Here is a 56,148-nt window from a genome sequence, read left to right as displayed (position 1 = left end):
TGCCGACGGCGGGTTGCCAGCCGATACACCGGTTGTCCAGCGTTTCGAGGTGCGCCTGGCCACTCGTAGCCAAAAGACAGTGCGCCGCGATCACGACTTCCAGCATCCCTCGCTGCAGTTGCAGGACAGCGCGGGCCCTGCGTCGACAGGCCGCCTGGAGGACTATCGTTACCCCGCAGGCTTCACCGGCCGCGCCCGTGGCAAGCAATTGGCCCGTCGTGGGCTGGAGCGCCACCAACGCGACCGGCACCGGGCGTTGGGCAAGAGTGATCAACCCGCGTTGCGCAGTGGGCATTTCCTTGAAATGCGCGAACATCCCGTTCCGTCCTGCAACGACCTTTGGCTGATCACTTCGGTACGTCATGAGGGTTATCAACCGCAGGTGCTGGAAGAAGCGACGCCAGCGGCCGATGGCTTCCAGGGGTATCGCAATCGCTTTACCGCGACGCCCTGGCAAGCCGTGCACCGGCCGCCCCTCAAGCATCCCAAGCCGACCATCAATGGCAGCCAGACCGCAACGGTCACCGGGCCGGCCGGCGAGGAGGTGCATTGCGATGCCTACGGCCGGGTAAAAGTGCGCTTTCACTGGGATCGCCTGGACACGTCCGACGACAAAAGCAGTTGTTGGGTCCGGGTTGCCTCCGGGTGGGCCGGTGACGGGTTCGGCGCGATGATGATCCCGCGGGTGGGCATGGAGGTTCTGGTGACGTTCCTGGAAGGGGATCCGGACCGGCCGTTGATCAACGGTTGCCTGCCGAACGCGCTGCACCGGCCGGCCTATTCCTTGCCGCAGCACAAGACTCGCAGCGTCTTGCGCAGCTGCAGCGTCCTGGGTGGGCAGGGCTCCAACGAACTGTTCCTTGAAGACCGTCGTGGCGAAGAGCTTATTTACCTTCGGGCGCAACGGGACCTGGAGCAGCAGGTCGGCCATGACAGCCGGTTGGAAGTGGCGGGAGAGCGGCGGGAAACCATCCATGGCATCAGCACGGTTCATCTGCAAAGCGAGGAGCATCGCCACGTCACCGGCGATCGCAACGTTGTGCTCGAGGCCAACGATTACCTCGATGTACGAGGCGATAGCCGGACCCACGTGGCGCAGACCCTGGTCGTCGAGGCCGGGCAGCAGCTTCACCTCAAGTCCGGCGCCAGCCTGGTGATCGAAGCCGGCGCACAACTGAGCCTCAAGGCGGGAGGGGAGCACCTGGTCATCCAGGCGGGCGGCATCTTCAGCAGTCGCCCGATTACCCTTGGCGGTGCTCCGTCCGCGACCGGGTTGGCCAACGCGTTGATGGTGGCCGAAATGCCAAAAATGTCTGAAGTCCAGGGCCGCATCATGACCCTGTCCAGGCAACTGGGGGCGGATTACTGCCCGTTGTGTGAACGCTGCCGCGAAGGCCTGTGTGATCTGCCGGGGAGGGCCGCCTGATGCAGAACATGCCAGGCCGATGGATGGATCAACAGCAGCAGGCGGGGCGGCGACTGTGCTTGATCCTTGAGGGGCAGCATGAAGCTCTTCAGCCGCTGCTCGCGGCGCGCGATGTGTCAGGGTATCGCAGCCTCTACGCCGAGACCGCCCTGGCGGAATTGGCGGCGCAAGGCCCCGTTATCCTGCTGCTGGAACGGATGAACGAGCCCGCGCTGCTCAACCTCCTGCACCAACCCGGGACGAACTGGGGCTGGCTGGGCAGCCTGCCCAGCGAGGACCTGGCTGCCGTGGCTCGGCACTGGCGCGACCGCCTGCTGGTGGGGGCGCCAGGCGAGCAATCGCTGTACCGCTTTCACGATAACCGCACCCTGGCGCGCGCGCTGGCCTACCTCGACCGGGACCATTGCCCACTCTTTCTCGGGCCATTGATCAGCGTCTGTTACTGGCACGACGACCGTTGGCATTGCGACGACAACCCGGCGCCCGACGAGTATCCGGTGCCTGACCCCGCCCCTTGGCTGAGCGCGCCAAACCCGAATGCCGAAGCCATCCTGCACGCCAACATCCTGCGTTATCTGTTGGCCGAACACAGCGAAGACCTGGTGGCACTGGTGGAGTTCCAGGACCCGAGGGTCTGGCTGACCCAGGTGTTGGAGCAGGCGCGCGCCTGGCAATGGCGGGCGCCGGAGCAACTGGAGTTTTTGGTGGTGCGCAGGTTGGAGGAGGCCACGGGAAACAGCTTCATACGGTGGCAACCGAAAGAGGAAGAAGCACCCCAGGATCACTTTCAGCGGGTGCTGGAGCAGTGGAAGTTGATGGGGAAAAGGGATGAGTAAAAGATGGTTTGGCGTGTTGATTGTGCTGGGGATGGCGGGCCTGGCGGGATGTGCGGGAAAGCCGGTTGATAGCTTCACATTGGAGGTGGATCTGCCAGCGGAATTTCGCTTTATCGGCGCCGCCTACTACGGTCCCGCGACGAGACAAACCTGTACGTTGCCGAGGCGTCGAGGCAAGAGACCGGAGCGGAAAATTTTTATTGCGCGTTACAAGCCTGTGGCTGAGCGAGTGAGTTTTGAGTTGCCGCTGACTGAGGTGATTGAAGGTTGCCCTACGGTTTTGCGGAGTGTGGAGTTTGATATTTATGCGAAGTGGGGAAAACGAGATACGGACGTTGGGGGAGATATTGCAGGTTTCTCGATTCGAGATCCTTCGCGTGCTGAGGTATCCGGAATGCCAGAAACGGGTGTTCATGAACTGCGCGGGCGGTGTCAGTGGTTGTTTCGAACTGTAGGGCCGCAGCACGCGATCAGGAAAATTCTTACATGCGGTTCTTTGGATGCAGCGGATCAATCGCCAAGGTTTGTGCATCGAGATCAGTTAACAGAGAAAACACTCAGGATTGCACTGACTGTAATTGATAAGGAAGAACCGGCTGTTGGTGATAACTGGGTAGTCGTACCAGGCGGCTGGAGGCGTTGTAGAGGTAGAAGTTTTGAAGACCTTGATGCGTTTTGTAACGGCAATACCTCCGACTTCAAACCCATAAAAATGCCGGATGGTCGCGTATGTGATGTTTATCCATCGTGTAAATAACAAGGAGCAAGTTCATGAAGCTGGATGCACGGAAGCAATCTTTTTTCAGTGATAGCAAACCGGCCTGCTCATTGCGAGGGCATTGGGTGAGCTTTTGCCTGGTCGATGAGCTGGGCGTTGGAGCGGCATACGGTGGTCTGCCCTACACCGTCCACGATAGCGCAGGGCAGCAGTACAAAGGCAGGCTGAATGGAGAAGGGTTTGCCAAGCTACAAAATATTTACTGCGGACCTGTGGTGCTGGTTTTTGACGAATTGTATTCAGGAACAGAGCAGCCTTATCAGCGGCTGATGGTGCGCCCCACTTACAAGCTCCCTATCACCGAGCTTCAAGTTCGGGCTGAGCAGACTCGGTTTGCTGGCTCTGACGGTCGGTGCACCGAAGGGAGTCGAGCTCAGCAAACGGCCAACCGGTTCTATCAAGTTGAAGTACGAGATTTGGTCCGCCATGTCGCGCACTTACCGCCGATTGAACCGCGAACTCATCAGCCCCAACGGCATGCATTAGAAATGATGGCAACCCTGGGATTTAGTCCGCCGCAGCCGACGTTGGCGGGGGTGATGTTATTTCCCAATTGCCACACTGTTCTGGAGGTTAGGCCGCTACGAGCCCTGCGGCCATTGCTTTCAACGGAAGACGGGTTCTGTGCGTTGAATCTTTATCAACTGGCGTTGATGGCCTCCTTGAGTTATTGCAGCTTCGGCCAGGAGCCACCCCAAAAGCCCCAAAACGAAGTTCGCTTCCCGCTTGATCCCAGCGTCGGGCACCTTTTCGCTGAAAAGCTCTCGGGTTATCACGAAGCCTGGCGAGTCGATGCAGAACAACAGCAGCGCTTCTACCCCCTTTATGAGGAGGTGTCATACTCTCGACGCTTCGAAATTCTGCCCTTCGATCCTGTGATGTATCCACAAAACCGACCGGAGCTGGGCGAGAAGCAAGAGCACCCGGCGCGGCTGCACTTTTTCGACGATAAAGAGTTTGGTACCGATACTCAGGCTTTTATCAGCCATCACGAGGAGGTGATCCTGATTGCGGTACGTGGCACCGCCAGTGCCGCTGATGGGCTGCGGGATGCAAATGCTCACCAGGTAGCTTTCGCTGAAGGCGTAGGCAAGGCACACGAAGGTTTTTATCAGGCTTATCGTGCGATGCGCGATTTCGTATTGCGCTATCTCGACCAATTTCACACCGATCAACGAGTAATCATTTGCGGTCATAGCCTTGGGGGCGCAATTGCTTTGCTTCTCGCCGAAGGCCTGCGTCGAGCAACGGAGGGCAACTACAACATCCTCCTCTACACCTACGGCGCCCCCCGCGCCGCCGACGCGGAATTCACCGCAGGCGCCTCCACCCTGGTCCACCACCGCATCGTCAATCACAACGATCCGGTCCCCAGTGTTCCAGCCCCGTGGATGAACACCACCGCCAAACTCTGGGTTCCTGGCGCCGTCACACTGTTCAGCGCTCCCGCACCGGGCGGCCTGTTGTTCGCCGCCGGCCTGGTACGGTTGGGCGGCAACCCCTACCAGCACCATGGCGAACAACAACACTTCATGCCGATCATGCTGGCGGATGGCACGCGTTCATCGGTTCTTTGGAAGCCCGGTTGTGAATCCATCCAGGAGGCCGGCTGCAACCGAGCGTTGCAACTCCACGGTGACATGCCCGGCCGCGATAACCTGCTCAAACAGCTGTTCCAGGCCAATCAGCACTTCATGACCGCCAGCTACATCCCGGCTGCCTGGGCGACGCTGCGTCGCTGGCAACAAAGCCAGGAAAGCGGCGGCCCCTTGGTAACGCCAAGAGAGTTCGAGTTGCTCGACCAAGCACTCGAGGACATGCGCCAGCAACTGCGCAACAAGCGCCGCGAACTCGCCCGTCTGCGCCCCGCCAACGACCGTGGCTATGAGCACAACGACGCCTTGAACAGCGAGATCGATCGCTTGCACACCAGTCGCGAGCGCCTCGCAACCCTGCGCTGGCGCCGGCTTGAAGCCCGTGATGTCTACGGCAGCCACGCCCACGGCGCCCACTTGCAGCCCAGCCTCAAGCGCTGGTTCAGCCACCGTGAAAACCGTGAGCTGTCGCAAGTCGCCAGTATTCCTCCCGCCATGAACGACGAATGGGGGAGGGCGCAGACGCTGGATATCGATTCGATCGTATGACCCAGGCTTTACATGAACTCCACCTGCGCGGGCTGACGCTTCATCAACACGTTGCCGTTGCGGATCGAGTACAGCGGCAAGCCCTGGCTGCGGATGACCTCGTAGTCGCTGTCCGCCGAGAGGATCAACAGGTTCGCCGGCCGTCCCGGTTCCAGGCCGTAGCGCTCACCCAGGGCCATGGCCTTGGCACTGTTGTCGGTCACCAGGTCGAGGGCGTTCTGCAGGTTGCGGTAGCCGAGCATATGGCAAATGTGCAAACCGGCTTCGAGCACCCGCAGGATGTTGCCATTGCCCAGGGGGTACCAGGGGTCGACGATGGAGTCCTGGCCGAAGCACACGTTCATGCCGGCCTCCAGCAGTTCGTTGACCCGGGTGACGCCGCGGCGTTTCGGGAAGGTGTCGAAGCGGCCTTGCAGGTGAATGCTTTCGGTGGGGCAGGAGACAAAGCTGATACCCGAATGCCCCAGCAGGCGGAAGAGTTTGGCGCAGTAGGCATTGTCGTAGGAGCCCATGGCCGTGGTGTGGCTGGCGGTGACGCGCTCGCCCATGTCGCGGCTGCGGGCTTCTTCGGCCAGGACTTCAAGAAAGCGCGAGTGCGGGTCGTCGGTTTCGTCGCAATGCACGTCCACCAGGCAACCGGTACGTTCGGCCAGGTCCATCAGGAACTTCACCGAGCTCACGCCTTGGTCGCGGGTGTACTCAAAGTGGGGGATACCACCGATCACGTCGGCGCCCAGGCGAATGGCTTCTTCCATCAGTTCGCGGCCATTGCGGTACGACTCGATACCTTCCTGGGGGAATGCGACGATTTGCAGGTCGATCAGGTGGGTGGTTTCTTCGCGCACCTTGAGCATGGCCTTGAGTGCCGTGAGGTCCGGGTCGGTGACGTCGACGTGGGTGCGCACATGCTGGATACCGTGGGCGGCGAGGGCCTGGATGGTCTTCCTGGCGCGGGTCTTGGTGTCTTCCTGGGTGATGGTGGCTTTGCGTTCGCCCCAGCATTCGATGCCTTCGAACAGGGTGCCGCTCATGTTCCAGCGTGGCTCGCCGGCGGTCAGCGTGGCGTCGAGATGGATATGCGGCTCGACGAAGGGTGGGATCACCAGGTTACCGGCGGCGTCCAGGTCGTCGGCTGCGGCAGTCGGTGGCCGCGATTGCGGCGTGATGCTGGCGATCCGGCCATGTTCCAGGTGCAGATCATGCAGGCCTTCACGGTTGCGCAGGCGGGCGTTGATGATGTGCATGGGCAAGTTCCTCTTGGCTAAAGACAATCAGGCAGACAGTCGCCAGATCATCAGCGCAATGCCGATGTCCAGGCGATCATTAGCATTATCCAGCGTCAGCCCGCACAGGGCCTCGATGCGCTGGACGCGGTGGGTCAAGGTGTTGCGATGCACGGCCAGCCGCTGGGCGGCGGCCACCAGGTTACCATTCTCGTGAAACCAGGCTTGCAGGGTGGGCATCAGGCTGGGGCCATGGTGCGCGTCGTGGCGCAGCAATGGGCCGAGGCGTTCGTTCAAAAATTGGTCGAGCAGGGCGCGATCACGGACACCGCTGAGCAATTTGAGCACGCCCAGTTCGTCGTACACGCACAACCCGGCCCGCTCGCTGAAGCGTCGCGCAGCGGCGAGCGCCTGACGGGCTTCATCCTGCGCCTGGACCAGGCGTGCCGGTGGATGAGCCGCGGCGCTCAGGCCGACGAACAGTTTCAGTGGCGCCAGGCGCAGGTTCAGCGGTTTGAGCCAATCGGCCAATTGTTGGCGGTTGGCCTGCGCGGCGACGGCATCCGGCGCAGGCAGCAGCAGCGTCCATTGCCCGGCTCGGCCATGGACCGGCACGCCTGCCGAGAGTTGACGCAATCGGCGGCTGATGCCGTCGTGTTGCCGGGCCAAGTGCGCCTCGACAGACGCCGCCGCACCTTGGGCAAACAGCAGCTCACTGCCCTCCAGCTGCAATTGAACCACCTGCCAGGACCCGGCCAACGGCATGCCCAACTGCGCGGCCCGGTGCAGCAGCAGATCCAGGGATTGGTAATCGCCGGCCAGCAAGCGCTCCAGCACGTCATGCCGTGAGCGCCCCAGTTGTTCGGACTGGATCAGCGCCGAACCAATCGCCTGGGTCACCAGCACCATTTTCAGCGAGTAAGGCTGCTCGATCAGCGGCATGCCGGCGGCTTCGGCGGCAGCTAGTAAACGCTGGGGAATCGCCTGGATATAGGCAGGCCCGGTCAGCACCACCAAACCTGCAACCTGACGTTCGCAGGCCTCTTCAAGCAATTGCAGTAAGTTGGCTTCGTCACGCGGGTGATTGATCCCGGTGACGAACACCAGCTCGCCGCCCAGCACCCACTCGGCGATCCCGCTGTTTTCGGCCACATAGGGCCAGCGCACGCCATTGTCCAGGCCCGTCTCACCCGCGCGCAGGCGCAGGGATTCCAGGCCTGGCAGGGCCAGCACGTCGGCGACGGTCAGGCTCATGCCCGGGCGTCAGCCAAGGGCACACGCACCCGTAGTACGGCGGTGAGCGCGATGTAGGTCAACGACGCGACAACGATCCCCACCAACGGCGCGACCCAGGGTGAGTTGAACGCCAGCACCGTGCCCACGGCATAGGCCACCAGCCCTGGCCAGTTGAACGCCGGCAGGCGCGCGTCGGCCAGGCGCGGATAGCGGCCGCGGTAGCGATAGAAAAAGTCCGCCATGATCACCCCGCCAATCGGTGGGATCACCGTGCCGAGCAGAATCAGATACGGCACCAGCAGGTCATACATGCCGAGCAACGCCAGCAGGGTCCCGATCACGGCACCGGCCAGGGTCACCGTTTTGCGGCGCTTGGTGCGCAGCAGGTTGCAACCGGCTACCGCGAAGTTGTAGATGGTGTTGTCCTGGGTACTCCAGATATTGAGCAGCAGCATGGCCATCGCTGCCATGGCGAAGCCTTGCAGCAGCAAGACTTCGACCACGTCCGGCTGTTGATAAACGATGGCACCATAGGCCCCGATCAGCACCATCAAGCCGTTGCCGATAAAGAAACCGATCAGGCTGGCCAACACCGCCACCTTGGCCGAGCGTGAAAATCGCGTCCAGTTGGTGGCCTGGGTCGCACCGCTGACAAACGTGCCGAACACCAAGGTAATGGCCGTGGACAAATCCAGCTCACCGGTCGGCACCACTGCCAGCAATCCATCCAGGCCGCCGACTTTCACCGTGGCCACCCACATCGATAGAAACAGCAGGATGCCCATGGCCGGCACCGCGATGTAGGACAGGATCTCCAGCCCGCGATAACCAATATAGGCCGTGGCGCAGAACACCAGGCCAAACACCACCATCAGCGCCAGCACGCTGCCCTGGCTCAACTCGAAATACTTGCCCAGCACCACGGCGGCAGTGGCGGTGCCCCAGGCGTACCAGCCGATCTGGGTGAAGCCCAGGATCAAATCACTGAGCTTGCTGCCCACTTCGCCAAAGCAGAAGCGCCCCATCAATACCGAATTAAGCCCGCTCTTGAACGCGATATAACCCAGGCCTGCGGCGTAGATCCCCAGCAGCAGGTTACCCAAGGCCACGACACCGAGCATGTCGGTAAAACTGAAGGCCACGCCCAGCTTGCCGCCGGCAAACATGGTCGCGGTAAAAAAGGTAAAGCCCAGCAGCACCATGGCGGTCGATGCCAGGCCCTTGCGCGCATGCATCGGGACTTCGCTTAAGGGGTAATCGTTGCCCGGTTCTTGCTGCGTCATGTGCCTTGCTCCCTGAATGAGTGACGCAGGCCGTTGCACCGCGCGTGCCAAAGCGGCAAGCAGTGACGGGCGCACGGTGGGCGTTGTGCACTGTGCACAGTATTTATAGCCAAACAGGGGGGGAACGCTGGAGAAGATGTTCGCAGTGCCCAATCGGGCACGAAAGCGGTGCAGCGGTGATACAAATTGGATCAGTCGAACAGGCACAAAAAAACCACCGTGCAGGTGGTTTTTTCATATCCCATGCTTACTCGCCGCGGTAGATGCAGCCGCTGGTGCAGGTCTCGTGGATGCGAATCGCACTGAGCTCGGGCAGCAGGGGTTGGAGTTCCTTCCAGATCCACTTGGCCAGCACTTCGCTGGTCGGGTTTTCCAGGCCTGGGATGTCATTGAGGTAGTTGTGGTCGAGACGTTCATAGAGCGGCTTGAAAATCGCCTTGATCTCCGAAAAGTCGCGAATCCAGCCGGTATGGGGATCCAGGTCACCGCTGAGGTGGATCGCCACCTTGAACGAATGCCCATGCAGGCGCCCGCATTTATGGCCTTCCGGCACGTGGGGCAGGCGGTGGGCGGACTCGAAGGTAAACTCTTTGAAGATTTCCACGGTATTTTCAGCTCGGTCAGGTATCTGGCAGGCGGCGAGTTTAACAGCTTGATCACTTGCCGCGCATGCCGCTGGGTCAGAGTACTTGCAAGTGCTCGCCCAACCGGCCGTTATCCGCCAGTTCCAGAAACTCATCGCCCAACCGTCGGCTCTCGCTCATCGCCGTCTGCCAGTACCGGTTACGACTCGCGTCATCACCCATGAAGCGCTTGAAGTCGCTGCGATCAGGCAGTTTGCCGTAAGGCAGGCGGGCCAGGTAATCCCTTGACGGCGCCAGCAGCAAAACATCCTGCAGGCCCTGTTGGCTGCTGCGTCGCCACGGCAGGCCCTTATCGAACCAGCCCGGAATGACCCGGTCGGTAAAATGCGGGTACAGCACGATGTCGTCACCGTGGTAGGGCAGGTCAAGGTGGTAGTCGAGCAGGCCGCCGTCGCGGTAGGTGCCGGCACCCGCGCCCGGCAGGTCGCGTACGCCCTGCATTACCATGGGGATCGAACCCGACGCCAGCAGTGCCTGGCGCAGGTTGCCCAGCTCGAGGCTGAGGAAGCGCGACGGGAAATCCTTCAATGGATGCACCGGCGGCGCCTGGCGCGGGTCGTGGATGATCAGCCGTTCGAAGTGCCGCGACAGCCGTGCGCGGCCGCGCAGGTTATCCGCAATCACCGACGACAGGCCCAGCCCGAGGCGCCCACGGTGGTCATCGGCAAGCAGGCCGTGGCTCTTGACCACCAGGATGTTGAGGCGGTAGTTCGGGTTGTCCAGCACCCGTGCGTCTCGTCCGGCCAGCAAGTCGTCGAGCATGCGTTGGCAACTGCGGCTGACGTCGGCCATGGTCACGCCTTTGGCAAAGCGCTGTTCGTTATACAGGCGGCCCAGGTCCAGCAGGCCTTGCGCCGGGTCGGGCAGGCAGGCACTGGCAAACCGCCAGGAGCCGATGGAGGCGCCGATCAACGACCGCTCCCGAGGTGCGCGAGGCAACCAGTCGCCGAACAGCGCCAGGTCCAGCCCCTGGATACCCAGCGCCTTGGGGCCGCCGGCCGCGCCAGGCAGGATGCCGACGTCGGCCGGCGCGAGGCCTCGCTCACGAATGCGCGCCAATGCGCGTTTGCCGGCCTTGAGGGTCAGGGCGGGAAATTTGATGTGGATCGCTGTCATACCGGTCTCTGGTGAAGTGAGCAGGAATTATAAGAAATCTCGCACAATGATTGGAGAAGAGGCTTGTCGGAAATTGCCATGGTGGCAATTCAGTTTCAATTAAGTTGCGGCGGGTAGGGTGGCCTGCGTAGGAAAACATCCTGTAACGGAGACTCATGATGAAACGCCTCACCGCTCTGGTCGCCGCCGGTATCATCGCCCTCACGGCAACCCAGGCCGGAGCCGTGGACCCCGACAAACCACTGAAAGTGCCCGCCACTGTTACTATTGTCGCCTTTGACCAACTGGAAGCCACGGCCCTGGCCTTGCACCCGGGTTCGAGGCTGCTGGATACCGACTTGGACGAGGAGTACGGCAGGTATCTCTACCAGGTCGAATTGGAAGATGCCCAGGGCATCGAATGGGACATTGAATTGGACGCGCTCACCGGGCAGGTTCTCAAGAATCATCAGGATACGTAATGAAGGTAAATTTACGCGCCGGCAGTCGAGTCGCGCTGGTGCTCCTGGCATTTTGCTCCAGCCTGGCGGCCCGCGATCTCAATCAGGATGAAGCCCTGGCCTTGCGCCAGCAGGGGGTGATCCTGCCGCTGGAGGACCTGTTGCACCAGGCCATGGGACGTTATCCCGGTTCACGCCTGCTGGAAGCCGAGCTGGAAAAAAAGCACGGCCGATATGCTTATGAAGTGGAGCTGGTGACCACCGAAGGGGTGGTCCGCGAGATCAAGCTGGACGCCAGCACCGGTGTGCTGATCAAAGACGAGGAAGACTGATGCGCCTGCTGCTGGTGGAAGACAACGTACCGCTGGCCGACGAACTGGTGGCCGGCCTGCAACGCCAGGGCTACGCCGTCGACTGGCTGGCCGATGGCCGCGATGCGGCGTACCAGGGGCGCAGCGAGCCCTATGACCTGATCATTCTCGACCTGGGCTTGCCTGGCCTGCCAGGGCTTGAGGTGCTGGCGCAATGGCGCGCCGCCGGGTTGGCCATTCCGGTGCTGATCCTCACCGCCCGTGATTCCTGGGCTGAGCGCATCGAAGGGCTCAAGGCCGGCGCCGATGATTACCTGAGCAAACCCTTCCACCCGGAAGAGCTCCACCTGCGCATCCAGGCGCTGTTGCGCCGTTCCCATGGCCAGGCCAACCAGCCCACCTTGCAGGCCGCCGGGCTGCATCTGGATGAAGGTCGCCAGTGCGTGCTGCGCGACGGCGCGGAAATCCAGCTGACGGCCGCCGAATTCCGCCTGTTGCGCTATTTCATGCTGCACCCCGAACAGATCCTTTCCAAAAGCCACCTGGCCGAGCACCTGTACGACGGTGAGACCGAACGCGATTCCAACGTGCTGGAAGTCCACGTCAACCACTTGCGCCGCAAGTTGGGGCGCAGCGTGATCGAAACCCGGCGCGGCCAGGGTTACCGGTTTGGCGCCAGCCCTGCATGAAGTCCATTCAACGACGCCTGAGCCTGGGCCTGATCAGCGTGATGGTGATCGTCGGCGTGGTGCTCGCGCAGACCAGCCTGTGGTTGTTCGAAACCGGGCTGCAGCGCTACCTGGAAGCCGGGCTGCGTAACGATGCCGAAAACTTGCTGGTGGCGATGGTGCGCGGGCCCAACGGTTTGCAACTGGACGAACAGCATCTGTCGCCGGCCTACCAGCGGCCGTTTTCCGGGCATTACTTTCGTGTCGATTTTGCCGATACCCACTGGCGCTCCCGCTCGCTGTGGGACCAGGAATTACCGCGACTGCCCGAGGTCGGGATCAAGGGCAACCTGCAACTGGGGCCGGAGGGCCAGCAATTGCTGGTATTGCGCTCGGACTACAAGCGTTTCGGCCAGTTAATCTCCATCAGCGTGGCGCAAGACTACACGCCCGTGCGCGAAAGCTTCCGGCTGATGCGCCAGATCGGCCTGGTACTGGGGCTGGCGGCGCTGCTGGTGGTGCTGGTGCTGCAACGGGTCACCGTCCGCCGCGCCTTGCGCCCCCTGGAAACCGCGCGTAACCAGATCGCGCAGCTGCAGCAGGGCCAGCGCTCGCAGCTCGACACCCAGGTGCCCCTGGAGCTGGAGCCGCTGGTGGCGCAGATCAACCACCTGCTGGCGCACACCGAAGACAGCCTCAAGCGTTCACGCAATGCGCTGGGCAACCTCGGACACGCCTTGAAAACCCCCCTGGCGGTGCTGCTGAGCGTGGCCTCCAGCGAGCAGCTCAAGGACCGTCCCGAGCTGGCCAAGCTGTTGCGCGACCACCTGGAACAGGTGCAGCAACGCCTCAACCGCGAACTCAACCGCGCTCGCCTGGCTGGCGAAACCTTGCCGGGTGCGCTGTTTGACTGCGAAAAGGAACTGCCCAGCCTGTTGGCCACCCTGAATATGATCCATGGCGAACACCTGGACCTGAGCTACCACGCCGACCCCGGCCTGCAATTGCCCTGGGACCGCGCGGACCTCCTGGAAATGCTCGGCAATGTGCTGGACAACGCCTGCAAATGGGCGGACGCCGAAGTGCGCCTGACCATCACCGAGACCGAGCACAGCTACCTGCTGGCCGTGGAAGACGATGGCCCCGGCATCCCCGAAACCCAGCGTGATCAGGTCTTCAGCCGCGGTACACGCCTGGATGAACAGATCGATGGCCATGGCCTGGGACTGGGGATCGTGCGCGATATCGCCGAAGTGTGGGGTGGGGTGTTGCAGTTGCAGGATGCTGAACTGGGCGGCCTTAAAGTGCTGATCGAATTGCCCAAGCGTTAACGCCGGGCACAATGTGGTTTGCCTGCGATAGCCCTAGGTATCTACACAACGTTAACGGCTGACGATCTCCTGTAGTGAGCGGGCTTGTCCCGCGCTGGGTGGCGAAGCCGCCCCAAACCAGGCGCCCCGGTTTTGTCTGGAGTTCGGCGGTGTCTCGATCGGGGCGGCTGCGCCACCCAGCGCGGGCGGTGCGACGATTCGCCAAGCCCGCTCACTACAAAATTGTGTAGATCCTTAGGCTGCGACAGCATCACCTTGGCTGGACGCAAAAACCGAGTCGCCTGCATCGCGGGCAAGCCCGGCTCCCACAGAAAAGCACTCCCACGCTCAGTCTTCAGACGCGGAACTGATCCATCAACCCCTGCTGCTGGTTCGCCAGGCTGTTCAACGCCTGGCTTACCCGCGCCGATTCGTTCGCCTGCTCGGACAGCGACTCGGTCACGTCCCGAATGGTCGCCACATTGCTGTTGATCTCTTCGGCCACGGCGCTTTGCTCTTCGGCGGCGCTGGCGATTTGCAGGTTCATGTCGCTGATCACCGTGACGGCAGCGCCAATCTGGCGCAGGGCGGTCACGGCCTCTCCCACTTGTTCGACACTGCCCTGGGCCTGGCGATAGCTGTTGCCCATGGCGCCGACGACATCGGTGGTGCCGCTTTGCAATTGCTCGATGACCAGACGGGTTTCTTCCACCGACTCCTGGGTACGCCGCGCCAGGTTGCGCACTTCATCGGCCACCACGGCGAAGCCACGGCCGGCCTCACCGGCGCGGGCGGCTTCGATGGCGGCGTTGAGTGCCAGCAGGTTGGTCTGCTCGGCAATGCCGCGGATCACTTCGAGCACCGAACCGATTTTCTCGCTGTTGGCGGCCAGGCCTTCGACCTGGGTCATGGCCGTGCTCATCTCCGCCGCCAACTCCCCAATGTTGCGGGTGGTGCGGTCGATCACCGTCAGGCCGTCACGGGTAGACTGGTCGGCATCGCGGGCGGCTTGGGCGGCCTGGGCGGCGCTGCGTGCCACATCCTGAGCGGTCGCGCTCATTTCATGGGACGCAGTGGCTACCTGGTCGACCTGGCGATACTGCTGTTCCATGCCGGCGCTGGTTTGGGTGGCAATCGCGGCGGATTGGTCGGCGGTGCCACGGGCGTCCTGCACCGAGCGTTTGACCTCGGCGATGATCGGTTGCAGTTTGTCGAGGAAACGGTTGAACCAGCCCGCCAGTTGCCCCAGTTCGTCCTGCTTGTCGTATGCCAGGCGGCGGGTCAGGTCGCCTTCGCCGCTGGCAATGTCTTCGAGCATATGCGCCACCCCCAGGATCGGCCGGGTCACGCTGCGCGCCATCAGCCACACCAGGATCAGGCCGACGACCGCGGCGAGCAGGCCCAGGCCGAGTTCCAGCAGGGTGCCCTTGGCGTTATCGGCATCCAGTTGCGCTTTCAATGCTTCAGCCGGTGCTATCAGGACCTTCGCCGGCACATCCAGCAACACGCCCCATGGCTTGCCGTCCGGGATCGGCGCGAACGGCGCCAGCACCTTGAGTTGATGGTCGGTGCGCAGGCTGCGGATGTGTGTGCTTTCGGCCAGGGCGCTGATCAACTGCGCGCCGTTGGCGGTGTCGACCTTGTCCAGGCGCTGGCTGAGTTTGCCGGCGTCCGGGCTGTAACCGGCGAGCAAACCGGTGGGGCTGAGGATGCTGACCTGGGTCTGGCCGTCATACAGCTTGTGGCTGGCCTGTTGGCTCACGGCCTGCAAGCTGTTGAGGTTGATGTCCACCGACAGCGAGGCGATGACTTTGCCATTGGCCATCAACGGGAAGACGATGCTGGTCATCAGCACGTTTTGCCCGTCGATCACATAAAAGTAGGGCTCGATCACGCACGGCTTGAGCGTGGCGCGCGGGCAGGTGAACCAGGCGTTGGCTTTTTCACCGCTGGGGCCGACGCGGGTGTCGGACATGTCGCTTTCCGGCAGCGCCATCGAGGTCAGCTTGCCCGGCGTCGGTTGCGACCAATACAGGGCGAAGCGCCCCTTATCGTTGCTGCCCAGTTCGGCCTGGCCGGCGAACAACTCATCCTTGCCATCCAGCGCATTGGCCTCGAACACCAGGGACAGGCCAAGCAAGTCCGGGTTGGCCTGCAGCGCGGCCTTGACCTGGCGGGTCAGGTCTTCGCGGGTGTCGAAGGCGTCGAGAAAACGCTTCTCGGCCTGCTCGCGCAAGAACAGTACCTGGCGCGAAAAACCATGGCCGTACTGGTAGGCGTCCATGAACTGGCGGCGGATGCCCAGCGCCTGCACTTCGCCCTGGGCCTCGATGCGCGCCTGGGCGGCTTCATCGAGCATCTGCATGCTGGACGCTTTGACCTGCTGCGAGCTCTGCTCCATGCGATACAACGACAGACCCACCAGCAGGGTCACGATTCCCAGCAGGCACAGGCCGGCCAGCAGGGTGATTTTCCATTGAATGGAGAGCTGCCTGAGCGACATCGGTACATCCTTACCTGAACACACATAGAGCCTGGTTATCGGCCGACGCCGCCTTTTCTTTATTCAAACGATCAATTTAAACCTGAAAACGGCGCCGTTTTTTGACATGGACGCCTGCCTCCTGCAAAGTGCGCGCCCTCTAATAAGACCTCCTTCAAGCCTGCACGCTGGCGGCGCCGAATGGCCGCCCGGGTGCGCGCATGCCTGTTCTTGATGTTTTTTGCCTGAGGTAACCATGATTAACGCAGTCATCGCCGCGGTCGGCACCATGCTGGTGCTCAGCCTGTCCCGCGTGCATGTGGTCATCGCCATCATCGTCGGCGCTTTGGTAGGCGGACTGACCGGTGGCCTGGGCATCGACGCCACGCTCACAGCCTTTAACAGCGGCTTGGGCGGCGGTGCAACCGTGGCCTTGTCCTACGCCTTGCTCGGCGCTTTCGCCGTGGCGATTGCTAAATCCGGCCTGGCTCACGCCCTGGCCGACAAGGCGTTGCTGCTGGTCGACCGCCAGGAAGCCAGCGGCGGTAGCCACGTCAAATGGCTGCTCATCGGCCTGCTGTGGGTGGTGGCGATTGCCTCGCAGAACATTCTGCCGATCCATATCGCGTTTATCCCGCTGCTGGTACCGCCGCTGCTCTACGTGCTGACCAAGCTGCAACTGGATCGCCGCCTGATCGCCTGCGTGATGACGTTCGGCCTGATCACGCCCTACATGTTCCTGCCGGTGGGCTTCGGCAACATCTTCCTCAACCAGATCCTGTTGGCCAACGTGGCCAAGAGCGGGGTGGATATCAGCCAGGTCAATGTCACCCACGCCATGAGCCTGCCGGCGCTGGGCATGGTGGTCGGCCTGCTGGTGGCGGTATTTATCAGCTACCGCAAGAAGCGCGTCTACGACCTTGCAAAAATCGAGCGGGTCGAGCAGGTGGCGGTGCAGTACAACCCGCTGACCCTGCTGGTGGCCGGCCTGGCGATCGCCTCGGCGTTCATCATTCAGCTGTGGCTGGACTCGATGATCATCGGCGCCCTGGCCGGGTTTCTGATTTTCTCGGTATCGGGCATCGTGCGCTGGCGCGACACTGACGATCTGTTCACCGAAGGCATGAAAATGATGGCGATGATCGGCTTTATCATGATCGCCTCCTCGGGTTTTGCCGAGGTGCTCAAGGCCACCGGCGACGTGCGCTCATTGGTGGAAACCTCGGCGGCCTTCATCGGCCACAACCGTGGGGTCGGCGCGTTGCTGATGTTGCTGGTGGGGTTGCTGGTGACCATGGGCATCGGTTCGTCGTTTTCCACCGTGCCGATTCTCGCCGCGATCTTTGTGCCGCTGTGTGTGCAACTGGGCTTCAGCCCGGTGGCCATCGTGTGCATCGTCGGCACCGCCGGCGCCTTGGGTGACGCCGGCTCACCCGCGTCGGACTCTACCCTCGGCCCGACCTCCGGCCTGAATGTCGACGGCCAGCACCACCATATCTGGGACACCGTGGTGCCGACGTTCCTGCACTACAACCTGCCGTTGCTGGCCTTTGGCTGGCTGGCGGCCATGACGCTTTGACCGTCTTGTCTCGGTTAGGCTTCTTCTTGTGTCGGAAGAAGCCCGGGGCAATGTAGGGGGTCTCTGAATTCGCCCCTCACCCAGCAAGGGCCGCCGGCCGGGCGGTGCAGGGCCCTTATATTCCGGAGCTTCTCACTCGATTGAGGCTCTCCGATGAACAAGTTCGTCCTTTTCCTGGCCGTTCTGATGCTGGCAGGCTGCAGCACGGCCCCCAACAACCTGAGCGTAAAAAACGGCTACGCCATCGACACCACGCACAGCTCCCCAAACCAGAACGAACGGGTCCGCTATCTCGTCCTGCACTACACGGTCTTTGACGACAAGGACTCCCTCGACGCGCTTACCAACGGCACCGCCAGTGCTCACTACCTGGTCTACAGCACGCCGCCCACGCATCATGCGCTGCCGGTGGCCCTGCAACTGGTGCCGGAGGCGAAACGGGCCTGGCACGCCGGGGTCAGTCAATGGGGAAACCGCACCCACCTCAATGACACGTCCATCGGCATCGAGATCGTCAATGCGGGGTTTATCGATGGCCCGACCGGACGCCTATGGTTTCCCTACACCGAGGCGCAGTTGGCGTTGGTCAAGCAGCTCGCAGCGGACGTGATCAAGCGCTACGCCATCGAGCCGCAAAACGTTATCGGGCACAGCGACATTGCACCTCTGCGCAAATCCGACCCCGGTCCGTTGTTTCCGTGGCAGGCGTTCGCCGAGCAGGGGATCGGCGCCTGGCCGGATGCGGCCATGGTGCACAAACACTTGGCTGGGCGCCCGGCATCCAGACAGGTTGCCGTGGGCACGGTGCAACGCGCCCTGGCCACTTACGGCTACAAGATCCCGCAGACCGGCGAGTTGGATGAAGAAACCCGCCAGGTCATCCGGGCATTCCAGATGCATTTCCGACCTGCGGGTATCTCGGGCATCCCTGACGCCGAGACCGAAGCCGTCGCATTGGCCTTGGTGGAGAAGTATTACCCTTGAAGGTCAAGGTGGCCCGAACGGCAGGCCAGGCCCTACAGAATCCAAGCCATTGGCCGTTAACCTCTCAAGTCGCCACTAATAAGAGAGAAAACCCATGCGCCTGAGCCTCAAGGCTAAAGTCCTGTCCCTCGCCGTAGTGCCGGTGTTGCTGTTTGCCGTGGTCATCAGCCTGACCACCGTGTGGATTCTGCAGGGGCAGGCGCGCAACGAGGTGGATGAAACCCGCCAGCGCCTGCTCAATGACGCCAAGGCCACGCTGCAAAGTTATGTCGAGGTGGCCTTGAGCACCATCAAGCCGCTCTACGACGCGGCGGCTCCCGGCGATACCGCCGCGCGCGCCCAGGTGGTCAAGTTGCTGTCCAACACCAGCTACGGCAAGGATGGCTACTTCTTTGGCTATGATTCCGAGACCATTCGCCTGTTCAAAGGCAACAGCCCCGATGGCGTGGGCAAGAGCTTCAAGGACAACCGCGACCCCAACGGCGTGTACGTCAACCGCGACCTGGTCAAGGTCGGCAAGGACGGCACCCACTACCTGCAATACAGCTCGACCCAGCCGGGGCAGACCGAACTGGTGCCCAAGATGGGCTACACCGAATACCTGCCCAAGTGGGACATGGTCATTGGCACATCGGTGAACCTGGACGGTATCGAAGCCCAGGTCGCGGTGGTCGAGGCCAAGGTCGAGAAGCGCATGGAAGGCGTGCTGCTGAGCATCCTTGGCGTGGCCGTGGTGGTGCTGCTGGTGATCGCCGCCATTGGCATGGTGCTGGCCAATACCATCCTGCGCCCGCTGCACTTGATGAAAGCCAACCTCGACGACATCGCCGCCGGCGAAGGCGACTTGACCCGCCGCCTGGCCATCACCAGCCAGGACGAGCTGGGCGATCTCGCCGGTGCGTTCAACCGTTTTGTCGACAAGATCCACGGCCTGGTGCGCCAGATCACCGAAATGACCGCCCAGCTCACCGGCCTGGTCAGCCAGGTGTCCGAGCAGGCCCAGCGTTCCGAGCAGGCCATGGAGCGCCAGCGCCACGAGACCGACCAGGTGGCCACCGCGATCAATCAGATGTCGTCCGCCGCACAGGAAGTGGCGCGCAGCGCCCAGGGTGCCTCGGTGGCCGCCCAGCAAACCGACGCCGAAGGCCAGGCCGCCAAGCGCGTGGTGGATGGCAGCATCGCGCAGATCCATGCGCTGGTGAGCGATATCCGCAGCAGCGGCGTGTCCCTCGACAGCCTGCAGCAGGACGTGTCCTCCATCGTCAGCGTGTTGAGCGTGATCCGCTCCATCGCCGAACAGACCAACCTGCTGGCGCTCAACGCCGCCATCGAGGCCGCGCGGGCAGGGGAGGCCGGGCGTGGGTTTGCCGTGGTTGCCGATGAAGTGCGCGCCTTGGCCAGCCGCACCCAGACCAGCACCCAGGAAATCCAGGGCATGATCGACCGCCTGCAAAAAGGCACCGAAGCCGCCGTGGAGGCCATGCGCCGTTCCAGCGATGCCGGCGACGGGACCTCGGCCCAGGCCAACCAGGCCGGAGCGTCCCTGGACACCATGGCCCAGCTGATTGGCACCATCAATTCGATGAATGCGCAGATCGCCAGCGCCGCCGAAGAGCAGACCGCCGTCGCCGAAGAAATCAACCGCAGCGTGCACCAGATCGCCGTGGCGGTGGACAGCGTGGCCGACGAGACCCAACGGGGCGCCCAGACGTCCCGCAGCCTGTCGGACCTGGGACAGCGCCTGGGACAGTTGGTGGGGCAGTTCAGGATTTGATGCTGGCGTAGGCGTAGATCAAGAGCGGGTTGAGTGCACTGCGCTGAACTGCTTTTCTGTGGGAGCTGGCTTGCCTGCGATAGCCATAGGTATCTACACAACTTTCAAAGGTTAAAAGATCTCCCTGTAGTGAGCGGGCTTGTCCCGCGCTGGGTGGCGAAGCCGCCCCAAACCAGACGATTTGGTTTCATCTGGAACACTACGGTGTCCTTATTGGGGCCGCTTCGCAGCCCAGCGCGGGACAAGCCCGCTCACTACAACGATGTGTAGATGCCTATGCTGCGATAGCATCAACTCGGTGTACTTGATGTACCGAGGTGCCTGCATCGCAGGCAAGCCAGCTCCCACATTTGGACCGCGATCGACATTAGAAACGGATACGCCGCCAACCCAGCCCCGCTCAAACTCGACAACCGCTAGCGGATATCGCGCATCAGCAAGCCGAAGCGCACGTCCATCTCGGCCGGCACCGGCACGTACACCCTGTGCCCATCCCCCGGCGCCACCTCGGCCGCCTCGCCCTGGACGTTGTGCATCATCTCCAGGTCAAAGTGAAAGTTGCTGGCCGGGGTCATCAATTCCAGGTGATCGCCCACGGCAAAACGGTTCTTCACCCTGACCTCGGCCAACGCGCCCCGGCGTTCGCCGGTCAGTTCGCCGACGAACTGCTGGCGCTCCGACACCGAGCTGCCGTGCTGGTAGTTCTGGTATTCATCGTGCACATGGCGGCGCAGGAAACCCTCGGTATAGCCGCGCTGGGCCAGGGAGTCGAGGTCGGTCATGAGGCTGCGGTCGAACGCGCGCCCGGCCACGGCGTCATCGATAGCCCGGCGATACACCTGGGTGGTGCGCGCGCAATAAAAGTGGGATTTGGTGCGGCCTTCGATCTTCAGCGAGTGCACGCCCATGTGCGTCAGGCGTTCCACATGCTGCACCGCGCGCAAGTCCTTGGCATTCATGATGTAGGTGCCGTGCTCGTCCTCGAACGCGGGCATGTGCTCATCGGGGCGGTTGGCCTCCTGCAGCAGGAACACCTGCTCGGTCGGTGCGCCGATGCCCAGGGTCGGTTCCGGCTGGAACGCCTGGACGATATCGCCCGTGGCATTTTCCACTGCCGGGGTGGCCTGGTATTTCCAGCGGCACGCGTTGGTGCAGGTGCCCTGGTTGGCGTCGCGCTTGTTCATATAGCCCGAGAGCAGGCAGCGCCCGGAATAGGCCATGCACAAGGCACCGTGCACAAACACTTCCAGTTCCATGGCCGGTACTTGCTCGCGGATCTCGGCGATCTCTTCCAGGGACAGTTCCCGCGACAGGATCACCCGGCAGATCCCCTGTTGCCGCCAGAACTCCACGCTGGCCCAGTTCACCGTATTGGCCTGCACCGACAAGTGCACCGGCATCTGCGGGAAATGGCGGCGCACCAGCATGATCAACCCCGGGTCAGACATGATCAGCGCGTCCGGGCCCATGGCGATCACCGGGGCCAGGTCCTTCAGGAAGGTCTTGAGCTTGGCGTTGTGCGGCGCAATGTTGACCACCACGTAGAACCGCTTGCTCAGGGCATGGGCTTCCTGAATGCCAAGGGCCAGGTTGGCGTGGTCGAACTCGTTGTTGCGCACCCGCAGGCTGTAGCGCGGCTGGCCGGCGTAGACCGCATCGGCGCCATAGGCGAAGGCGTAGCGCATGTTTTTCAGGGTGCCGGCGGGGGCGAGCAGTTCTGGGGCTTTCACTGAGGGCATGGTCGGTACTTGAGTCAAAAAGTGCGGCAGGGTAGTGCAGGCAGCCCAGGGGTTTATTGATCTAGGTCTACCCTTACAACAAAGATGGCACTCGCAGCGCCAGCAGCGGACTAAGCAGCAGGGCGCGGATGCGCGCTCTGCATTTTTGACCTGGACTGGACATGAATCAAACCACTCTGCAATTCAAAACCCTGCTGTTGCTGCTGGGCCTGGTGACCATCGCCTTTATCTGGATATTGCTGCCGTTCTACGGTGCGGTGTTCTGGGCGGTGATTTTGGGCATTATCTTTGCGCCGATGCAGCGTCGGCTGCAGCAGCGCTTTGGCTGGAACCGCAACCTCACCTCCCTGGCGACCTTGAGCACTTGCCTGGTCATTGCGATCCTGCCGGTGATCATCACCAGTGCCTTGCTGGTGCAGGAAGGCGCGACGCTCTACAAGAACGTCGAAAGCGGCAAGCTCGACGTGGCCGGGTATATCGAGCAGTTCAAGAACGTGTTGCCGCCGTACTTCCAGCACCTGCTCGACCGCTTCGGCATGGGCAACCTGGAAGGCCTGCGCGAAAAGATCGTCAAGAGCGCGATGCAGGGCAGTCAGTTCTTTGCCACCCAGGCGTTCAGCTTTGGCCAGGGCACGTTTGATTTCCTGGTGAGCTTTTTCATCATGCTGTACTTGCTGTATTTCCTGTTGCGCGACGGCCCGGAGCTGGTGCGCAAGGTGCGCCTGGCGGTGCCGTTGGCCGAGCCGCAGAAGCGTCGGTTGCAGCTCAAGTTCAATCGGGTGGTGCGCGCCACGGTCAAGGGCAACGTGCTGGTGGCCGTGACCCAGGGTGCGCTCGGCGGGTTGATCTTCTGGTTCCTGGACATACCGAGTGCGTTGCTCTGGGCGGTACTGATGGCGTTTCTGTCGCTGTTGCCGGCGGTCGGCGCGGGGATTGTCTGGGCGCCGGTGGCCGTTTACTTCCTGCTCAGCGGTTCGATCTGGCAGGGCGTGGTGCTGGCGCTGTTTGGCGTGTTTGTGATCGGCCTGGTGGACAACGTGCTGCGGCCGATCCTGGTGGGCAAGGACACCAAGATGCCGGACTACCTGATCCTGATCTCGACCCTGGGCGGCCTGTCGGTGTTTGGCCTGAACGGTTTCGTGATCGGGCCGCTGGTGGCCGCGTTGTTCATGTCGAGCTGGGCGTTGTTTGTGGAAAGCAAGCCGCGAGTCAAACTGCCATTGCCGTGAACCTCAGGCGTGGAGCCTGAAGTTCGCAGCGTTTTGCAGCTGTTTTTCGGCGGCGGACAAGGACGTGAGCGGGCCGCTGATGGCTTCGCCATCACTTACCAAGTACCAGCAGGCGAGCAACCCCAGCGCGCGCAGAGGGGCGGGGACGGCGCTGCCGACGACGGACATGATCTGAACAGTGGGCATAAGGACCTCCAAACGTTATGGAGGTCACCTTACGGGCTGAGACGGCGTAGGAAAAATCACCTGTCTCGATAGTCGACATCGACGCGAAGTGTCAGTCCACCACTTGATCGAGCATGTTCACCACTTCCTGTTCGCTCAGCAAACCCTTGCGCACCAGGTTTTCCGCCAGCAGGGCGAGGAATTTGGCGCTGCGGTGGCCTTCCAGGTGCTTGAGCTCGGTGAGGGCGCTGTAGACTTTGCTGGACGTACAGAGGCCAGCGGTGCGGTGCGGGTTTTGTGTGGGCATGGTCAGTCGTCCTTGTTGTTATTGGGTGGACAGGCTCAATAGTGGGAGTGTCTCGTGACACAAACATGACAGCGTAAGGCCTGGTCGAGCAAGTAGCCATTGCTGTCGATGATGTGCGATTGCACGTTCAGCATTGTCCCCAGAACGACCTTGGCGCGATAAATCCGGACTTTCCGACAAAAAAAGGCCCCGCAACTCTGCGAGGCCTGTTCCAGCGGTAGTGCTTACCAGCCGCGGCCGTAGTAGCCATGGGGCGGGCCGTAATAGCCACGCGGTGGGCCATAGTAGCCGCGCGGTGCGCCGTAATACACCGGCGCCGGGCGGTAATAAACCTGTTGTTGCACATACACCGGTGGTGGTGGCGCGTAGTAGACCGGCGGCGGCGCGGCATACACCGGCTGCGGTTGCACATACACCGGCTGCTGCACATAGACCTCACGTGGCTGGCTGGCAACCACGGAGCCCACGACGGCGGCGCCGACCAAGGCACCCAATACGGCCGGGCCACCCCAACCACCACCGTGGGCGGAGGCTTGGCCTGCCATCGCGAGTGCGCCAACCAGCAAGGCGATCTTGGGGATTGTACGAATCATGGTCATTCCTCGGTTAACCCCTGCGCTTGTGGTCTGCAATCAATCGACTCAAGTAATGTCGCGGGGGATACTTTTAAGACAACGTATTTCTGAAAAACAGCACAGCCGCCAGGTAAAGGTTGTGTAAGGTCTGTATCGATTTGCTTACTCAAAGGAGTTACCCATGCAGATGCACCCCAACAAGGACACCCAGCTGTGCATGTCACTGTCGGCGCGCCCCGGGAATTTCGGCCTGCGTTTTCATAACCACTTGTACGAACAGCTGGGTCTGAACTTCTACTATAAGGCCTTCAGCAGCCAGGATTTGCCCGGTGCGATCGGTGGCATCCGCGCGCTTGGCATCCGAGGTTGCGGGGTTTCCATGCCGTTCAAGGAGGCCGCCATTGCCTTAGTGGACGAACTCGACGATTCGGTTCAAGCCATTGACTCGCTGAACACCATCGTCAATACCGACGGGCATCTCAAGGCCTACAACACCGACTACATCGCCATTGAACAATTGCTGAAAAAGCACGCCGTGCCAAAGGACTCGACCTTCGCCCTGCGCGGCAGCGGCGGCATGGCCAAGGCCGTGGCCAGCGCCTTGCGCGATGGCGGCTATGCCAATGGCGTCATCGTGGCGCGCAATGCTACCGCGGGCCAGACGCTGGCACGAAACCTGGGGTATGAGTGGCAGGCAGAATTGGCTGGCTTGCGCCCGCGGATGCTGATCAACGTGACGCCCATCGGCATGACCGGCGGGCCTGAAGCGCAAGCGTTGGCCTTTGACGCCGACGCTGTGGACGCTGCCGACACCGTCTTCGATGTGGTGGCGATCCCCGCCGAAACACCGTTGATCCTGCGCGGTCGTGCCGAGGGCAAACAGGTGATTACCGGGTTGGAAGTGATCGCGATCCAAGCGTTGGAGCAGTTTGTGCTCTATACCGGCGTGCGCCCCACGCCTGAACAGTTCGAGAAAGCCGTGGCGTTTGCCCGCGCTTGAATGCGCGTGCCCGATGGGGTGCAAACTCATCCCATCGCATACCCCACCCAATACCCAAGTAGCATAGGTCTCACCGCCCACCCTTCGTACACTCATGCCTTAGAGGGCATAGGTACTACACATCTTGTAGTGAGCGGGCTTGCCCCGCGCTGGGTCGCGAAGCGGCCCCAATTAAAGACACCGCGTGTTTCAGATAAAACCAGGTCGCCTGGTTTGGGGCCGCTTCGCAGCCCAGCGCGGGGCAAGCCCGCTCACTACAAGGGGACCAACGATGCATAACAGTGAAGGCGTGGTCAGCGCCATGTCCCAGGCCGACGACCCTGGGCAGGCCGCCGAAGAGCTGGCGCGGCAACTGCTGCATCCCTACCTGGGTTTTGTGCTGTTTTTCTGTTCCGCCTCCTATGATTTGCAGGCCTTGGGCCAGGCGCTGCAACAGTGCTTCGCCAGCGTGCGGGTGGTTGGCTGCACCAGCGCCGGGGAGATCACTCCCCAAGGCTATGGCCGCAACTGCATCACTGCGGTGGGCTTCCACCACGCACACTTTTCCATCGCCACTGAGCTGATCGACCAGGTGGAACACTTCAGCCTGATCAACGCCCAGGACATGGTCGAACGCCTTGTGGGCGGCTGTCGCAGCAACACGCTCGCGCCGATCAAGGGCAACACCTTTGCGCTGACCCTGCTCGATGGCCTGTCCAGTCGCGAAGAAATGGTGCTCGCCGCCCTCAGCGCGGCCCTTGGGGACATCCCTCATTTCGGCGGCTCGGCAGGCGACGACAATTTCCTCACCCATACCCACGTCTACTTCAACGGCGTGTTCCACAGCGGCGCGGCGGTGGTGGTACTGGTCAATACCTGGCTGGATTTCGAGGTGTTCACCACCCATCACATCCTGCCGCGCAGCGAAAAACTGGTGGTCACCGGCGCCGACAGCCCGTCGCGCCGGGTCTTCGAACTCAACGCCGAGCCTGCCGCCGAAGAATACGCGCGGCATATCGGCGTAGCCGTGGCCGACCTCGACCACCGCACCTTCGCCGCGCACCCGCTGGCGGTGCGCATCCACGATCAGTACTACGTGCGTGCCATCCAGCAAGTGCATGCCGACTTGAGCTTGAGTTTCTACTGCGCGGTAGAAAACGGCATCGTGCTCACGGCGATGAAACCCGGGCCGATCCTGCCGAACCTGCAAACCTTGTTCGACGGCTTGCACTCGCGCCTCGGCGACCTGCTGCTGACCATCGGCTGCGACTGCTTCCTGCGCCGCCTGGAACTGGAGGACAACGGCAGCCTGGAACAGATCGGCGGTTTCCTGCGGGACCAGCGGGTGATGGGCTTCAACACCTATGGAGAACAGTTCAATGGCATGCACATCAACCAGACCTTCACCGGCGTCGCCATTGCCCGCGGCCGACGCTGAACTGCTCGCCCAGGTGGCCCGGCTGCAACAGGACAACCACAAGCTGGCGCGGATCAACGCCGCGCTGATCGAGCGCATCGAGTCCGGCATGACCCAGGGCAACAACCCTTACACCACCTTCCAGCATTCGGTGGTGCTGGCCGAGCAAGTGCGCGAGCGCACCGACGCGCTGAACCAGGCGATGGCCGAACTCAAGGCCAGCAACCACCTGTTGATCAACGCCCGGCTGCGCGCCGAAACCCTGCGCGGCGAGCAAGCCGCGGCGCAGAAGGCCCAGGAAAGCGAACGCTGGATCCGCCTGATCACCGACAACGTGCCGGCGCTGATCGGCTATCTGAATGCCGACCTGGTCTACGAATTCACCAATAAAGTCTATGAACAATGGTACTGCTGGCCGCGTGGCATGATGCTCGGGCAAAGCCTTCGCCAGGTGCACAGCGAGCAGCATTGCCGGCGCCTGGATGCCTACGTCGCCCGCGCTCTGGCGGGGGAGAGCGTGACCTTCGAGTTTGCCGAAACCAACATCAACAACCAGGAACGCTACATGCTGCGCTCCTATGTACCGAATATGCTGGCCACCGGCGAAGTGGTGGGGATCTTCGTGCTGATTCGCGACATCACCGAACGCCGCCGTACCGCCGAGGCCTTGCACCAGGCCTATCAGCATCTGGAACAACGCGTGGCGCAGCGCACCTCGGAGCTGACCTCGCTCAATGACCAGTTGCTCAAGGAAATCGACGAGCGTCGGCGCATGGAAACCCGCCTGCGCGAAGCCAAGCGGGAAGCCGAGCAGGCCAACTTGTCGAAAACCAAATTCCTCGCCGCCGTCAGCCACGACCTGCTGCAACCGCTGAACGCGGCGCGCCTGTTTACCAGCGCGTTGCTCGAGCGCCCCAGCGAAACCCTGGTGCGCAACGTGAGCAATTCCCTGGAAGACGTGGAAAACCTGCTGGGCACCCTGGTGGATATTTCCAAGCTGGACGCCGGAGTGATCAAGGCCGATATCGCGCCCTTTGCCTTGAGCGAGCTGCTGGACAACCTTGCCGTGGAGTACACCCAACTGGCCCGCGCCGAGGGGTTGGCGCTGCACTTCGTCGGCTGCTCGGCGCTGGTGCGCAGCGATATTCAGCTGCTGGCGCGCATCCTGCGCAACCTGTTGAGCAATGCGCTTCGCTACACCTACAAGGGCCGCGTGGTGCTGGGCTGCAGGCGTCAGCACCAGCGCGTGTTGATCCAAGTGTGGGACAGCGGCATGGGCATTGCGCCAGAGCGGCTTGAGGAGATTTTCCAGGAATTCAAGCGCGGCGATGTGCAGCGTCCCGACCAAGATCGCGGGCTGGGCCTGGGCCTGGCCATCGTGGAAAAGATCGCCGGGATCCTGGGGCATCGCATCAGCGTCAAGTCCTGGCCGGGCAAGGGCTCGATGTTCTCGGTGGAGGTGCCGTTGAGCGCCACCGCGCCCAAACCGTTGCCGACGCCGTGCATGAGCGAACCGATGCTCGAACGCCTGCAGGGCGCACGCATATGGGTGCTGGATAACGACGCGGCGATCTGCGCGGGCATGCGTACCCTGCTCGAAGGCTGGGGCTGCCGGGTGGTCACGGCGCTGTCGGAACAGGACCTGGCGCGGCAGGTGGACAACTACCACGCCGAGGCGGACTTGCTGATTGCCGACTACCACCTCGATAACGACCAGAACGGCGTGGACGCCGTTGCCCGCATCAACGCCCGCCGGGGCAGCGCCATACCGGCACTGATGATCACCGCCAACTACAGCAATGAGTTGAAGCAGCAGATTCGCGAGTTGGGGCATACGTTGATGCACAAGCCGGTGCGGCCGATGAAACTGAAGACGGCGATGAGTCATTTACTGGGCCAAACCGGTCTTCTCTTGTAGTGAGCGGGCTTGCCCCGCGCTGGGTGGCGCAGCCGCCCCAAACCAGGCGACTCGGTTTTGCGCGTAACTCGGCGGTGACTGTATTAGGGCGGCTTCGCCACCCAGCGCGGGCGGTGCGACGATTCGACAAGCCCGCTCACTACAAAGATTTATCGTCGGGCTGGCGGCTCAGCGGCGCAGATACGAGCCGAAATCGATATCCCCGGCACTCAGAATCGCCTGCACCCGGTTGTGCACATTCAACTTGCGCAAAATCGCCGACACATGTGCCTTCACCGTCGTCTCGGCAATCTCCAGGGTGTAGGCAATCTGCTTGTTCGACTCGCCCTTGGTCATTCGCTCCAATACCAGCAGTTGCTTGCGCGTCAGTGCCTGCAACAGTTCCGGAGCAAAACTGGGGTTGTCGTTCAGGCGCCGGTGGCCGCTGCTTTTCTGGGTGCGGATGATGTCCGGCGGCAGGTAAACGTTGCCGTTGAGAATCTGCCGGATCGCCTCGGTCATTTGCAGGCGTGGCGACGACTTGGTGATAAACCCCACCGCGCCATAGGTGATGGCTTGCAGCACGATCTGTTTGTCCTGTTCGGCCGAGACAATCACCACCGGGATGGTGGGCGACTCGTTGCGCAGGTTGATCAGGCCATTGAGACCATGCATGCCGGGCATGTTCAGGTCCAGCAGGATCAGGTCGAGATCGTCGTGCGCCTGGGTCAGGGCAAGGGCGCTGTCCAGGTCGGCGGTTTCCATCACGTCGCTGCCGGGGAAACCGTCGCTGATGACGTTATGGATCGCTTCGCGAAACAGCGGGTGATCGTCGGCGATCAAAATTTTGTACATGGCCGTTCACCTTCTTGTTGTGGTTTTTTTATTCAAAGGGCTCGGGTGCCGCAGCCGTCACTGGCAGTTTTGCCGCTTCCCATGCGTCCAAGCCATCGCGGTACCAATACACAGAGGTATAGCCCAGGCTGGCGGCTCGTTTTACCGCGTTCCAACTCAGCCAGCAATCGGAGCGGCAGTAGAACACCAGCGGGCGCCCCAGGTCGCCGCCGGTGAATTTGTACAGGTGTCGCACAAAGTAACCCTGCCACTCGGGTGTGAGGTCGCCGTCGCCGGTATTGGCCAGCCAGTGGCTGCCGGGCAGGTTGGCGTGGGGCTGGTCCTCGATGAAACGGCCTTGCAGCCATTGGCGGCGGTACACGTCGACCAGGACCGGTGCCGGCGCCTGGGTGAGCAGGGTTTGCAGGGCAGGGGTGTCGACAATCGTGACCCCTGGCAAGTGCTCGGGCGTAGGGCTGCGGTACCGGCTGATGCGGTAGCCTTCGGCGGAAAACAGCGCAGGGTCGGCCTGTACGTGCGTGATGAACAGGCACAACAGTGCCGCGAGTGGCAGTCGAGCGGGCAGCATGGCGGGTCCGGGCATTATCGTTATGCGCCCATTACACGCCAGTCCCACTGCCTTGGGAATGCGACGATAGACAGCAAAACCAGTACCAAAGTAGTAGGTCGCGGCGCGGCGTGGGGTTCTAGCATGAGGCAAAGCCGCTGCCATTGGAGGCATTATGAATATCCTGCTGGTCGATGATCACGCCGTGGTCCGCCTGGGCTACGCCGGCCTGTTGCGCAGCGGGCTGCCGGGCGTGGTGGTGCGCGAAGCGGCCAGCGGCGAAGAGGCCCTGGCGCGGGTGCACGAGGCGGTGCCTAACCTGGTGATCATCGGTTTCGGCCTGCCGGGCATCAGCGGCCTGGAAACCACCCGCCGCTTGCGCCGGCGCTTGCCGCAATTGCGCGTGTTGTTTTTCAGTCAGCATGCCGAGCTGCCGCTGGTGCGCCAGGCCCTGGACGCCGGCGCGTCGGGCTACCTGACCAAAAGCGCGTCGCCCGAGGTGATGCTGGATGCGGTGGCGCGCATCCTCGACGGGCACACTTATATCGAACAGGATTTGGCGACGCAGTTGGCTTATCACCCGACGGATCGTCGTTTGCAAGGCATGACCCAGCGTGAGCTGGAGATTTTCCTGATGCTCGCCAGGGGCACTCCGGCCCGTTCGATTGCGGCTCAGTTGAGTATCAGTAGCAAGACTGTGTCTAATTACTTGACGTTGCTCAAGAGCAAATTGCGGGTGAGTTCTCATGCTGAGCTGGTGCATTTGGGGATTGATATGGGGGTGGTGAGGATTGCGGGGTGAGCGGGGTTTTGAAGTCTTCTGTGAAAGCCGACTTGCCTGTGGAATGAGTACATATCCATTATTTAGGTAAAGGCTGCTGGCGGTTCCGCTCTTACAGCGGGTCACTTTTGGAAAGGCCCAAAAGTAACCAAAAGGCCTTCGCCCCACCACTCGGTGCCTCGCCTAGGCTCGGCATGCCCTCACTCCGGCTTTGGAGCGTGGGCCGCCGCAATGGGCCATCCATGGCCCAGTGCGGCTAACCCGGCGTCCTGCCGGGTTACCCACGCTCCAAAGCCTGCGTTCGGCCAGCGTGTTTGACGGGGCGATCCGAGATCAAAAGCAGAAGCGCGGCGGCCTTAGAGCCGACCGGTATTTGCTGTCGGTCTCGGTTCAAAATGTGGGAGCTGGCTTGCCTGCGATGCAGACACCCCGGTACATCAGGCACACCGAGTTGATACCATCGCAGGCAAGCCAGCTCCCACAGAAAAGCAGATCGGCGGAGTGCCATCGAACCTGCTCTTGATCTGCTCTTGATCTGCTCTTGATCTGCTCTTGATCTGCTCTTGATCTGCTCTTGATCTGGCTTTTGATCTGGCTTTTGATCTTGATCTTAGGCGCCCCGTCAACCACGCTGGCCGAACGCAGGCTTGAATCCGTGGGTAACCCGGCAGGACGCCGGGTTAGCCGCCCCGCGCCAAGGATGGCGCGTGGCGGCGGCCCACGGATTCAAGCCTGCGTTCGGGCACACCGAGCCCAGGCGAGGTGCCGAGTGGTGGGGCAAGAGCCCTTTGGTTACTTTGGGGCTCTTTTCCAAAGTGACCCGCCGTAAGGGCGGAACCAATATCAGCCGTTACCCAAATAACGGATATGTACTCGCTACCCCCCCAAAAAAAAACGGTCGGTCCGAAGTCTGCTCTAACGATCCCACCCCCCAGGACACCCCTCACACCCCTCCATATTCGCATCCTGAAAATTCGCATAATGCTGCCGGCTCCCCGTAAGCCTGGCCTTTTCCAAATTACTCTCCCCAAACTTGGCCTCCTGCAAATTGGCATCACTCAGATCGGCACCCTGCAGGTCAGCCTTGCTCAACCAGGTCATCTCCAGATCCGCCGCACGCAGGTCGGCCTTGTGCAGCTTCGCGCCCGACAACCGCGCAAACTGCAGGTAGGCCGCGCTGAGGTTGGCGTTTTCAAATTGCGCGCCCTGGGCAAACATGCCCCAGCCTTGCACGGCGGTCAGCGTGGCGCCGGTCAAGTCCGCCAGGCGCAGGTTGCTTTGTTGCAGGCTGGCGCGGGTCAGGTTGGCGCCTTGCAGTTGGGCTTTTTCCAGGTTGGCCAGGTCGAGGTTGGCGTGGCGTAGGTTGGCCTCGCGCAGGTCGGCGCCGGCCAGGTTCATTTTGCTCAGGTTCTGGTTGCTCAGGTTCGCACCCTTGAGGTCGGCGCCGGGGCATTGGCTGTGTTCGGCGATGGTGCAGCCGTTGATGATCAGCGGGGCGTCGTCGCCGTCGTCGGCATGGGCCAGGGGCAGGCTTAGCAGGAGCAGTAAAGGCAAGAGTTTCATGGCAAGGCCTCTAAAGAAGAACAGCAGGGAGAGCGTGTCCACTCTCCCTGCCCAGGGTTATTTCTGCGCGGTTTTCTGATCCCAGCTCGGGATCTTGAACACCCAGAACGACCCACCCTGTGCCACCGGCTTGGTCAGCTCGGCCATGTCGCCGCCCCACAGCGGCACCGCGCCGCCATAGCCGACGGTCACGCCGATGTACTGCTCGCCATCCTGTTCCCAGGTGATCGGCGGCGAGACGATGCCGCTGCCGGTCTGGAACTTCCACAGTTCCTTGCCGGTTTTCGCGTCGAAGGCCTTGAAGAAGCCGTCGCCGGTGCCGGTGAAGACCAGGTTGCCCTTGGTCGCCAGCACGCCGGCCCACAGCGGCAGGGCTTCCTTGTGCTCCCACACCACCTTGCCGGTAGTCGGGTTCATCGCGCGCAGGGTGCCGACGTGATCGTCGTACATGCGTTTGATACGAAAGCCCATGCCCAGGTAGGCCGAACCTTTCTTGTAGTTGACCTCTTCGGTCCAGTATTCCTCTTTCCATTGGTTGCCCGGGATGTAGAACAGGCCGGTGTCCTGACTGTAGGCCATGGGGTTCCAGTTCTTGCCACCGAGGAACGGCGGCGAGACTTCCACCGACTTGCCCTTGGTTTCACCGGGCAATGGCTTGGCCGGACGCTGGCCTTCGTTTTCCACCGGGCGACCGGTCTTGAGGTCGATGTGGCTGGCCCAGGTGATGTTGTCGACGAACGGGAAGGCGTTCTGCAGCTTGCCGTTATTGCGGTCCACCACATAGAAGAAGCCGTTGCGGTCGGCGTGGCCGGTGGCCTTGATGACCTTGCCGTCCTTGTCCTTGTAGTCGAACAGCACCAGTTCGTTGTTGCCGGAGAAGTCCCAGGCGTCGTTCGGGGTGTGTTGGTAGAACCACTTCACTTCGCCGGTGCTGGGGTCGACGCCGACCTGGCCCGAGGTGTAGAGGCTGTCGAAGTCATGGGGGTTGCCGTCCTTGGCGGTGCGCGCCCAGGTGTTCCACGGGCCGGGGTTGCCGGCGCCAACGATGATAGTATTGGTCTCGGCATCGAAGCTCGCGCTCTGCCAAGGTGCGCCGCCGCCATGGCTCCACGCCTCGACCTTGCCGGTTTCGGTGGTTGGGTCATCCGGCCACGACGGTGCCTTCACGTCGCCGGTCGGCGTGCTGTCCTTGCCGTTCAGGCGGCCCATGTGGCCCTCCACGAACGGGCGCATCCAGACTTCTTCACCAGTGTCCGGGTCACGTGCATACAGCTGGCCGACTACGCCGAATTCATCGCCGGAGCTGCCGTGGATCAGCAGCACCTTGCCGCTGACCTTGTCCTTGATCAGCACCGGGGCGCCGGTCATGGTGTAGCCGGCGGCGTGGTCGCCGAATTTCTTGTTCCACACCACTTTGCCGGTGTTTTTGTCGAGGGCGATCAGGCGTGCGTCGAGGGTGCCGAAGTAGATCTTGTCGCCGAAGATCGCCGCGCCACGGTTGACCACGTCACAGCACGGGCGAATGTTGTCGGGCAGGCGGTGGTTGTAGGTCCACAGGCGCTTGCCGGTCTTCGCATCAAGTGCGAACACGCGGGAGTAGGAGCCGGTGACGTACACCACGCCGTCGTTGACGATGGCCTGGGATTCCTGGCCACGCTGCTTTTCGTCGCCGAACGAGTAGGACCAGGCCGGGGTGAGCTTGAACACGTTCTTGTCGTTGACCTGGGCCAAGGGGCTCCAGCGCTGGGCATTGGTGCCCATGCCATATTGCAGCACGTCCTTGGTGGTCAGGTGATCGTTGGCGATGTCTTCCCAGGTCACATTGTGGGTCGGCTTGGCAGCGGGGTCAGCGGCGGCATGGCTCGCGGCACTGAGGGACAGGCTGCCTACCAGCAGAAAAGCCTGCACGGCAAGGCTTAAAGGTGAGCGGGCGGGTAGCGATCTTATTGTCATGGTTGCAGTTCCCAGTGGAGGTTTTGGCCTGTACAGGTTGCTGCCTGGCGGGGGTGGCGAATACGGAAAAAGTCCCGGTGTTGCCGGGACAATTTCCCGAACCGCCTCTGATTTAGCAGTGCCCCACAAGGCCTGCTACCAACGGATGAGAACCCGGCCACCAAAGCAGCATACGGGTGCCGTCGAGCGCTTCCTAAGATGGTTGCCATGGCCTCTGCCAAGAGGTCTTGCGTGCAATCCTGAGGGAAAAATAATGACAACAAAACGCAACGCCTTGCTGACTGCCTGCCTGCTTGCTGGTGCGATCGGTGCCGGTTCCGTCTGGGCCCACGGCAACGTGACCCCAACCGCCGTGGAAACCAAGGGCCTCACGCCGATCAAGGACGCCGGCGTGCCGCTGGACGCCGACGGCTGGGCCGCCACCAACCCCTACCGCACCCGCCCCGAACGTGACAAGGCGGTTGAGGTCGGCGCCTCGGCGTACAACCAGAACTGCGCGGCGTGCCATGGCCTGGAAGCCAAGTCCGGCGGAATCGCGCCCGACCTGCGCATGCTCGATGCCGGCGACGCCGGGGATGAATGGTTCGTCGAGCGGGTCCGCCACGGCGCGGTGCGCGATGGCCGGGTGTACATGCCGAAGATGGCCGACTACCTGAGCCAGGAAGCCCTGTGGGCGGTGCGCACCTACCTCGACAGCGTGCACGTCGAGGAGTAAGCCATGCGCCTGCGCGGGTGGTGGATCTGCTGTGTGCCGATGCTGGCCTGGGGCGCGCCCGTCGACCCGGTGCCCTCGGTGATGTGGGCCTACTATCACCAGCTTTTTCTCGCCAATGCACCGTTCGTGTTCGACGAGCGGGTCAAGCTCCTGGCGCCGCCGTTCGCCGAAGATGCGCGCCAGGTACCGTTGGAGATCGATGCCCGCGCATTCAAGGGTGACGTGGTCAAGATCCTCGCCTGGGCCGAACTCAACCCGCTGCCGCAGATCGTCGACTTCCAGCCCATGGAGCGCGTGCTGCCATGGCTGTCGATCCGCGTGCGTATCGAACAGGCCACGCCGTTGCGCGCGACGGTGTTGACCAGGGATGGGCTGTGGCACGTCGGCTCGGCCCTGATCGATGCCGCCGGCGGCGGCTGCACGGCGCCCAGCGTGGTACGCACGCAACCGGGTTGGGAGGACCATCTGGGCGAAGTACTCGGCGGGCGCTACCCGCGCGCAACGTTCAGCCGGGTAAAGCTGCACGTTGCCCACCCGATGGATAACGGCATGGTCAGCGGCATTCCCGAATTTTTCATCAACCATGCCGAATTGCGCAGTGACGACAACCGGCTGTTGGCGCGCATGGAACTGTTCCCCGCCGTCAGCGAAAACCCCAACCTGGCCTTTGATATCGAGGGCCCCGGGCCCACGCGCCTGACCCTGCGCGACACCAGCGGCAGTCAATTCGAGGCGGCCATCCCATGAGCCCGCGCTGGATAATGCTCTGGCTGATCCTGTTCAGCCTGCCGGTGCTGGCCGAGCTGGATTACGGCCTCAAGCCCCGCTTGATCGCCGACGACACCTGGCTGCTGGAAGGCAGCACGGCCAACTTCACCAAGGATAACGGCGGCAACATCGTCAACGTCGGGTTCATCGTCACCGAAGCCGGCGTGGTGGTGATCGACACCGGGCCGTCCAGGCGCTACGGCGAAGCACTGCGCCAGGCCATCGCACGGGTCACCGAAAAGCCGGTGATCCAAGTGTTGCTGACTCACCACCATCCCGACCATGCGCTGGGCAACCAAGCATTCAAGGATGTGCCGATCGGCGCCTTGGCCGGCACCGCGGAGTTGCTGCATGCGCAGGGCGACAGCCTGGCCGAGAACCTGTACCGCCTGGTCGGCGACTGGATGCGCGGCACCGAAGTGGTCCTGCCCGGCGAAGTGCTGCAGGCCGGCGTGAAAACCTTCGGCAGCCACGATCTGCAACTGCTGCATCTGCGCGGCCACACGGGCGCTGACCTGGCGATCCTCGATCGCAAGACCGGCGTGCTGTTCGCCGGTGACCTGGTGTTCTACCAGCGCGCACTCACCACCCCGCATACACCGGGCCTTGCGCAGTGGCAGGCGGACATCGCCACCCTGCAAGGCTTGCCCTGGACGTTGGTGGTGCCTGGCCACGGCCCCATCGCGACCGACGCAAAACCCTTCGAACAGATGCGCGACTACCTCACCTGGCTCGACCACCTGCTGCGCGACGGTGCGGCTCAAGGCCGCGACATGTCCGAGCTGATCCGCAGCCCGATTCCCGAACGTTTCGCGACCATCAACCTGGCGCGCTACGAACTGACCCGCAGCGTGACTCATTTGTACCCGCAGTACGAACGCACCCAGATGCAGCCCATCAATACCCAACAATAAATAGAGGCCTCACCATGATCTACGCACAACCTGGCACCCCCGGCGCCATCGTCAGCTTCAAGCCGCGTTACGGCAATTACATCGGCGGTGAGTTCGTCGCACCGATCAATGGCGAATACTTCACCAATACCTCGCCGGTGACTGGCGAAGTCATCGCCGAATTCCCGCGCTCCAGCGCCGCCGATATCGACAAGGCCCTCGACGCCGCCCATGCCGCCGCCGATGCCTGGGGCAAGACTTCGCCTCAGGACCGTTCCCTGGTGCTGCTGAAAATCGCCGACCGCATCGAGCAACACCTCGAAGTGCTGGCTGTGACCGAAAGCTGGGACAACGGCAAGGCCGTGCGCGAAACCCTCAACGCCGACGTGCCGCTGGCCGCTGACCATTTCCGCTACTTCGCCGGTTGCATCCGCGCCCAGGAAGGCGGCGCCGCCGAGATCAACGAACTGACCGCCGCCTACCACTTCCATGAGCCATTGGGCGTGGTCGGGCAGATCATTCCGTGGAACTTCCCGCTGTTGATGGCTGCGTGGAAACTGGCGCCTGCGCTGGCCGCCGGTAACTGCATCGTGCTCAAGCCGGCCGAGCAGACGCCGCTGTCGATCATGGTGTTCGCCGAACTGATCAATGATTTGCTGCCGCCGGGCGTGCTCAATATCGTCCAGGGCTTCGGCCGCGAAGCGGGGGAGGCGCTGGCCACCAGCAAGCGCATCGCCAAGATCGCCTTTACCGGCTCGACCCCCATCGGCGCGCACATCATGCACGCGGCCGCCGAGAACCTCATTCCTTCTACGGTGGAACTGGGCGGCAAGTCGCCGAACATCTTCTTTGAAGACATCATGCAGGCCGAGCCGCAGTTCATCGAAAAAGCCGCCGAAGGCCTGGTGCTGGCGTTTTTCAACCAGGGCGAAGTGTGCACCTGCCCGTCGCGGGCGCTGGTGCAGGAGTCGATTTACGACGATTTCATGAAAGTGGTGATGAAGAAGATCGTCAAGATCAAGCGTGGCAACCCGCTCGACACCGAAACCATGGTCGGCGCCCAGGCGTCCGAGCAGCAATATGACAAGATCCTCTCCTACCTGAAGATCGCCCAGGAAGAGGGCGCAGTGCTGTTGACCGGCGGCGCGGCCGAGCGTCTGGAGGGCGACCTGGCCAGCGGTTACTACATCCAGCCGACCCTGCTCAAGGGCCACAACAAAATGCGCGTGTTCCAGGAGGAAATCTTCGGGCCGGTGGTGGGTATTACCACCTTCAAGGACGAGGCCGAAGCGCTGGCGATCGCCAACGACAGCGAGTTCGGCCTGGGCGCCGGCCTGTGGACCCGCGACATCAACCGCGCGTACCGCATGGGCCGGGCGATCAAGGCCGGGCGGGTGTGGACCAACTGTTATCACCTGTACCCGGCGCATGCGGCGTTTGGTGGGTATAAAAAATCCGGTGTCGGCCGTGAAAACCACAAGATGATGCTCGACCATTACCAACAGACCAAAAACCTGCTGGTGAGCTACGACATCAACCCGCTGGGGTTCTTCTAACCCCCGCCGATCGTTCCCACGCTCTGCGTGGGTATGCCGCCCCGGACGCTCCGCGTCCCTGCCACAACACAGGTACAAAACTGGCGCGATGGTGACGCAGAGCGTCACAGGATGCATTCCCACGCAGAGCGTGGGAACGATCAAGGTGCATCCGAGACCAATGCATGGCGCCAACTCCTTCGAAAGTAGCATTCGCCGCGCACACGCCCCATGCATTAATGACCCGACCGGAACCCTCCGGCACAACAAGAGGACTGCCCCCCATGTGGACCAAACCGACCTACACCGACCTGCGCATCGGCTTCGAAGTTACGATGTACTTCGCCAACCGCTGACCGCGGGTACTACCAGGAGGATGCCTCTTTGGTCTGATTGCATTCGCAGCCGGATCGGTTAGTGTGGAGCGCATCTTCCAGAATAATAAAAACAGGCTTTCCAATGAGCCCAAACCTGAGCCTCCTGCGTAAATTCGTCTCGCCTGAAATCATCTTTGGTGCCGGCTGCCGACACAACGTCGGCAATTGCGCCAAGACCTTTGGCGCGCGCAAAGTGCTGGTGGTCAGCGACCCCGGCGTGATCGCCGCCGGTTGGGTCGCCGATGTGGAAGCCAGCCTGCAAGCTATCGGTATCGACTATTGCCTGTACAGCGCCGTCTCGCCCAACCCGCGCGTCGAAGAAGTGATGACCGGCGCCGAGGTGTACCGCGAAAACCACTGCGACGTGATCGTGGCCATCGGCGGCGGCAGCCCGATGGACTGCGGCAAGGCCATCGGTATCGTGGTGGCCCATGGGCGCAGCATCCTGGAGTTCGAAGGCGTCGACACCATCCGCGTGCCCAGCCCGCCGCTGATCCTGATCCCCACCACCGCCGGCACCTCGGCGGATGTCTCGCAGTTCGTGATCATTTCCAACCAGCAGGAACGCATGAAGTTCTCCATCGTCAGCAAGGCGGTGGTGCCGGACGTGTCGCTGATCGACCCGGAAACCACCGCCAGCATGGACCCGTTCCTGTCCGCCTGCACCGGCATCGACGCGTTGGTGCATGCCATCGAAGCGTTCGTCTCCACCGGCCACGGCCCGCTGACCGACCCCCATGCGCTGGAAGCGATGCGCCTGATCAACGGCAACCTGGTGCAGATGATCGCCAACCCCGGCGACATCGCCCTGCGCGAAAAAATCATGCTCGGCAGCATGCAGGCCGGGCTGGCGTTTTCCAATGCGATCCTGGGTGCGGTGCACGCGATGTCCCACAGCCTCGGCGGCTTTCTCGATTTGCCTCACGGGCTGTGCAACGCGGTATTGGTGGAACATGTGGTGGCCTTCAATTACAACTCGGCGCCGGAACGCTTCAAAGTGATCGCCGAGACGTTTGGCATCGACTGCCGGGGCCTCAATCATCGGCAGATCTGCGGGCGCCTGGTGGAACACCTGATTGCGCTCAAGCATGCGATTGGCTTCCACGAAACCCTCGGTTTGCATGGGGTGCGCGTGGCCGATATTCCGTTCCTGTCCCAGCATGCGATGCACGACCCATGCATCCTCACCAACCCGAGGGAATCGAGCCAGCGTGACGTCGAGGTCGTCTATGGCGAAGCTCTCTGACGACCAGCAACGCGCGCTCGCGGGCTTGCTCGGGCTGGGCAACCAGTCGGCGCGCAAGAGCCACTATCCCGAGTTGACGGCACGCCTGGATGAACTGGAGGCCGAGCGCAACCGCTACATCCTCCTCAACGATGAGCTGGAGCAGCGTGTCGCGGCGCGCACCGACGAACTGCTGGAGGCCAACCATAACCTGCAGCAGCAGATCGCCCAGCGCGAACAGGTCGAGCAGGACCTGCGCGACGCCCGCGACGCCGCCCAGGCCGCCAACCGCAGCAAGGACAAATACCTGGCCGCGGCCAGCCATGACCTGCTGCAGCCTTTGAATGCGGCGCGGTTGTTGATCGCCACCCTGCGCGAGCGACAGCTGCCCAGCGTTGAGCAGGTGCTGGTGGAGCGCACGCACCAGGCGCTGGAGGGGGCCGAGGACCTGCTCACCGACTTGCTGGATATTTCGCGGCTGGATCAGGCGGCGGTCAAGCCGGACGTGGCGCTGTATCGCCTCGACGAGCTGTTCGCGCCGCTGGTCTCGGAGTTTCAATCGGTGGCCCAGGCGGCCGGGTTGAACCTGCGGGTGCATACCGGCTGCTATGCGATCAGCACCGACCTGCGCCTGCTGACGCGGATCCTGCGTAATTTCCTGAGCAATGCCTGCCGTTATACCGACGAGGGTTGCATCCTGCTCGGCGCGCGCAAGCGCGGCAATGGTTTGCGCCTGGAGGTATGGGACACCGGGCGCGGCATTGCGGCGGACCGGTTGGAGGCAATCTTCCTCGAGTTCAACCAACTCGACGTTGGCCGCGCGGCGGACCGCAAGGGCGTGGGGCTGGGTTTGGCGATTGTCGAGCGTATCGCCGATATCCTCGGGTATCCGGTTGCCGTGCGTTCGTGGCCGGGGCGTGGCTCGATGTTCAGCATCGAAGTGCCCCTGAGTGACGAAATGCCGCTGCCGATCAGCCAACTGCCGGTGCAACCGACCACGGGCAACCCGCTGCCGGGGCGGCGGTTGCTGGTGATCGACAACGAGGTGAGCATCCTTGAAAGCATGCGCGCGTTGCTCGGGCAGTGGGGCTGCGAAGTGGTCACCGCCACCGACCAGGCCGGTGCGTTGCTGGCGTTGCAGGGCAGGGCGCCGGAGTTGATCCTGGCCGATTATCACCTGGACCATGGGGTGGTGGGGTGCCAGGTGGTGCGCCATTTACGCGAGCATTTCGAGCAGAAGATTCCTGCGGTGATCATCACCGCCGACCGCACCGACCAGTGCCGCCGCGCGTTGCGGCGGCTCGACGCACCGCTGTTGAACAAGCCGGTCAAGCCCGGCAAATTGCGCGCGGTCCTGAGCCAGATGCTTGGCTGACGCCACAGCAAACCCAACCCCTATATGGAAGTGGACCTCTGTGGGAGCTGACTTTACATATTTTGTAGTGAGCGGGCTTGCCCCGCGCTGGGCTGCGAAGCGGCCCCAAACCAGGCGAATGGGGTTTGTCTGAAACTGCGCGGCGTCTTTATTGGATTGGGGCGGCTTCGCCACCCAGCGCGGGCGGTGCGACGATTCGACAAGCCCGCTCACTACAAGGAGATTTGTCAGCCTTTGAAGGTTGTGTAGGTACCTATGGCTATCAGCTCCCACATCGGAAGCGGTTGACACCCGTCAACACCGCACCCAGCAGTTTGAGCCATGCTCCGCGCCTGATTTAACGGCCGACGGAGCACCCCATGAACGCCCCCGCAACAACCGCTGCATCATTCAAGTTGCCCCTGGGCCTGGTGTTCGCCGTGCTGGTGATGGTCGGCGTGCTGCTATTGCCGCTGCCCGCCGACTTGCCCGTGGCCGGGCACCGCATGCTGGCGATCCTCGCGTTTGCCGTGGTGGTGTGGATCACTGAAGCAGTGTCCTATGAAGCCAGCGCGATCATGATCACTTCGCTCATGGCGTTTTTGCTCGGCACCGCACCGTCGCTGCAAGACCCCGCGCACCTGATCGGCACCAGCCCGGCGATCAGCATGGCGCTCACCGGTTTCTCCAACCCGGCGCTGGCGCTGGTGGCGGGCGCGCTGTTCATCGCCGCCGCCATGACCCACACCGGCCTGGACCGACGTATCGCGCTGGTCACGCTCAGCCGAGTGGGCACCAGCACCCGGCGCATCCTGCTGGGGGCGATTGCGGTGACCATTCTGCTCAGCCTGGTAGTGCCCAGCGCCACCGCACGCAGTGCCTGTGTGGTGCCGATCATGATGGGCGTGATCGCCGCGTTCGGCGTCGACAAACGCTCGAACATCGCCGCCGGCATCATGATCGTGGTGGCCCAGGGCACCAGCATCTGGAACGTCGGCATCCAGACCGCCGCTGCGCAGAACCTGCTGACGGTCGGTTTCATGGACAAGATGCTCGGCCAGCGCGTGTCGTGGATCGACTGGCTGATCGCCGGCGCGCCGTGGGCGTTGATCATGTCGGCGGTGCTGCTGTTCCTGGTGCTCAAACTGTTGCCGCCGGAAACCGACAGCATCCCGGGGGGTAAAGAGGCGGTGGCACAGTCGCTGGCAGAGATAGGGCCGATGACCGGGCCGCAAAAGCGTCTGTTAAGCGTGTCGGTCCTGCTGCTGCTGGCCTGGGCGACAGAAGGACGGCTGCACAATTTCGACACCACCTCCACGACCTATGCCGGGTTGGTATTCCTGCTGCTGCCGGGCATTGGCGTGATGACCTGGAAGGATGTGCAGTCGCGTATCCCGTGGGGCACGGTCATCGTGTTCGGCGTGGGCATCAGCCTGGGCACGGCGCTGCTGACGACCCAGGCCGGGCAGTGGCTGGGTTCTGCTGTTGTGGCCCACACGGGGCTGGATCAGGTCGGGCCGTTGGGCGTGTTTGCGATCCTTGGCGCGTTCCTGATCCTGATTCACCTGGGGTTCGCCAGCGCCACCGCATTGACCTCGGCGTTGCTGCCGATCCTGATCGCGGTGCTGCAGACCTTACCGGGGGATTTCAGCCGGTTAGGCATGACCATGCTGTTGGGGTTTGTAATGAGCTACGGGTTTATCCTGCCAATCAATGCGCCGCAGAATATGGTGTGCCTGGGGACGGGGACGTTCACGGCGCGGCAGTTTGCCAAGGTGGGGGTTCTGGTGACGTTGATTGGCTATCTACTGATGCTGGTGTTTGCAGCTACGTACTGGAGTTGGTTGGGTTGGGTTTGACTGTGCATTCCATGTGGGAGCTGGCTTGCCTGCGATGGCATCAACTCGGCGTGCCTGATGTACCGGGGTGTCTGCATCGCAGGCAAGCCAGCTCCCACATAAAAGCAGATCGGCAGAGTTCATCAATCTGTTGTTGATTTGCTTTTAATCTTGTCTCAGGTGTCCCGTCAACCAGGCTGTGCGCCTCAAGCATCAAGCCCTCTAACATGGCAAGATGAACTCCTCTCAGGTTTTCCACTCCCTGAGTAAAGGTTCCACCGACTTCCCCCGTCGGTTCATCAAGGCCACTGAATGAACAAATACACCCCCCGCACCTGGGAGCCGCATGAGCGGCCCAGCCTGCCCGGTTCGCCGTCTACGCCGCTGCACCCGACGCACAAGCGCTGGCTGTTCGCGATGGTCGGCGTGCTGGTGGCCATTACCGGTGGGCTGGGGAACGCGCTGGTGATTGCCAACCTGCAATACCTGCAAGGCGCGCTTGGCGCGACCACCGCCGAAATGGCCTGGCTGCCCGCCGCGTACGTGATGACCAATGTGTGCATGAACCTGCTGCTGGTCAAATTTCGCCAGCAGTTCGGCCTGCGCGCGTTTACCGAGGTGTTCCTGGTGCTGTATGCGCTGGTGACTTTCGGGCATTTGTTCGTCAATGACCTCAACTCGGCCATCGCCGTGCGGGCGGCACACGGGATGGTCGGGGCGGCGCTGAGTTCGTTGGGCTTGTACTACATGATCCAGGCCTTCCCGGCCAAGTGGCGCTTGAAGGCGCTGGTGCTGGGCCTGGGCACCGCGCAGTTGGCGTTGCCGCTGGCGCGGTTGTTCTCTGAAGATTTGCTGCAAATTGCCGAATGGCGCGGGCTGTACCTGTTCGAGCTGGGTTTGGCGCTGATCTGCCTGGGGTGCGTGTTCCTGCTCAAGTTGCCCCCGGGCGATCGGTTCAAGACCTTTGAAAAACTCGACTTCCTGACCTTCGCCATCCTCGCCACCGGTGTCGCCTTGCTCTGCGCGGTGCTGTCCCTGGGGCGCATCGACTGGTGGCTGGAAGCACCGTGGATCGGCATCGCCTCGGCCTGTTCCCTGGTGCTGATCATGGCCGGCCTGGCCATCGAGCATAACCGCGCCAACCCGATGCTGATGACCCGCTGGCTGGGCAGCGGCACCATGATTCGCCTGGCGCTGGCGGTGATCCTGATTCGCATGGTGCTGTCCGAACAGTCCACTGGTGCCGTGGGGTTCATGCAGATGTTGAACATGAGCTACCAGCAGATGCACACGCTGTACGTGGTGATGCTGGCCGGGGCGATTGCCGGGTTGGCGGTGAGCGCGCTGACGATCAACCCGGCGCATTTGCTGATGCCCCTGGTGATCTCCCTGGCGCTGATGGCCACCGGCTCGGTGATGGACAGTTTTTCCAGCAACCTGACCCGGCCGCAGAACCTGTACATCAGCCAGTTCCTGCTAGGCTTCGGCGGTACGTTCTTTCTGGGGCCGACCATGGTGCTGGGCACCAAGAACGTGTTGGCCAACCCGCGCAACCTGGTGAGCTTTTCGGTGATGTTCGGTATCTGCCAGAACCTGGGCGGCCTGATCGGCGCGGCGTTGCTGGGAACCTTCCAGATCGTGCGCGAGAAGTATCACTCCAGCATGATCGTCGAGCACCTGACCCTGCTCGACCCGCGTGTGGCCGCGCGGGTGCAGAGCGGCGGTTCCGCCTATGGGGGAATTGCCGCCGACCCCGAGCTGCGCAACCTGATGGGCATTCGCAGCCTGGCCACGGCGGCCACCCGTGAAGCGAACGTGATGGCCTACAACGATGTCTTCATGCTGATCGCGATCATCGCGATCCTGACCATGATCTGGATCTTTATCCGCAGTCTGTGGCTGATGAGCACCACCAAAGCAGCCACTCCCGTTCAACCCAGCGGCGCACCTTCATGACCGAACCCACCACCACGACCACCAACGCAATTGCCTCCACTCCGGAAGGCGCCACCCCGCCGGGCGCAACGGTGACTGAACCGCGTTCCTTGCGGGTGCGCATCTTCTCGTCGCTGGGCTTTGCCGCGATTGCGATTGTCGGCGTGTTGATCGTGCTGTATGCCTGGCAATTGCCGCCGTTCAGCAGTGCGGTGGAGACCACCGAGAATGCTCTGGTACGTGGGCAGGTCACGATCATCGGGCCGCAGCTTAGCGGGTATGTGTTTGAGGTGCCGGTGCAGGATTTCCAGCACGTGAAGGCCGGCGATCTGCTGGTGCGTCTTGATGACCGCATCTACAAACAGCGCCTCGATCAGGCGCTGGCGCAATTGGCGGTGCAGCAGGCGTCTTTGGCGAATGTGGTGCAGCAGCGCAACAGCGCCGAAGCCACGATCAAGCTGCGCCAGGCGGCCTTGGTGGACAGCCAGGCGCAGGCGCGCAAGAGCACCGCCGACTTGCGCCGCAATGAAGCGTTGATCAGCGACGGCTCAGTGTCCAAGCGTGAGCTGGACGTAACCCGCGCCGCCCATGCGCAGACCCTCGCCGCTGTCGCGCAAGCCCAGGCCAGCCTGGAAATCGCCCGGCAGGATTTGCAGACCGTGATCGTCAATCGGGGTTCGCTGGAAGCCGCGGTGGCGAGTGCCGAGGCGGCGGTGGAGCTGGCGCGTATCGACCTGTCCAATACACGCATCACCGCGCCGCGTGACGGCCAGTTGGGGCAGATCGGCGTGCGCCTGGGGGCCTACGTCAATTCCGGCGCGCAGTTGATGGCGCTGGTGCCGCCGCAGCTGTGGGTGATCGCCAACCTGAAAGAAACCCAGATGGACAATGTGCAGGTCGGCCAGCCGGTGACCTTCACCGTCGATGCCCTCAACCACCGCAAATTCCACGGCACGGTGCAGCATATTTCGCCGGCGACCGGCTCGGAGTTCAGCCTGTTGCAGGCGGATAACGCCACCGGCAACTTTGTGAAGATTGCGCAGCGGGTGCCCGTGAGAATCACGGTGGATCCGGGTCAGGCCGAGAGCGAGCGGTTGCGGCCGGGGCTTTCGGTGGTGGTCAGTATCGACACCGCCGGGCGGCTGAAAAACAGCCCGCCCTGACACAACGGGAAGCAAAATTAAATCTGTAGTGAGCGGGCTTGCCCCGCGCTGGGTGGCGAAGCCGCCCTAATAAAATCACCGCCGAGTTACAAGTAACACCGAGTCGCCTGGTTTGGGGCGGCTTCGCCACCCAGCGCGGGCGGTGCGACGATTCGACAAGCCCGCTCACTACAACGGTTTGGTGTCTGAGGCTATCGCAGGCAAATGGGGTGTGTATTTCAGGGTGAAATCGAGGTGGGTTGACTGGCCTGGTTCCAGCAACGTGAGGCCAGGGCGGCCCGGCAGGTGATGGGCGTTCACCGGATGGCTGACCGGCTCGACGCAAAAGAACCCCAACCCCGGCGGGCAGTACAGCAGGAAGTAATCGGCCCCGCTGGCCTGGCAGTCCAGCGCATAACCGAGTTCCGGTTGTTCGATGCGGCAATGCCCGTCCCACTGGCAGAAACCGTTGTCCACCAAGCCTTCGGGCAGGCGTTTGATTGTCTGGAAGTCCCACGCCTCCGGCACGGGTGCCAGCCCGGTGGGCAATTTGGACGCATCACTCATCCACACCTGCGAAGCCTTGGCCTGCAGCCGAGTACCCGCCCGGCGCGGGAAGTAGGGGTGTAACCCCAGGCCATGCCACGCGGCGTGTTCCGCCAGATGGGTCACGCGCAACGCGATGCTCAGTTCACCGTCATTCAACCGAAACCGTTGCTCGGCGCGATAGGCGAACGGCGTGTCGCACTCAACGGCCAACACCACCTCATGCGCCGACTGGCTCACGACCTGCCACGCCTGTTGCCAGGCCGAGCCATGAATCGGCAGCGGGTCGGTGAGGCTGTTGGGCGCCAGCGCCAGCCAGCCGTCGGGATTGGCGAAGCCGCCGTCGCCGATCCGGTTGGACCAGGGGGCCAGGGGATAGCAACCGAGTTTGCCCGGCAAGCCGGTGTTGATTGCCTGCTGGTCACTCGGGCGCAGCAAGGGTTGGCCGTTGGCGCGTACCGTCCAGTTGACGATGCTGCCACCTACAGAGGGCGCCAGGGTGAGGAGGGTGAGTTGATCGCGCAGCTCAAGGAAGGTTGAAGACATGATTTCCCGCCGTATGAAGTAGGACCTGCAACAAGGTTCCATGTGGGAGCTGGCTTGCCTGCGATAGCGGTCTATCAGTCACGAATGTTTCAACTGATAAACCGCTATCGCAGCGGTGCGGCGATCCGACAAGCCAGCTCCCACAGTTGATCTACATTGGGCTGGAGAATGGGTTTACAACACCACGCTCGGCAGCCACAGCGACAGTGCGGGAATGTAGGTCACCGCCATCAACACCATGAACAACACCGCATAAAACGGCAGCAGCGCCTTCACGGTCTTCTCGATACTGACCTTGCCCACCGCCGCGCCCACGAACAGCACCGCGCCCACCGGCGGGGTGATCAGGCCGATGCCCAGGTTCACCAGCATGATCATGCCGAAGTGCACCGGGTCCACACCAATGCCCAGCACCACCGGCAGCAAAATCGGCGTGAGGATCAGGATCAGCGGCGCCATGTCCATCACCGTGCCGAGCAACAGCAGCATGGCGTTGATGCACATCAGGATCACGTAGCGGTTGTCCGACAGGGTCAGGAACATCGTGGTGATTTTCGCCGGAATCTGCATCAGCGTCATGATGTAGCCGAAGCTGGCGGCGAAGGCGATGAGGATCATCACGATGGAAATGGTGCGCACCGTGCGGTGCATCAGCTTGGGCAGCTCGCTCCATTTGTAGTCGCGATAGATGAACATGGTCACGAAGAACGCCCACAGCACGGCAATCGCGGCGGATTCGGTGGCGGTGAAAATACCCGAGAGGATGCCGCCGAGGATGATCACCATGGCCATCAGGCCCCAGAGCGCGTCGGCGGCGATTTTCAGCGCCTGCTTCAGCGGAATGACTTCACCTTTGGGGTAGTCGCGCTTCCTCGCGAAAATCAGGCACAACACCATCAGGCACGCGCTCATCAGCAGGCCCGGCACCACGCCGGCCATGAACAGCGAGGCGATCGAGACCGTACCGCCGGCCGCCAGGGAGTAGAGCACCGAGTTGTGGCTGGGTGGCGTCAGCAGCGCTTGCACCGAGCCGCTGACGGTCACGGCCGTGGCGAATTCACGCGGGTAGCCACGGCGCTCCATTTCCGGGATCAGCACCGAACCGACCGAGGCGGTATCGGCCACCGACGAGCCGGAAATCGCGCCGAAAAACGTCGAGGCCATGATGTTCACCAACGACAGGCCGCCGCGCACGAAGCCCACCAGCACCCCGGCAAAGGCCACCAGCCGCCGCGACATGCCGCCCTCGGCCATGATCGCCCCGGCCAGCACGAAGAACGGAATGGCCATCAGCGAAAACTTGTTCACCCCGCCGGCGACCTGAATCATCAGGGCCTGGAACGGGATGTCGATCCACCACGCGCCGATCAGCGCCGACAACCCCAGGGCATAGGCCACCGGCATGCCGATCAGGATCAAGGCGATAAAACTGCCCAACAGAATCAACGCGTCCATATCAGGCGGCCCCTTCGCTTTCTTCTACCAGGTCAAAACGTACGACCCGACGGTTGCTCTGGTCACCGAGCAGGAGTTTTTCCACCACAAAGATCAGGGTCAGCAGCCCACCGATCGGGATCGGCATGTAGGTGATGCCCACGCGCAGGGTGGGAATGGCGCTCATGAACTGGTTCCAGGTGGACAGGCACAGCTTGGTGCCCCAGATGGTCATGAACAGGCAGATGGTGCCCATCAGCAGTTGCGAGACGATACCGACAATTCGCCGCTGCTCGGCCGGCAGACGGTCGGTGACCATGGCCACCGACATGTGCGCGCCGGCGCGGTAGCTGGCGGCTGCACCGATGAAGGTAAATACCAGCATCAATAGGATGGCGGTGGGCTCGGGCCAACTGGAACCGGTACCGAGGACATAGCGGGCGAAAATGCCCCAGGGAATGATCAGTGCCACCCCCAATACCGAGAGGCCGGCGACCCAGATGCAGGTCATGTAGATGCGGTCGTTGATACGCAGCAGTAAATTCTTCATGGCGTTCACCGTAACCGGGCGCGTCGGTACCGACCGCGCCAGGCCTAGCTAGGGGGAGGGTGCTTACTGGACCGCGTCGATCCGCTTGACGATGTCAGCGTAAGGCGCGCCGTACTTGGCGCGAACCGCAGCGGTGGCGTCATAGAAGGGCTTTTTGTCGACGGTGATGAACTCGACACCGGCGGCCTTGAGCTTGGCCTCACTGCTGGCGGACTTGGCATCCCACAACACGCGCTCATCAGCCTGGGCGGCCTTGGCGGCTTTTTTCACCATGTCCTGCTGGGCGGGGGTGAGTTTGTTCCAGGTGATTTTCGACATCACGATGGGTTCGGGCAGGATCAAGTGCTCGGTGAGGGTGTAGTACTTGGCGTTCTGGTAGTGGTTGTGCTCCAGCAGGGTCGGCGGGTTGTTTTCCGCGCCGTCGATCACGCCGGTCTGCAGGGCACTGAAGATCTCGCCGGTGTCCATGGCGATGCCGTTGGCGCCCATGGCGTTGAAGGCTTCGATGAACAGCGGGTTGCCTTGTACACGAATCTTCATGCCCTTGAGGTCTTCGATCTTGCGCACCGGTTTCTTGGTGTAGAGGTTGCGCGTGCCGCCGTCCATCCAGGCCAGGGCGACCAGGCCGAATTCGGAGTCGGTGATCTTGGCGAGGATTTCATCGCCGATCTCGCCGTCGATGACCTTGCGCATATGCGCCTGGTCACGGAACACGAAGGGCAGGTTGAATACGTTCACGTCCGGCACCACCGGGCCGACGATGCCGAGGCTGACGCGGGTCATCTGCACCGCGCCGACCTGGGCCTGTTCGACGACCTCCTTCTCGGAACCCAGGACGCCGCCGGGGAAGTACTTGAAGGTCAGTTCGCCGTTGCTTTCCTTGGTCAGGGCCTTGCCCATGTTTTCTTCGGCTACGACGGTGGGGTAGCCGGCGGGGTGGATGTCGGCGAATTTGATTTCCAGCGCGTGGGCGGCGCTGCAGAGGGTCAAGCATGCAGCGGCGAGCAAGGTGCGTTTGAAGTCCATGGGGTTTCATTCCTGTCTTGTTATTGTTGTGTTCAAGGCACAGCGATGCAGCTAGAGGGTGAACGTGGGCTCCGGCAATCCGGTGACGCCGGGGTTGAGAGCAAACACGCCGCCGGACAGCGACTGCTCACTCGGGTCATCACGGATCGAGGTGACGAACAGGGTGTCCAGGCGACTGCCACCAAAGGCGCACATGGTGGGTTTTTTCACCGGGACGGTGAGGGAACGGTCGAGGCGACCGTCGGGGGTGAAACGGTGGACCAGCCCGGCGTCGTTGGCGCAGATCCAGTAACAGCCCTCGGCGTCCACGGCGGCGCCGTCGGGGCGGCCGAGGTGCTGGTGCATATCCACGAACACGCGGCGATTGGACGGCGTGCCGGTGTCGATGTCGTAGTCGAACGCCCAGACCTGCTGCACCAACGGGTGCGAGTCCGAGGCATACATCGTGCGGCCATCGGGGCTGAATGCCAGGCCGTTGAGGGTGATGAAACCGTTCAGTTGGGCATGGGGCGCCGAGCCGGCTGCGTAGCGATACAAGATGCCTTCGGCTGCGTTCAGGCCCATGTTCAGCACCATGCTGCCGGCCCAGAAACGGCCCTGGCGATCACAACGGCCGTCATTCAGGCGCATGTCCGGGCGTGGGTGCGTGATGCTCGCCAGGGGCGTGGTGTCGAGGCTGCCGTCGCTGTGCGCGGTGAGCTGGAAGAAGCCGGTTTCCATCCCGGCGACCCAGTTGCCCGCATCGGTGCGGGCAATGCAGGCGAGCATCTGCGGGGCTGTCCACGCGGCAATGTGCCCGGTGGCGGCGCTCCAGCGTTGCAGGCCGCCGTTGGGGATATCCACCCAGTACAGCGCGTTTTCCTCGGGCACCCACACCGGGCATTCGCCCACGGCATTGCGGGCGTCGACGATCAGTTCAGCAGTCATGGCCAGTCATTCCCTTGGTTGGTGTGAACTCAGTCACCGAACGGTCCGGCCGCGCAGAACGCACCGCCCTGATAAACCTTGGCCGGGTCGTTGTCGGCCACCGGTGGCTGGCTTTCGACCTGGGCGCGGAACACTTCGGAGCTGTCCTTGGGCGCGAAGCCCAGGTGCGCGGCGTAGCGGTTGTCCCACCATGTGTCGAGGTTATCCGACATGCCATAGACCACGGTGTGGCCGACGTTTGGCGTGTACAGCGCACGCTCGAGCAACTGGGTCAGGTCGTCGAAGCTCAGCCAGGTGTGCATCATCCGGCGGTTCTGCGGTTCCGGGAACGAGGAGCCGATGCGGATGCTGACGGTCTCGATGCCGTAGCGGTCGAAGTAGAAACTGGCCATGTCTTCGCCGTAGGACTTGGACAGGCCGTAATAGCTGTCCGGACGGCGCGGGGAGCGGGCGTCGATTTTTTCGCCCTGTTTGTAAAAGCCGATCACATGGTTGGAACTGGCAAAGATCACGCGCTTCACACCGTGACGCCGCGCGGCTTCGTAGATGTGGAAAACGCCGCTGATGTTGGCGCCGAGCACTTCTTCGAAAGGACGCTCCACCGAGACGCCACCGAAGTGCAGGATCGCGTCGACGCCTTCTACCAGGTGGTGCACGGCTTGTTTGTCGGAGAGGTCGCAGGGCTGGACTTCTTCGGACGCGTCGGCAGCCGGGGCCATGTCGGCGATGTCCGACAGGCGCAGTACCTTGGCATACGGACGCAGGCGTTCGCGCAGGACTTTGCCGAGGCCGCCGGCGGCACCGGTGAGCAGCAGGCGGTTGAACGGAGCTTGGGTGGTGGTGGTCATGGGGATTCCAATTTTTTGTTGTAGGTTGTCGTATGACTAGGTCGAAGTATTGTTAGGCGGCCCCAGGTTGTCAACGTTCTACTGGTGAATGCAATTCAAATGTGGGAGCTGGCTTGCCTGCGATAGCGGTGTATCAGTTGACACATCAGTGGCTGAAACACCGCTATCGCAGGCAAGCCAGCTCCCACAGGGTACGAGTTACAACAACGAGATCGGATAGCTGACGAAAATCCGGTTCTCATCGAACTCGTTATTGCTGAAGTCTCGACGGATGGTCGCGTTGCGCCATTTCACGTTGAGGTTCTTCAGCGCGCCGCTCTGCACGGTGTAGGCCAGCTCGGATTCGCGGCCCCATTCCTTGCCATCGGTGATCGCCCCGGTGTGCACGTTGCTGCCGCTGATATAGCGGTTCATCAGGGTCAGCCCCGGCACGCCGAGCACCACGAAGTTGAAGTCATGGCGCACCTGCCAGGATTTTTCCTTGGCGTTATCGTAGCTGGCGTTGTAGCTGTCGTTGGCCAGGGTGCCGCCGCTGGTGCCGTTGATGCGCATCCAGGCGCTGTCGCCGGTGAGTTTTTGCAGGCCGACGTAGAAGGTGTTGCCGTTGTATTTGGCCGAGAGCAGGGCGAACGCGGTTTTGTTGTCGAGGTCGCCGGCCAGGGCGCTGCCGTCTTCCTTGCCGTTGAAGAAGCCGAGGTTGGCGCCCAGGGTCCAGTCACCCACGGGTTGGCTGTGGGTCAGGTTGAAATACTGCTGCTGGTAGATATCGGTGAGTTCGGCGTACCAGACGCCGACCTGGGTGCGTTTGTCGTTGAAGGTGTATTCGCCGCCGCCGAAGTTGAAACGGTCCGAAGTGAACGCCGCGCGGCCGTTCATGAACATGTCTTCCATGCTCGCGTCGTTGCGCGGGCTGTTGCCACGAAATTGCCCGCCGTAGAGGGTCAACCCGGCGATTTCGTTGGAGGTGACCTGGCCGCCACGAAAGGTCTGGGGCAGCGAGCGGCCATCGTCGGAGCGCAGGATCGGCAGCACCGGCATCCATTCGCCGACCTTCAGTTCGGTCTTCGACAGTTTGGTTTTCAGTGCAACGCCCAGACGCCCGAAGTTATCGGCGGGGCGGCCATCGTCGTGGATCGGCAGCAACTGCGTACCGCCGGTGCCTTTACCGCCATCGAGCTTTTGCGAGTACAGGCCCAGCACATCGATCCCGAAACCTACGGTGCCCTGGGTAAAGCCGGACTTGGTATCCAGGATGAAACTCTGGGTCCATTCTTCGGCTTTGCCCTGGGGGTTGGTCGGGTTGGTGAAGTTGCGATTGAAGTAGGCGTTACGCAAGTTGAGCGTGGCCTTGGCGTCGTCGACGAAACCTTCGGCGTGGGCGCCGAGGGGGAAGGTAAGGGCGAGGCTGCCAAGACTGATGAGACCGAGACACGAGGAGGAATTGCGGACGGATTGACGCACAGTGATGCTCCCTTTCTTTTGTTGTTTTTATTATTTGTTATACGTTGTCGTACAACATTGAGCGGGATATTTGCGGGGTTTTGCAGGCGTGTCAAGGGGAAGTTATACGATGATTAAAATCGTCGCGGATTAGGACGGGCACGGTCAATGTGGGAGCTGGCTTGCCTGCGATAGCATCGCCGCGACATGCCTGCCAGATCGAGGCGTCTGCATCGCAGGCAAGCCAGCTCCCACACTGAATGCATTTCAACAGGCGTATTCAACCGGCCATAACCATCGGAGGCAGAGTGCCCAGCAGCGAAACCGCCGCCACCGCTGCAACACCTAGTAACCATTCCGTCATCACACTGGCCTTCAAACTGCCCAGGCGTTGCTCGCAACGTTCGATGCGCAGCCGATTCAGCAGCGCCAGTGCCAGCATCCCCCCGACCAACATCACCTTGATCAACAGAATCAGCGCAAACCCGCTGAACAAGGGCGTTGGCCACAATTGCCCGGTGAGTACGCGCACATTGATCAACCCGGTCACCAGCAACCCGGCGACCAGGCCATAACCCACACCGCTGAAACGTCGCAGGATCGGCTCCAGCGCCACGCCTTGCGGCTGCCGCAGGATCAACACCAGCAACAGCAACCCACCGAGCCACGCACCGACGCACACCAGGTGCACCGCCTGGTTGAGGATCAGCAATTGCCCGCTGAGCCCGTCGAGCATGGCGCCGTGGCCGACCGGTGCCAGCGTCGCCAGCAGCAACGCGATGAGCGGCAGGTGCAGTGCCTGCCAGGGTTTGACCAGCACGATCACCAGCAACAGGTTGAGCAACAGATGCCACACCCACACCTGGCCAAAAAACGTCTTGCCCAGTACCAACTGCACGGTGGTCGGCTGCAAGGCGGCGTCCCAACTGCCGGCCATGCTGGCGGTGATCAACAAGAGCCAGGCCACGCCGGTGAACAACCCCACCGCGGCCAGGCCACGGGTGAGACGCGTGAGTTGCCGGTCCAGCCCCGGCTGCGGTGCGGCACCCAACAGCCAGGGCCTGAACGCACAGGCCCCGAACATCAGCAACACGACGGTGAAATGCACGAAGCGGCACAGCACCAACAGCGTCACCATGGATTACTGGCCGACCTTGAAGCGGTATTCGCCGCTGCTCTTGTGAGTGTCGACCGAGACCGCATTCCACACCACTTTGTAGTGGCCGGTCGCGAGCGGGGCGGCCGGGGTGACCACCAAGACCTTCTTGTCCGCGTCCGGGGTTTCCAGGCCTTTTATCGCGACTTCAGTGCCGTCCTTGCTCAGCGACACCTTGGTGAAGGTCGCCTCGACGCCTTCGCTGAAGGTCAGGCGCAAATCTTTGGGCGCCGCGACGCTGCTGTCGGCCGCCGGTTCCGAGCGTTGAAGGTGTGCATGGGCAAACGCCGCCGAAGCACCCAGCAGGGAAGCGAACAGGGCGACGGTGGTCAGGGCTTGCTTGATCAACATTGTGCAATACCAATCAATGGGTAGGAGCGGGCAGTGTACGAAGTTTCGACTGCGCCTGTCGCCCCGATCTAGAGCGGGTGGTAGTCTTTGGCGTATGTCTTTGTCAGGGAGCCCTTATGGGCAATCACAAGATCGGAATTCGTCGGGCCAACGTCGAGAAAATCCTGCTGGCGGCGGAGAAGATCTTCGCCGAAAAAGGCTATGGCAGCACCGCCATGGCCGACATCGCTGAACAAGCGCAACTGCCGCGTTCCAACCTGCATTATTACTTCACCACCAAGAGCGAGCTGTACAGCGCGGTACTGTTCGACCTGCTGGAAGTATGGAAGCAGGACGCCCTGAGCTTCGAAACCTTCGATGACCCTCGGGTGGTGCTCAGCAGTTACATTCGCGCCAAGATGCAGCGCTCGCGCACCCGGCCCTATGGCTCGAAAGTCTGGGCCAACGAAATCATCCATGGCGCGCCCACCCTCGGTGAGGCGCTGGATGAAAGCCTGTACGACTGGGCCAAAATGAAAGAAGCGAAAATTCGCCAATGGGTGGAAGACAAACGCATCCTGCCGGTGGAACCGTCGAGCCTGCTGTATATGATCTGGGCCTCGACCCAGCACTATGCCGACTTTGATCATCAGGTGAAGATTTTGAATGATCATCAGCCGTTGTCGGATATGCAGTTCGAGAGGGCGATACAGACGGTGACGGGGGTGATATTGCGGGGGATTGGGTTGGAGCCTTGAGCTTTGGGGGTGAGGGAGCTTGGGCCGTGGCGGCCTTAGAGCCGACCGTTAGTTGCTGTCGGTCCGGTTCAAAATGTGGGAGCTGGCTTGCCTGCGATGCAGACACCCCGGTACATCAGGCACACCGAGTTGATGCCATCGCAGGCAAGCCAGCTCCCACAGAAAAGCAGATCGGTGAGTGCCACCTAACCTGCTCTTGATCTGCTCTTGATCTGCTCTTGATCTGGTTTTTGATCTGGTTTTTGATCTGGTTTTTGATCTGGTTTTTGACCTTGATCTTGATTTTGATCTCAGGCGCCCCGTCAACCACGCTGGCCGGAGTGAGGGCACACCGAGCCCAAGCGAGGTGCCGAGTGGTGGGGCAAGAGCCCTTTGGTTACTTTGGGGCTTTTCCAAAGTGACCCGCCGTAAGGGCCAGCCCTTTCAAGGTCTTTTGGTTTTAGCGGCCTTAAGCACCCGATCCGTCGACACGTGGGCATTTGCGGCTTTGCCTTCAAGCCACTGTTTGGGCTTGGGCACCTTCGGACCTCGCTTGCTCTTGACGACAGCTTTGGGCTGAATATT

50 protein-coding genes and 3 pseudogenes (1 of these 53 only partly in view) are annotated in these 56,148 nt (G+C 62.2%); 28 read left to right on the top strand and 25 right to left on the bottom strand.

The window, feature by feature from the left end; genetic code table 11:
* The 4 genes in view from BLL36_RS27215 to BLL36_RS27200 are tightly spaced (at most 14 nt apart) and all read left to right on the top strand, a layout consistent with a single transcriptional unit that may run on beyond the window.
* A protein-coding gene (locus BLL36_RS27215; protein ID WP_076954698.1) for a type VI secretion system Vgr family protein crosses the window boundary here: on the top strand, positions 1 to 1,426 show its 3' portion. 593 nt of this gene lie to the left of the window's left edge; the window shows 1,426 of its 2,019 coding nt (coding positions 594-2,019); the start codon falls outside the window, past its left edge; the stop codon is at positions 1,424 to 1,426.
* A complete protein-coding gene (locus BLL36_RS27210) occupies positions 1,426 to 2,262 on the top strand; it encodes a DUF4123 domain-containing protein (protein WP_076954697.1) in 837 nt (278 codons plus the stop codon). The genes BLL36_RS27215 and BLL36_RS27210 overlap by 1 nt, the downstream gene beginning before the upstream one ends.
* Positions 2,255 to 3,019, top strand: a complete 765-nt coding sequence (locus BLL36_RS27205) for a hypothetical protein (protein ID WP_076954696.1) — start codon at positions 2,255 to 2,257, stop codon at positions 3,017 to 3,019. Before BLL36_RS27210 ends, BLL36_RS27205 begins: the two co-directional genes overlap by 8 nt.
* A gap of 14 nt (positions 3,020 to 3,033) precedes the next feature.
* On the top strand, positions 3,034 to 5,184 hold the full coding sequence (locus tag BLL36_RS27200) for a lipase family protein (protein WP_076954695.1): 2,151 nt from the start codon (positions 3,034 to 3,036) through the stop codon (positions 5,182 to 5,184).
* Positions 5,185 to 5,192: 8 nt separating this feature from the next.
* Here BLL36_RS27200 and codA read toward each other — a convergent pair whose 3' ends face one another.
* From codA to BLL36_RS27175, 5 genes are all read right to left on the bottom strand, one after another.
* Positions 5,193 to 6,428 carry a cytosine deaminase gene (gene codA, locus BLL36_RS27195; protein ID WP_076954694.1) on the bottom strand — a complete coding sequence of 412 codons (1,236 nt, stop codon included), beginning with the start codon at positions 6,426 to 6,428 and terminating at the stop codon, positions 5,193 to 5,195.
* 27 nt (positions 6,429 to 6,455) lie between these two features.
* The gene (locus tag BLL36_RS27190; protein WP_076954693.1) at positions 6,456 to 7,661 is read right to left on the bottom strand and encodes a PucR family transcriptional regulator; all 1,206 of its coding nucleotides are present in this window, start codon (positions 7,659 to 7,661) and stop codon (positions 6,456 to 6,458) included.
* On the bottom strand, positions 7,658 to 8,926 hold the full coding sequence (codB, locus tag BLL36_RS27185) for a cytosine permease (protein ID WP_076954692.1): 1,269 nt from the start codon (positions 8,924 to 8,926) through the stop codon (positions 7,658 to 7,660). The genes BLL36_RS27190 and codB overlap by 4 nt, the downstream gene beginning before the upstream one ends.
* 247 nt (positions 8,927 to 9,173) lie before the next feature.
* Entirely contained in the window at positions 9,174 to 9,530 is a 357-nt protein-coding gene (gene queD, locus BLL36_RS27180; RefSeq protein ID WP_083735343.1) for a 6-carboxytetrahydropterin synthase QueD, read from the bottom strand.
* 76 nt (positions 9,531 to 9,606) lie between these two features.
* Positions 9,607 to 10,686, bottom strand: a complete 1,080-nt coding sequence (locus BLL36_RS27175) for a patatin-like phospholipase domain-containing protein (protein WP_076954691.1) — start codon at positions 10,684 to 10,686, stop codon at positions 9,607 to 9,609.
* Positions 10,687 to 10,844: 158 nt separating this feature from the next.
* On the opposite strand from BLL36_RS27175, the gene BLL36_RS27170 reads away from it, so the two are divergent.
* From BLL36_RS27170 to BLL36_RS27155, 4 genes are read left to right on the top strand one after another with little or no spacing between them, the layout of a single operon-like run.
* Positions 10,845 to 11,147: a PepSY domain-containing protein gene (locus BLL36_RS27170; RefSeq protein ID WP_076954690.1), complete on the top strand. Its 303-nt coding sequence runs from the start codon at positions 10,845 to 10,847 to the stop codon at positions 11,145 to 11,147.
* On the top strand, positions 11,147 to 11,458 hold the full coding sequence (locus BLL36_RS27165) for a PepSY domain-containing protein (protein WP_076954689.1): 312 nt from the start codon (positions 11,147 to 11,149) through the stop codon (positions 11,456 to 11,458). The genes BLL36_RS27170 and BLL36_RS27165 overlap by 1 nt, the downstream gene beginning before the upstream one ends.
* Positions 11,458 to 12,126 (top strand): response regulator transcription factor, encoded by a 669-nt coding sequence (locus BLL36_RS27160; protein ID WP_076954688.1) that lies wholly within the window; start codon positions 11,458 to 11,460, stop codon positions 12,124 to 12,126. The genes BLL36_RS27165 and BLL36_RS27160 overlap by 1 nt, the downstream gene beginning before the upstream one ends.
* Positions 12,123 to 13,436 (top strand): ATP-binding protein, encoded by a 1,314-nt coding sequence (locus BLL36_RS27155; RefSeq protein WP_076954687.1) that lies wholly within the window; start codon positions 12,123 to 12,125, stop codon positions 13,434 to 13,436. The genes BLL36_RS27160 and BLL36_RS27155 overlap by 4 nt, the downstream gene beginning before the upstream one ends.
* Before the next feature lie 334 nt (positions 13,437 to 13,770).
* Here BLL36_RS27155 and BLL36_RS31830 read toward each other — a convergent pair whose 3' ends face one another.
* Together BLL36_RS31830 and BLL36_RS31825 are read right to left on the bottom strand one after the other, a co-directional pair.
* On the bottom strand, positions 13,771 to 14,526 hold the full coding sequence (locus BLL36_RS31830; protein ID WP_394329503.1) for a methyl-accepting chemotaxis protein: 756 nt from the start codon (positions 14,524 to 14,526) through the stop codon (positions 13,771 to 13,773).
* 102 nt (positions 14,527 to 14,628) lie between these two features.
* Positions 14,629 to 14,775: pseudogene (locus BLL36_RS31825) on the bottom strand (HAMP domain-containing protein); the annotation flags it as partial.
* 1,381 nt (positions 14,776 to 16,156) lie between these two features.
* Between BLL36_RS31825 and BLL36_RS27145 the strand changes: the two are divergent.
* The 4 genes and pseudogenes from BLL36_RS27145 (at position 16,157) to BLL36_RS31815 (ending at position 20,234) form a co-directional block, all read left to right on the top strand.
* Complete coding sequence (locus BLL36_RS27145; protein ID WP_162279249.1) at positions 16,157 to 17,476, top strand: Na+/H+ antiporter family protein; 1,320 nt, start codon at positions 16,157 to 16,159, stop codon at positions 17,474 to 17,476.
* 153 nt (positions 17,477 to 17,629) lie between these two features.
* The gene (locus BLL36_RS27140) at positions 17,630 to 18,460 is read left to right on the top strand and encodes an N-acetylmuramoyl-L-alanine amidase (RefSeq protein ID WP_076954684.1); all 831 of its coding nucleotides are present in this window, start codon (positions 17,630 to 17,632) and stop codon (positions 18,458 to 18,460) included.
* A gap of 94 nt (positions 18,461 to 18,554) precedes the next feature.
* Positions 18,555 to 19,376 (top strand): annotated as a pseudogene (locus tag BLL36_RS31820) (cache domain-containing protein); the annotation flags it as partial.
* 36 nt (positions 19,377 to 19,412) lie between these two features.
* Positions 19,413 to 20,234, top strand: coding sequence for a methyl-accepting chemotaxis protein (locus tag BLL36_RS31815; protein WP_394329502.1), 822 nt, complete (start codon positions 19,413 to 19,415; stop codon positions 20,232 to 20,234).
* Between the two features lie 416 nt (positions 20,235 to 20,650).
* Here BLL36_RS31815 and trhP read toward each other — a convergent pair whose 3' ends face one another.
* Entirely contained in the window at positions 20,651 to 21,973 is a 1,323-nt protein-coding gene (gene trhP / locus BLL36_RS27130; protein WP_076954682.1) for a prephenate-dependent tRNA uridine(34) hydroxylase TrhP, read from the bottom strand.
* 161 nt (positions 21,974 to 22,134) lie between these two features.
* Here trhP and BLL36_RS27125 point away from each other — a divergent pair, with 161 nt between their 5' ends.
* On the top strand, positions 22,135 to 23,202 hold the full coding sequence (locus BLL36_RS27125; protein WP_076954681.1) for an AI-2E family transporter: 1,068 nt from the start codon (positions 22,135 to 22,137) through the stop codon (positions 23,200 to 23,202).
* Between the two features lie 3 nt (positions 23,203 to 23,205).
* Here the strand turns inward: BLL36_RS27125 and BLL36_RS27120 are convergent, their stop codons facing one another.
* The 3 genes from BLL36_RS27120 to BLL36_RS27110 all read right to left on the bottom strand — a co-directional run bounded on the left by BLL36_RS27120 (position 23,206) and on the right by BLL36_RS27110 (position 24,273).
* Positions 23,206 to 23,388, bottom strand: a complete 183-nt coding sequence (locus BLL36_RS27120; protein ID WP_076954680.1) for a hypothetical protein — start codon at positions 23,386 to 23,388, stop codon at positions 23,206 to 23,208.
* A 91-nt stretch (positions 23,389 to 23,479) separates the two neighbouring features.
* Entirely contained in the window at positions 23,480 to 23,674 is a 195-nt protein-coding gene (locus tag BLL36_RS27115; RefSeq protein ID WP_010211349.1) for a hypothetical protein, read from the bottom strand.
* 224 nt (positions 23,675 to 23,898) lie between these two features.
* Positions 23,899 to 24,273 (bottom strand): hypothetical protein, encoded by a 375-nt coding sequence (locus tag BLL36_RS27110; protein WP_076954679.1) that lies wholly within the window; start codon positions 24,271 to 24,273, stop codon positions 23,899 to 23,901.
* 157 nt (positions 24,274 to 24,430) lie between these two features.
* On the opposite strand from BLL36_RS27110, the gene BLL36_RS27105 reads away from it, so the two are divergent.
* The 3 genes from BLL36_RS27105 (at position 24,431) to BLL36_RS27095 (ending at position 28,563) form a co-directional block, all read left to right on the top strand.
* Positions 24,431 to 25,249 (top strand): shikimate 5-dehydrogenase, encoded by an 819-nt coding sequence (locus BLL36_RS27105; RefSeq protein WP_076954678.1) that lies wholly within the window; start codon positions 24,431 to 24,433, stop codon positions 25,247 to 25,249.
* A 271-nt stretch (positions 25,250 to 25,520) separates the two neighbouring features.
* Positions 25,521 to 26,666 carry a nitric oxide-sensing protein NosP gene (nosP, locus tag BLL36_RS27100; RefSeq protein WP_076954677.1) on the top strand — a complete coding sequence of 382 codons (1,146 nt, stop codon included), beginning with the start codon at positions 25,521 to 25,523 and terminating at the stop codon, positions 26,664 to 26,666.
* On the top strand, positions 26,608 to 28,563 hold the full coding sequence (locus BLL36_RS27095; RefSeq protein WP_076954676.1) for a PAS domain-containing hybrid sensor histidine kinase/response regulator: 1,956 nt from the start codon (positions 26,608 to 26,610) through the stop codon (positions 28,561 to 28,563). The genes nosP and BLL36_RS27095 overlap by 59 nt, the downstream gene beginning before the upstream one ends.
* 168 nt (positions 28,564 to 28,731) lie before the next feature.
* On the opposite strand, the gene BLL36_RS27090 is transcribed toward BLL36_RS27095, so the two are convergent.
* Positions 28,732 to 29,397: a response regulator transcription factor gene (locus BLL36_RS27090; RefSeq protein WP_076954675.1), complete on the bottom strand. Its 666-nt coding sequence runs from the start codon at positions 29,395 to 29,397 to the stop codon at positions 28,732 to 28,734.
* Between the two features lie 28 nt (positions 29,398 to 29,425).
* Positions 29,426 to 29,965 carry a PQQ-dependent catabolism-associated CXXCW motif protein gene (locus BLL36_RS27085; RefSeq protein WP_076954674.1) on the bottom strand — a complete coding sequence of 180 codons (540 nt, stop codon included), beginning with the start codon at positions 29,963 to 29,965 and terminating at the stop codon, positions 29,426 to 29,428.
* Between the two features lie 154 nt (positions 29,966 to 30,119).
* Between BLL36_RS27085 and BLL36_RS27080 the strand changes: the two genes are divergently transcribed.
* Positions 30,120 to 30,746, top strand: coding sequence for a response regulator (locus BLL36_RS27080; protein ID WP_076954673.1), 627 nt, complete (start codon positions 30,120 to 30,122; stop codon positions 30,744 to 30,746).
* 894 nt (positions 30,747 to 31,640) lie between these two features.
* On the opposite strand, the gene BLL36_RS27060 is transcribed toward BLL36_RS27080, so the two are convergent.
* Together BLL36_RS27060 and exaA are read right to left on the bottom strand one after the other, a co-directional pair.
* Positions 31,641 to 32,288, bottom strand: a complete 648-nt coding sequence (locus BLL36_RS27060; protein WP_076954671.1) for a pentapeptide repeat-containing protein — start codon at positions 32,286 to 32,288, stop codon at positions 31,641 to 31,643.
* A gap of 57 nt (positions 32,289 to 32,345) precedes the next feature.
* Positions 32,346 to 34,241, bottom strand: coding sequence for a quinoprotein ethanol dehydrogenase (exaA, locus tag BLL36_RS27055; protein WP_076954670.1), 1,896 nt, complete (start codon positions 34,239 to 34,241; stop codon positions 32,346 to 32,348).
* A 253-nt stretch (positions 34,242 to 34,494) separates the two neighbouring features.
* Between exaA and pedF the strand changes: the two genes are divergently transcribed.
* From pedF to BLL36_RS27000, 10 genes are all read left to right on the top strand, one after another.
* Entirely contained in the window at positions 34,495 to 34,956 is a 462-nt protein-coding gene (pedF, locus tag BLL36_RS27050; protein ID WP_076954669.1) for a cytochrome c-550 PedF, read from the top strand.
* Between the two features lie 3 nt (positions 34,957 to 34,959).
* Complete coding sequence (locus tag BLL36_RS27045; RefSeq protein ID WP_076954668.1) at positions 34,960 to 35,703, top strand: quinoprotein dehydrogenase-associated SoxYZ-like carrier; 744 nt, start codon at positions 34,960 to 34,962, stop codon at positions 35,701 to 35,703.
* The gene (locus BLL36_RS27040; RefSeq protein WP_076954667.1) at positions 35,700 to 36,638 is read left to right on the top strand and encodes a quinoprotein relay system zinc metallohydrolase 1; all 939 of its coding nucleotides are present in this window, start codon (positions 35,700 to 35,702) and stop codon (positions 36,636 to 36,638) included. Before BLL36_RS27045 ends, BLL36_RS27040 begins: the two co-directional genes overlap by 4 nt.
* A 14-nt stretch (positions 36,639 to 36,652) precedes the next feature.
* Positions 36,653 to 38,173, top strand: coding sequence for an acetaldehyde dehydrogenase ExaC (gene exaC, locus BLL36_RS27035; RefSeq protein WP_076954666.1), 1,521 nt, complete (start codon positions 36,653 to 36,655; stop codon positions 38,171 to 38,173).
* A 263-nt stretch (positions 38,174 to 38,436) separates the two neighbouring features.
* Positions 38,437 to 38,508: a pyrroloquinoline quinone precursor peptide PqqA gene (pqqA, locus tag BLL36_RS30835; RefSeq protein WP_124086857.1), complete on the top strand. Its 72-nt coding sequence runs from the start codon at positions 38,437 to 38,439 to the stop codon at positions 38,506 to 38,508.
* A 103-nt stretch (positions 38,509 to 38,611) separates the two neighbouring features.
* Positions 38,612 to 39,775 (top strand): alcohol dehydrogenase-like regulatory protein ErcA, encoded by a 1,164-nt coding sequence (ercA, locus tag BLL36_RS27020; protein WP_076954664.1) that lies wholly within the window; start codon positions 38,612 to 38,614, stop codon positions 39,773 to 39,775.
* Complete coding sequence (locus tag BLL36_RS27015; RefSeq protein ID WP_076954663.1) at positions 39,759 to 41,129, top strand: ATP-binding response regulator; 1,371 nt, start codon at positions 39,759 to 39,761, stop codon at positions 41,127 to 41,129. Before ercA ends, BLL36_RS27015 begins: the two co-directional genes overlap by 17 nt.
* Before the next feature lie 359 nt (positions 41,130 to 41,488).
* Positions 41,489 to 42,967, top strand: coding sequence for a DASS family sodium-coupled anion symporter (locus tag BLL36_RS27010; RefSeq protein WP_076954662.1), 1,479 nt, complete (start codon positions 41,489 to 41,491; stop codon positions 42,965 to 42,967).
* A 291-nt stretch (positions 42,968 to 43,258) separates the two neighbouring features.
* On the top strand, positions 43,259 to 44,902 hold the full coding sequence (locus BLL36_RS27005; protein ID WP_076954661.1) for an MFS transporter: 1,644 nt from the start codon (positions 43,259 to 43,261) through the stop codon (positions 44,900 to 44,902).
* Positions 44,899 to 46,044 (top strand): HlyD family secretion protein, encoded by a 1,146-nt coding sequence (locus tag BLL36_RS27000; RefSeq protein WP_076954660.1) that lies wholly within the window; start codon positions 44,899 to 44,901, stop codon positions 46,042 to 46,044. The genes BLL36_RS27005 and BLL36_RS27000 overlap by 4 nt, the downstream gene beginning before the upstream one ends.
* A 168-nt stretch (positions 46,045 to 46,212) precedes the next feature.
* On the opposite strand, the gene BLL36_RS26995 is transcribed toward BLL36_RS27000, so the two are convergent.
* The 9 genes from BLL36_RS26995 to copC all read right to left on the bottom strand — a co-directional run bounded on the left by BLL36_RS26995 (position 46,213) and on the right by copC (position 54,847).
* Positions 46,213 to 47,115, bottom strand: coding sequence for an aldose 1-epimerase (locus BLL36_RS26995; RefSeq protein ID WP_076954659.1), 903 nt, complete (start codon positions 47,113 to 47,115; stop codon positions 46,213 to 46,215).
* A gap of 174 nt (positions 47,116 to 47,289) precedes the next feature.
* On the bottom strand, positions 47,290 to 48,570 hold the full coding sequence (locus BLL36_RS26990) for a TRAP transporter large permease (RefSeq protein WP_076954658.1): 1,281 nt from the start codon (positions 48,568 to 48,570) through the stop codon (positions 47,290 to 47,292).
* Position 48,571: 1 nt separating this feature from the next.
* A complete protein-coding gene (locus BLL36_RS26985; protein ID WP_076954657.1) occupies positions 48,572 to 49,099 on the bottom strand; it encodes a TRAP transporter small permease in 528 nt (175 codons plus the stop codon).
* A 63-nt stretch (positions 49,100 to 49,162) separates the two neighbouring features.
* Positions 49,163 to 50,125 (bottom strand): TRAP transporter substrate-binding protein, encoded by a 963-nt coding sequence (locus BLL36_RS26980; RefSeq protein ID WP_076954656.1) that lies wholly within the window; start codon positions 50,123 to 50,125, stop codon positions 49,163 to 49,165.
* 51 nt (positions 50,126 to 50,176) lie between these two features.
* Entirely contained in the window at positions 50,177 to 51,052 is an 876-nt protein-coding gene (locus tag BLL36_RS26975; RefSeq protein WP_076954655.1) for an SMP-30/gluconolactonase/LRE family protein, read from the bottom strand.
* A 29-nt stretch (positions 51,053 to 51,081) separates the two neighbouring features.
* Positions 51,082 to 51,900, bottom strand: coding sequence for an NAD-dependent epimerase/dehydratase family protein (locus tag BLL36_RS26970; protein ID WP_076954654.1), 819 nt, complete (start codon positions 51,898 to 51,900; stop codon positions 51,082 to 51,084).
* A gap of 198 nt (positions 51,901 to 52,098) precedes the next feature.
* Positions 52,099 to 53,361 carry an OprD family porin gene (locus BLL36_RS26965; protein ID WP_076954653.1) on the bottom strand — a complete coding sequence of 421 codons (1,263 nt, stop codon included), beginning with the start codon at positions 53,359 to 53,361 and terminating at the stop codon, positions 52,099 to 52,101.
* Positions 53,362 to 53,620: 259 nt separating this feature from the next.
* Entirely contained in the window at positions 53,621 to 54,478 is an 858-nt protein-coding gene (gene copD, locus BLL36_RS26960) for a copper homeostasis membrane protein CopD (RefSeq protein ID WP_076954652.1), read from the bottom strand.
* 3 nt (positions 54,479 to 54,481) lie between these two features.
* Positions 54,482 to 54,847, bottom strand: a complete 366-nt coding sequence (copC, locus tag BLL36_RS26955) for a copper homeostasis periplasmic binding protein CopC (RefSeq protein WP_076954651.1) — start codon at positions 54,845 to 54,847, stop codon at positions 54,482 to 54,484.
* A gap of 116 nt (positions 54,848 to 54,963) precedes the next feature.
* Between copC and BLL36_RS26950 the strand changes: the two genes are divergently transcribed.
* On the top strand, positions 54,964 to 55,584 hold the full coding sequence (locus BLL36_RS26950) for a TetR/AcrR family transcriptional regulator (RefSeq protein ID WP_076954650.1): 621 nt from the start codon (positions 54,964 to 54,966) through the stop codon (positions 55,582 to 55,584).
* A 423-nt stretch (positions 55,585 to 56,007) separates the two neighbouring features.
* On the opposite strand, the pseudogene BLL36_RS30830 reads toward BLL36_RS26950, so the two are convergent.
* Positions 56,008 to 56,148, bottom strand: a pseudogene (locus BLL36_RS30830) (IS4 family transposase); the annotation flags it as partial.

The sequence above is a fragment of the Pseudomonas cedrina subsp. cedrina genome (assembly GCF_001983175.1).
GTDB classification, from domain to species: Bacteria; Pseudomonadota; Gammaproteobacteria; order Pseudomonadales; family Pseudomonadaceae; genus Aquipseudomonas; species Aquipseudomonas cedrina.
The sequence above is the reverse complement of the archived record's forward strand: the minus strand, read 5'-3'. Positions and strand labels throughout refer to the sequence as shown.

What these genes read in the sequence shown, in the direction of transcription:
- BLL36_RS27210 (WP_076954697.1), top strand. Translation starts at nt 1,426, where the DNA reads ATGCAGAACATGCCAGGCCGATGGATGGATCAACAGCAGCAGGCGGGG.
- BLL36_RS27205 (WP_076954696.1), top strand. Translation starts at nt 2,255, where the DNA reads ATGAGTAAAAGATGGTTTGGCGTGTTGATTGTGCTGGGGATGGCGGGC.
- BLL36_RS27200 (WP_076954695.1), top strand. Translation starts at nt 3,034, where the DNA reads ATGAAGCTGGATGCACGGAAGCAATCTTTTTTCAGTGATAGCAAACCG.
- codA (WP_076954694.1), bottom strand. Translation starts at nt 6,428, where the DNA reads ATGCACATCATCAACGCCCGCCTGCGCAACCGTGAAGGCCTGCATGAT.
- BLL36_RS27190 (WP_076954693.1), bottom strand. Translation starts at nt 7,661, where the DNA reads ATGAGCCTGACCGTCGCCGACGTGCTGGCCCTGCCAGGCCTGGAATCC.
- codB (WP_076954692.1), bottom strand. Translation starts at nt 8,926, where the DNA reads ATGACGCAGCAAGAACCGGGCAACGATTACCCCTTAAGCGAAGTCCCG.
- BLL36_RS27175 (WP_076954691.1), bottom strand. Translation starts at nt 10,686, where the DNA reads ATGACAGCGATCCACATCAAATTTCCCGCCCTGACCCTCAAGGCCGGC.
- BLL36_RS27170 (WP_076954690.1), top strand. Translation starts at nt 10,845, where the DNA reads ATGAAACGCCTCACCGCTCTGGTCGCCGCCGGTATCATCGCCCTCACG.
- BLL36_RS27165 (WP_076954689.1), top strand. Translation starts at nt 11,147, where the DNA reads ATGAAGGTAAATTTACGCGCCGGCAGTCGAGTCGCGCTGGTGCTCCTG.
- BLL36_RS27160 (WP_076954688.1), top strand. Translation starts at nt 11,458, where the DNA reads ATGCGCCTGCTGCTGGTGGAAGACAACGTACCGCTGGCCGACGAACTG.
- BLL36_RS27155 (WP_076954687.1), top strand. Translation starts at nt 12,123, where the DNA reads ATGAAGTCCATTCAACGACGCCTGAGCCTGGGCCTGATCAGCGTGATG.
- BLL36_RS31830 (WP_394329503.1), bottom strand. Translation starts at nt 14,526, where the DNA reads ATGGAACAGCAGTATCGCCAGGTCGACCAGGTAGCCACTGCGTCCCAT.
- BLL36_RS27140 (WP_076954684.1), top strand. Translation starts at nt 17,630, where the DNA reads ATGAACAAGTTCGTCCTTTTCCTGGCCGTTCTGATGCTGGCAGGCTGC.
- BLL36_RS31815 (WP_394329502.1), top strand. Translation starts at nt 19,413, where the DNA reads ATGACCGCCCAGCTCACCGGCCTGGTCAGCCAGGTGTCCGAGCAGGCC.
- trhP (WP_076954682.1), bottom strand. Translation starts at nt 21,973, where the DNA reads ATGCCCTCAGTGAAAGCCCCAGAACTGCTCGCCCCCGCCGGCACCCTG.
- BLL36_RS27125 (WP_076954681.1), top strand. Translation starts at nt 22,135, where the DNA reads ATGAATCAAACCACTCTGCAATTCAAAACCCTGCTGTTGCTGCTGGGC.
- BLL36_RS27120 (WP_076954680.1), bottom strand. Translation starts at nt 23,388, where the DNA reads ATGCCCACTGTTCAGATCATGTCCGTCGTCGGCAGCGCCGTCCCCGCC.
- BLL36_RS27115 (WP_010211349.1), bottom strand. Translation starts at nt 23,674, where the DNA reads ATGCCCACACAAAACCCGCACCGCACCGCTGGCCTCTGTACGTCCAGC.
- BLL36_RS27110 (WP_076954679.1), bottom strand. Translation starts at nt 24,273, where the DNA reads ATGACCATGATTCGTACAATCCCCAAGATCGCCTTGCTGGTTGGCGCA.
- BLL36_RS27105 (WP_076954678.1), top strand. Translation starts at nt 24,431, where the DNA reads ATGCAGATGCACCCCAACAAGGACACCCAGCTGTGCATGTCACTGTCG.
- nosP (WP_076954677.1), top strand. Translation starts at nt 25,521, where the DNA reads ATGCATAACAGTGAAGGCGTGGTCAGCGCCATGTCCCAGGCCGACGAC.
- BLL36_RS27095 (WP_076954676.1), top strand. Translation starts at nt 26,608, where the DNA reads ATGGCATGCACATCAACCAGACCTTCACCGGCGTCGCCATTGCCCGCG.
- BLL36_RS27090 (WP_076954675.1), bottom strand. Translation starts at nt 29,397, where the DNA reads ATGTACAAAATTTTGATCGCCGACGATCACCCGCTGTTTCGCGAAGCG.
- BLL36_RS27085 (WP_076954674.1), bottom strand. Translation starts at nt 29,965, where the DNA reads ATGCTGCCCGCTCGACTGCCACTCGCGGCACTGTTGTGCCTGTTCATC.
- BLL36_RS27080 (WP_076954673.1), top strand. Translation starts at nt 30,120, where the DNA reads ATGAATATCCTGCTGGTCGATGATCACGCCGTGGTCCGCCTGGGCTAC.
- BLL36_RS27060 (WP_076954671.1), bottom strand. Translation starts at nt 32,288, where the DNA reads ATGAAACTCTTGCCTTTACTGCTCCTGCTAAGCCTGCCCCTGGCCCAT.
- exaA (WP_076954670.1), bottom strand. Translation starts at nt 34,241, where the DNA reads ATGACAATAAGATCGCTACCCGCCCGCTCACCTTTAAGCCTTGCCGTG.
- pedF (WP_076954669.1), top strand. Translation starts at nt 34,495, where the DNA reads ATGACAACAAAACGCAACGCCTTGCTGACTGCCTGCCTGCTTGCTGGT.
- BLL36_RS27045 (WP_076954668.1), top strand. Translation starts at nt 34,960, where the DNA reads ATGCGCCTGCGCGGGTGGTGGATCTGCTGTGTGCCGATGCTGGCCTGG.
- BLL36_RS27040 (WP_076954667.1), top strand. Translation starts at nt 35,700, where the DNA reads ATGAGCCCGCGCTGGATAATGCTCTGGCTGATCCTGTTCAGCCTGCCG.
- exaC (WP_076954666.1), top strand. Translation starts at nt 36,653, where the DNA reads ATGATCTACGCACAACCTGGCACCCCCGGCGCCATCGTCAGCTTCAAG.
- ercA (WP_076954664.1), top strand. Translation starts at nt 38,612, where the DNA reads ATGAGCCCAAACCTGAGCCTCCTGCGTAAATTCGTCTCGCCTGAAATC.
- BLL36_RS27015 (WP_076954663.1), top strand. Translation starts at nt 39,759, where the DNA reads ATGGCGAAGCTCTCTGACGACCAGCAACGCGCGCTCGCGGGCTTGCTC.
- BLL36_RS27010 (WP_076954662.1), top strand. Translation starts at nt 41,489, where the DNA reads ATGAACGCCCCCGCAACAACCGCTGCATCATTCAAGTTGCCCCTGGGC.
- BLL36_RS27005 (WP_076954661.1), top strand. Translation starts at nt 43,259, where the DNA reads ATGAACAAATACACCCCCCGCACCTGGGAGCCGCATGAGCGGCCCAGC.
- BLL36_RS27000 (WP_076954660.1), top strand. Translation starts at nt 44,899, where the DNA reads ATGACCGAACCCACCACCACGACCACCAACGCAATTGCCTCCACTCCG.
- BLL36_RS26995 (WP_076954659.1), bottom strand. Translation starts at nt 47,115, where the DNA reads ATGTCTTCAACCTTCCTTGAGCTGCGCGATCAACTCACCCTCCTCACC.
- BLL36_RS26990 (WP_076954658.1), bottom strand. Translation starts at nt 48,570, where the DNA reads ATGGACGCGTTGATTCTGTTGGGCAGTTTTATCGCCTTGATCCTGATC.
- BLL36_RS26985 (WP_076954657.1), bottom strand. Translation starts at nt 49,099, where the DNA reads ATGAAGAATTTACTGCTGCGTATCAACGACCGCATCTACATGACCTGC.
- BLL36_RS26980 (WP_076954656.1), bottom strand. Translation starts at nt 50,125, where the DNA reads ATGGACTTCAAACGCACCTTGCTCGCCGCTGCATGCTTGACCCTCTGC.
- BLL36_RS26975 (WP_076954655.1), bottom strand. Translation starts at nt 51,052, where the DNA reads ATGACTGCTGAACTGATCGTCGACGCCCGCAATGCCGTGGGCGAATGC.
- BLL36_RS26970 (WP_076954654.1), bottom strand. Translation starts at nt 51,900, where the DNA reads ATGACCACCACCACCCAAGCTCCGTTCAACCGCCTGCTGCTCACCGGT.
- copD (WP_076954652.1), bottom strand. Translation starts at nt 54,478, where the DNA reads ATGGTGACGCTGTTGGTGCTGTGCCGCTTCGTGCATTTCACCGTCGTG.
- copC (WP_076954651.1), bottom strand. Translation starts at nt 54,847, where the DNA reads ATGTTGATCAAGCAAGCCCTGACCACCGTCGCCCTGTTCGCTTCCCTG.
- BLL36_RS26950 (WP_076954650.1), top strand. Translation starts at nt 54,964, where the DNA reads ATGGGCAATCACAAGATCGGAATTCGTCGGGCCAACGTCGAGAAAATC.